The sequence below is a fragment of the Agrobacterium sp. 16-172Ci genome (genome assembly GCF_053522725.1).
The window spans coordinates 57,672-112,870 of the sequence record NZ_JBNWBW010000012.1 but is presented as its reverse complement, the minus strand read 5'-3'; the positions used below and the strand labels follow the sequence as shown (position 1 = coordinate 112,870).

Below are 55,199 nucleotides of genomic sequence, written 5' to 3'. Positions count from 1 at the left end.
ACCACGATATTTTCGGCCCGCGCGGCCGGCACCATACCAAGGAGTTTTTGACGGAGAACGGCAAATGCCTTTCCGTTTCAAGCGATGCGCGGCGGGCCGGTGAGCGCGTCGTCGTGAACGACGGGATGTATTGCGAAGGCTATCCTGCAGGCCTTTGCCCTATGGCGGTTTTCGGTTATTTCCGCCAGCCGGATTATCTGCATTGGGAAACCCCTTTCGGTGTTTCCGATGCGCCGGAGGGCCGGCTGTACGCGGTGCGGTCGCCCGATGGGCGCAATGTTTACCGCCTGATGGATGCCTCCTATCTGGTCGAACCGGAGCCGGGCCTGTGGCTGCTGATGATCGACGCCAATATTTTCGAGCCGCTCGATGGTGAGTTCGAAGCGGGCGAGGAGGCGGCTTTCATCGACAGCACCTCCGGTGGCTGGAATGCGCTTTTGCGCTGCAAGCCCTTCCTCATCGACTGGATCGCTGATGTGCGCCGCAGGGCGGAGCTGCATGGCAAGACATTGCTCGGCTTTTCCCACTATCCGGCGCTCGATCCTTTCGATGGTGCAAGCGGTGCGGAAGGCGCCCTGTTCGGTGAAACCAATGTCGTGCGCCGCACGCCGCGCAAGGCGGTGGAGGATGCGCTGTTACAGGCCGGGCTTGCCGTCCATTTCAGCGGGCACCTGCACGTGGAAGGCGTGACCCGGCGCGGGGAGGGCGAAAATTCGCTCACCAATATCGCCGTGCCGTCGCTCGTCGCCTTTCCGCCCGCCTTCAAGGTCGTCCACCCGTCGCGGCAGGCAATCCTTGTCGAGACGGTGGAGATGGCCGCGCTGCCGGTCAATGGCCGCATTTGCGATGGCTATGCACAGGAAACCGCACTGGCGGGCGAGGCAAACGACGTAGCTTTTGCCGCCGGCAATTACGGTGAATTTCTGCTGGGCCACAAGCGGGCGCTGATCAGGCACCGTTATTTCCCCAAGGAATGGCCGGCCGAGGTCGTCACGGCAATAGCCGATAAAAGCGTTTGGGAGGTTCTCGGCCTGCTTGGAGGGGAAGGCCGATCCTCGCCTGATGCTGCTGTCCTCTCCTTGGACCTGCCGATATTCGAATTGATTGCCGACTGGTATTGCCTGCGCCAGGGCGCTGGCCTGGCGCTGCCGCACATCGCGCCGCAGCGGCTTTCCCTTTATCGAACGTTGGCGGAGCGCTTCGGCCGCGAGCCGGATCGTCACGATGGTTCGGTCGAAAGCTTTCTCGAAATCTTCTTCGGAGCCCTCGGCCTGTTTCTCGAGCGTGCCGAAAGCAGCCCGCGCGATCTGGAGCTTGGGCTCGCACCGCAGCGTGAACGGGTTGCGGTTTGACCTGAAGATTTTTGCCCGGAAGACATTTGGTCTAGCGTGCGGTGATGCGCTCGACCATGGAAACGGGCACGACGTGAAGCCGGGTTTCCGGCTCATCGCTGTCGAGCGCGGTCAAAACCTTCTCGGTCAGCGCGTCGAAAGACTGGGCAACGGTCGTCAGCTGGTAGCTTTTCCAGCCGGCCTGCGGAATATCGTCGAAACCGACAATCGAGATATCTTCCGGCACCCGGCGGCCCATTTCCAGCCGGGCGGCGTCCATGAAACCAAGTGCCAGCAGATCAGTGACACAGAAGGCGCCGTCGATGGTCCTGTCCGCGAGCAATTCTCGGCCGGCCTGATAGCCACTGTCATAGCTGGTGGGGCCGCCGCACCATGGAATTACCTGGATACCCTCCATGGTCATGCGCTCGGTGAAAGCGTTGACGCGGCGCAACTGCGCGGGCGTCTGGCTGCCGCTGGAGACAACCGCAACCTTTCTGCACCTGGCAGCTACAAGCCGCATGGCGGCCAGGTTGGCGCCGTGAGAATCGTCGCTCAGCACCATATTCGTATCGGTGCGGTCCAGATGCTGGTTGATGAGGATGAGGCGCACGCCATTGGCGATGCATTCGTCGATAATAGAGGCCGGAGGTTCACCGGAAAGAACGATGATGGCCTGCGCGCGGAATTCGAAGAGACGCTCGATGAGCGGCGCGATGTCCTTGCGCGCATCTGCCGCATTCAGCAGCAGGCATTGCAGGCCACGGCGCAGGAGACCGATGCTGAGGAAATCGAGCTGTTTCGAAATGAAGGGAGAACTGAGATTGGCCCCGACAACACCAACGAGGTTGGAGCGGTCGTTATTGAGGCCCTGCGCCAGACGGTTGACGCGATAGCCAAGTTCCTGCGCAGCTTTCAACACTCTGCGTCGGACGGCCTTGGATACGCTGCCGCCGGGAGTGAAGGTGCGTGAAACGGCGGAACGTGAGACACCCGCCTTTTTTGCTACTTCTTCGGCCGTTACGAACCCTTTCGCCATTCAGTCCCCCGTTGCGAATCCACCTGTCTGATAGCACAGGTCAGATTGCAGCGACTATTCCAATCGAAATATTTCGGGTGCTGTGGTCGCGGTCAGTTTTGCGGTTCCAGCGCGCCTGCCGCGGCCTCGGTACGCGCGGCGGCCTCCTTTGCTTCCCGCTCGGCGCGGGAGGCCGCTTCCGGGTTGCTCGAACCGTCATAACCTCCCATGGCGCGTTCCCCGATGGCGATGTGGACATCCTTGAGCTGGACTATGACGAGGCCGGCGAGGATGGCTGCGCCGATAAGGAATACTGTTTTCCCGCTTATGGTCATTCGCCTCCACGCTTCGTGTTTGCCGGCGGAGGAAACAGCCGGCAAAACCGCCGCTCAGCGGGTCAGGAGGCCGACGCCTGTTTCCGCATCGAACAAATGCATATCGGACGGGTCGATGTCGAGGCCGATCGTTTCACCGGCTTTGACCGCGCTGCGTCCCTGCACCGCGATGACCAGTTCGGTGGAGGTTCCCGTGGTGAGGAAAGTGGCCGAGCCGGTCGTCTCCACCGCGGAAACCGGCAGCGTCAATGCCGCCCCGGCTGCTGCGGCCGGCCGGATATGTTCCGGCCTGATGCCGACGATCACATCCTTGCCGGGCGGCAGGGAGGCCGGATTCCCGATCGATTGCTGCGGCTCGCCTTCGCCGAACACGAGCTGAAGGGATGCGCCATCCGGGCTGACGGTCGCCGGAATGAAATTCATGGCCGGCGAGCCGATGAAGCCCGCAACGAAACGATTGGCCGGGCGGTCGTATAGTTCCAGCGGCGTGCCCTGCTGTTCGATCACGCCATCGCGCATGACGACGACATGATCGGCCATGGTCATCGCTTCGATCTGGTCATGCGTGACGTAGACCGAAGTGGCATGCAGGCGATCGTGCAGCGCGCGGATTTCCTTGCGCATGTGGACGCGCAGCGCCGCATCGAGATTGGAAAGCGGCTCATCGAACAGAAAGGCCTGCGGGTTGCGGATGATCGCCCGGCTCATGGCCACGCGCTGGCGCTGGCCGCCGGAAAGTTCGCGCGGATAACGCTTCATCAGCTTTGAAAGACCGGTCGTGGCCGCAACTTCTTCCGCCGCCTTGCGGGCCTCGGCCTTGGCGACGCCGCGCATTCGCAGCGAGTAGGTGAGATTTTCCTCCACGGTCATATGCGGGTAGAGTGCATAGGATTGGAACACCATGGCCACATCGCGCTTGCGCGGCGGCACGCCGTTCATGAGCGTGCCGGCAATGCGCATGTCGCCGGCCGATATGGTCTCCAGCCCGGCAAGCGAGCGCAGAAGCGTGGACTTGCCGCAGCCCGACGGGCCGACAAGTGCGACGAAAGTGCCCTTCTCGATGGAAAGGTTGATGTTCTTCAGCGCATGAAAGGCGCCGTAATATTTGTTGACGCCGGAAAGTTCGATCTGAAGGGTCATTTGAGCGCTCCTGAGGTCAGGCCGGATACGATGCGGCGCTGCAAGAGAATGAAGAGGGCAAGAATGGGCGTCACATACATGGTCGCATAGGCCATGATGTTGTTCCATTCGCTGGTATTGGGGCCCATGAAGGAATTGAGGCCGACGCTCGCCGGCTGCAATTCGGCCGCCTGGATCATCGATTTCGAATAGACGAACTCGCCGAAGGCCTGCATGAAGATGAGGATGGCGCTGACGAGAATGCCGTTTCTGGCAAGCGGCAACACGATGTTGAAGAAGGCACCGACCCGGGAATTGCCATCCACCAACGCTGCCTCTTCCAGCTCCTGCGGCACGGCCATGAAGGTGGCGCGCACAAGCACCACGAAGAAGGGCATGCTTTTCGCCGCAATGGCGAGGATGACCGACAGGCGCGGATAATCCAGAAGCCCGAATTGCGAGAAACCGACGAAGATTGGCGTGATCATCAGCGATGCCGGCAGAACCTGCAGCATGAGGATGAGGAACAGGCCGATATCCACCCAGACATTGCGATAGCGCGCCAGCACATAGGCACAGCCGACGCCGAGAATGGTGATCAGCAGCACCGCGCTCGAAGCGATCAGCACCGAATTCCACAGGTATCGGCCCATGTTGCGGCTGTTCCAGACATAGGCATAGGTCTGCCATTGCGGGTCCGTGGGCCAGAAGGCGGGCGGATTGGCGAACATTTCCGAGCCGCTTTTAAGCGAGGTCAGATACATCCAGTAAAGCGGGAAAAGGTAGATGATGGCGAGCGCGATGGCGATGGCCAGCATCAGACGGTTGCGGGTCGTGATGCTCATCCGCGCACCTCATGCCGTGTGGAGCGCACATAAACGATGGAGGCCAGCATGACGAAAACGATCATGATGACGGAGATCGTGGCGCCCTTGCCGAAATCATATTGTCGGAAGGACAGGTCCCAGGCCCAATATTGCGCCACGTTGGAGCTGTTATTCGGTCCGCCATCGGTAATGGCGGCGAAAAGATCGAATTGCTGCAGCGTGAAGATCAGGCCGAGCGAAACGATCGCACCGATGGTGGAGCGCATCATCGGCAGGGTGATGGTGTAGAAGCGCTGCCAGGCATTGGCGCCGTCCAGTTCCGCGGCTTCGTAGAGATCGCCGGGAATTGAGGCGAGACCGACGGAAAGCAGGATCATGTTGAAGGAGGTGCCGAGCCAGATATTGGCGATGACGACGGCCCAGAGCGAAAAATTCGCATCGGAGCGCCAGAAGATATTGCCCGATATCAGGCCGCTTTCCCGCAGGAAGAAATTCAAGACGCCGAAATCGCCCGAGAGAATCCAGTTCCAGATCGCGCCGACGACGAGGCCGGGCATGACCCATGACACGAGAAACAGGCCGCGCAGCCAGGTGGCGCCGGGAAAATTGACCCAGAAGAACAGCGCCAGACCGAAGCCGATGGCGAATTGCCCGGCAATCGAGGCCACGACAAAGGTGACAGTGTTGAAAAGGATCGGCAATGTTTCCGGCTGCCGGAACAGATCGACGTAATTCTTGAAGCCGACGAAGGGGCGCACGAAGGTGCCCAGACTGAACATGTCGACTTCCTGAAAGCTCATGACGATGTTGTAGATGAGCGGCAGCCCCGCCATGACGAACAGGAAGCCCAAAGGAAAGGCGACAAGGACGATATCGAAACCGCGACCGTCACTGAGGCTGGAAAACAGTTTTTTCATGAAACATCCTCGCAAGCTCCAGTCGGGGCCGCCGCCGCTTGTCGCGGCAGGCAGCCCCACCGGGAGGAACCCCTTGGGTGGAGGCCGGAGAAACCCGGCCGCCCGCCCAGATAGATCAGCCTTCAACCAGCTTTATCTTTTCAGCGGCCTGGTCGAGCGCGGCTTTCGGCGTCATCTGACCCGAAAGCGCACCCTGAATAGCATCCTGAATCGCCTTGGAAATCTTCGGCCATTCGGGCGAGGGGCCGCGCGGCTGCGCATATTTCAGCTGTTCCACGAAGGTCTTCAGCGCCTCATCCTTCAGCGCATTGCCGGTGGGCGGAACGGGAATATCCGAGCGCGCCGGCAACTGGCCGAAGTTCTTGAACATGTCCTTGTCCTTTGAGGCGAAGAACTCGATTGCCTTGAAGGCCTCTTCCGGATGTTTCGTCTTGGAGAAGATAGCCCAGTTATAGTCGCCCATGGCCGAAGACCGGGGGGCGTCGGGCGTGGGCACCGGCAGTAAAGCGACACCCCAGTCGAACTTGGCGTCCTTCAGCATGCGGTCGATTTCCCATGGGCCGGAAATGACCATGGCGGCGTTGCCGGCGTTGAAGGTGGCGGTGGAGTCCCACTGGCTGCGCGTCAGCGTATCCGGCGATGCCAGCTTTTCGTCCAGCATCAGCTTCCACGTTTCGAGCGCTTTGACCGCACCCTCGGTATTGATGTTCTTGTAGGTCGCGCCCGCCATTTGCGCCCAGGGCAGGAACTGGAAGGTGCCTTCCTCATTCGCCTTGGCGCTGAAGCTGATGCCATAGATGTTCTTCGAGGGGTCGGTCAGCTTGCGGGCCGCTTCCACCAGCTCGTCCCAGGTCTGCGGCGGTTTTGCCGCGTCCAGCCCAGCGGCCTTGAACAGGTCCTTGTTGTAATAAAGCGCAATCGTGTTCGTGGCCTTCGGCACGCCGAAATATTTGCCGTCCCACATCACCGATTTCAGCGGTCCCGGAAAATAATTCTCCGTCTTGATGATGTCCGACTTGGCGATCATGTCGGTCACATCGAGAAAGGCGCCGCGTGCGGCGAACATGGCGTGGTTGGGGTTGTCTATGGCGATGATGTCGGGCGCATTGCCGGTGGAATAGGCGCGCATGGATTCGCTCACCACATCATCGAACTGCAATTGCCGGTATTCGATCTTGATGCCGTTATTGAGCGCGTTGAACTCCTTGATGAGGTTCGGCGCCGGCTGGATATCGCGATCCAGCGACCAGAGGGTCAACGTCACATCTTCTGCTTGCGCCGCAATAGCGCCGGCGGATACGCCCGCCAGCATAAACGCGCCGGCCATCATGAATTTCGCGATACCCATAATCTCCTCCTCTTGGTTATCGTCTCTGCAATTTTCGAAAACCTTCTCCCAAAAGGCTTCCGTTATGTCGGATCGACGACGAAATCGCCGCCGCGGCATTTTTTCAGATAGTTCAGGCCATGCACCTGGCCCGTCATTTCCAGCGCATCGCGATAGACGGGGTCATGCCAGCCCTCGATATCAATGGAGCCGGACCAGCCGGCGAGGCGCAGTTCGGAAATAATGTCCGTCCAGTTGCTGTCGCCGAAGCCCGGCGTGCGCATGAAGACGAATTTTTCCTTGCCGAAAATGCCGTGCTCGCGAATGACGTCCCAGCGGATGGTCGCGTCCTTGCCGTGCACGTGGAAAATCTTGTCCGCCCATTTGCGGATCTGCGGCAGCGGGTCGATCAGATAGACCATCTGATGGCAGGGTTCCCATTCGATGCCGATATGCTCGTCCGGCGTTTCGTTGAACATCAGTTCCCATGCGTCGGGATTGTGCGCGATATTCCAGTCCCCGGTCTGCCAGTTGCCGTCCATGGCGCAGTTTTCAAAGGCGATCTTCACGCCCTTGTCGGCGGCGCGTTTTGCAAGCTCGCTCCAGATTTGCCTGTATCGGGGAAGGCTTTCCGGCAGCGGCCTGCCACGAAGCCGGCCCGTGAAACCCGCAATGCAGGTCGCGCCGAAATGGTGGGCATTGTCGATGCAGTGTTTCCAGCCCTGCAATGTCTCAAGGTCGATGTCGGTCTCCTCCAGCGGATTGCCGAACATGCCGAGCGTGCTGATGGTGATGTCGCGCTCGCCGATCGCCTCGCGGCAGCGCTTGCCGAGTTCGGCAAGGTCCTGGCCGTTGGTCGTCTGCCAGAAGAACGGCTCGAAGCTTTCAAAGCCGAGATCGGCGATCTGGCCGATGCGTTCGGCCGCCTGTCCCGTGGTGGCGCTGACCATGGTGCCGATGCGGATGGATGTTGCCGGATTACTCACGTCTTTCAGTCCTTATGCTGCAATGGAAACACGCTGGCCGAGGCGGGCGCTTTCAATCGCGCCGATCACCATGGCAAGGCTGTTGATGTTGTCGAAGGAGGCCGTTTCCGGCATCTCACCCGTGCGGATGGATTGAAGGAACGAGAGAATGACGCTGGCATGGCCACGCGTGTCCTTCTCGGAAATGGCTTCGGAAACGTTTACGGTCCTAGAGCCACGCAGAAGCCCCTGTTCGTCGCCGGCCACGGAGGCGGAGAAATGGTTTTCGCCATCCCAGAGGATCATGCCCTTGGAGCCGATCAGTCGCCAGCGCGCTTCCCAGCTGGTCCGCTCGCCTTCGGCGCACCAGGAGCCGCGATAGGTGAAGACGACATCATTCGAGAACTCGAAAATGGCGTTGGCGCTTGCGCCATGGGCATACCATGAGCCGGCCGGGTTCTTCTCCACGCAGAAGACGGAGAGGGGTTTTTCATTGGCGACAAAACGGGCCGCGTCGAAAGTGTGGATCGCCATGTCGAGAAGCAGGACGTTCTTCATCTCCTCGCGGAAGCCACCGAAATGCGGCCCAAGGAAAAAATCGCAATGGATGGCCGTCAAATCGCCGATAACGCCGTCTTCCAGCGCACGGCGCAGCCGCCGGATACCCGCCACAAACCGCCGGTTTTGTACAACGGCATGAACTTTGCCGGCTTTTTTCGCCAGTTCGACCAGCGTGGCGGCTTCCTCCATCGAGGCGGCAAGCGGCTTTTCGCTGAGCACATGGCACCCGGCCTCAAGACCGGCCTCAACCACGGCGAAGCGTGCCTGTGGGATGACGATATCAAAAAGGATGTCGGCTTTCGTTTCAGCGAGAACCTCGCGCAGATCCGTGCCGATGACCGCGTCGGTAAGGGCGAATTCCTCGGCAAGCGCGCGGGCCGTGTTCTCGTTCAGGTCGACCAGCCCGGCGATCCGGATCGCGCCGGCGATTTCCGGCGTGGATTGAATGGCGCGCAGCCAGCCTTTGGCCATGGCTCCGCACCCGCATAAAACGGCATTGAATGTCATCTCATCTCCCCGGACTCTTTCGCAAACTCCTCTTTGCGCAGAGTGTCGTAAACGTTTACGAGACTATGCCGATGATGTTAGATATGTCAAGACCGTTAAGGGGCGCGTCGATTGCGCGCCGGGCCTGGGAGGGGAGTGCATGAAAGGAATTCGTCAGCTTGCCGATTATCTGGAGATATCGATAGGCACTGTTTCCCGTGCCCTGAACGGTAAGCCGGATGTGAACGAAGAAACGCGGCGGCGTGTTCTGGAAGCGGCGGAAAAGCTGGGTTATGTCGCCAACCAGTCCGGTCGTAGCCTCAGGCAGGGAACCACCAATGTCATCGGGCTGATGACCGGCAGCGACGCGCAGACCGTGGAGAACTCCGACAACTTTTTCCTCGGTGTGACGGACGGTCTACAAAGCGTGTTTTCCGGACATAATCTCGATCTCATCGTTCTGCCCTGTCCGGGGGAAGAGGATCCGGATGAATATCTGAAGCGCATGGTGGCGCGCCGCATGGTGGATGCGATGATCATTTCCGCGACGCGGCGGATAGACAAACGTGTGGATTTCCTGAAGCAGACCCGGCTGCCTTTCGTGGCGCTCGGACGGACCGCTTCCAGCGACACTCACGCCTGGATCGACCTCGATTTCGAGGGCGTCGCGAAAAATGCGGTCGACCGCCTTGCCGCCGCCGGGCATCGTTCGATTGCGGTGGCGGTGCCAGACAGCGATATCAATCTCGGATATGTTTTTCTGGAAGGATACAGGCGCGCGCTGGAAGACAATGGCATCGCCTACGATTCCTCGCTGGTCATCCGCGCGAAATCGAGCGAGCAGGGTGGTTATCACGCCGCCAGCGAGTGGCTGCAGATGCGGCCCCGGCCAACGGCGATCGTGCTGATCTACGAATTGATGGCGGTCGGTCTTTATCGCCGGCTTGCGGAAGTGGGGCTGAAACCGGGGCGCGATCTCGCCGTCATCGGCTTCCGCGATGGCCCGCGCGGCCAGTTTCTGGAACCGCGGCTGACCAGTTTCCGCATGTCCCTGCATGATCTCGGCGTGACGGTCGCCCAGACGCTGCTATCGACCATGCCGGCCTACGCGCCCTTTTACCCCGATCAGGCCCGCCATTGCGTGTGGCCCATGCTTCTGGTGGCCGGCGAGAGCGATCCTTCCCCATAAGGCCGCAGGCGGGCGTTAAAGCTTGAGGCCATCAACGCTCACGACGCCGAAAGGATTGAATTTATATTCGTCTTCCTCATACCGTGTGTCGTCTGAGAGGGAGGCGCCACGGCCCTTCAGTGTGGCTTCAACGCCTTCACGCGCCATTTGCTCGGCGATATCGTCTATCAAGGCGGCTATCTTCAGCTGTTCGGCGTTCGTAGATGGCTGGTCTTGGTCTTTTTTGGTGAAGCGTATCTGCACATCGGGCAGGCCGATCAGGTGAAACCCAACGCTCGTCATGCCTTCGGCATCGTCTCCTATGGGGCGGCGTGCGAAAGCCAGACGACAGGTTCTGGCAAGCGCCATCCCGTCATCGGCCGCCGCCTCGCCACGCGACTGCTCGTAAAGCTGCTTCCAGCGCCTTGCGCCATGGGCGACGCCCGCACTTTCACCCTTCACGGCGACAGCGCCGTGATCGAGCATGTGCTGTACGAATCTGAGGGCCTTTGCGGATGTCTTCACAGCTGTGTCGGCATCCATGGATGGGCTGAGCACATAAAGAACCGAGCCGTGCGCGGCGACGGCTGCCTCATCCTCCGGCTGGTAGGCATCGGGGTCGACGCGATCCCAGCAGACATTGAACGAACGTTCCATCCGGTCGTCCGCCTCATCCTGTGAATAATCCTCGTCGAGACTGAAATCGGGCGCAAAATCATCGATGGCGGCGCGGGCGCTCTTCTGCAGCGCCGCCAGCCCATTTTCCGTGCCAAGAAAGCAGAGGATATGCCGGGGTTTGTATTCGGAACGGGATTCGGCAAAGGCTGCAGGCTTGCCCGCTGCTGCGCCGAGAGACGGCCTTGCCAGCACAAGGCCGCCCAGAAATGCGAGAACGCCACGACGCCCGGAATTCATTCAATACCCCCAAGGTTTCCATCGACAGGACGAGGGGGTTTTACACCGGCATATGTCATTCCGGCCATATCGCCGTTGATGTTTTTTAGCGTTTCAGCAGTCGCGGTGCAGTGCAGAGGCATACTCACGGTCCGCAGGATCAGCCTTCGGGCTGCGCTGCCGCGTCAGCCGCCATATTGGTCATCTGTCACCTGTTCCATCCAGTCCACCACCTTGCCATCCTTGACCTCCTGAAGTGCAATATGGGTCATGGCGACATCGGGTGCGGCCCCGTGCCAGTGCCTTTCGCCCGGCGCGAACCAGACGGTATCACCGGGACGGATTTCCTCCACCGGGCCGCCTTCGCGCTGCGCCCGGCCAAAGCCGGAAACCACAATCAGGGTCTGGCCGAGGGGATGGGTGTGCCAGGCGGTGCGGGCGCCGGGTTCGAAGGTGACCTGAGCGCCCTGAACCCGCTCGGCATCAAAGGGGTTGAAGAGGGGATCGATGCGGACCTGACCCGTGAACCATGCCTCGGGGCCTTTCGCCGATGCCCGTGTTCCTGCGCGTAATATTTCCATTGGTCGTTCTCCTGATGGCTGACTCGAGGCGATTTGAAGCGGGAACCCTCCCATTGTCTACAGTGAAATGAAAATCGACATGATCTGCCGGGCAAGGACATTTTCCGAAGCTCCATGCTGCGCCGGGCTCGGCGCATGGCTCGATTTTTCAAGCCTTTTCCGCCGGTCGGAACTGTTCATCCGCCGCCGTTCTACGCCCTTCGATAAAAATCATTCTCGGGATTGACTCATTTATGAAAACGGTTACATTTTCAGATGTAAACGGTTTCATTAGTTAAAAACCGTGCTTGGAGGAGCAAATTTCATGTTTAGACATTTGATGGCTGCTGCCGCGATGGTGCTGGCGGCGGGCACGTCGGCGCATGCCCAGGAGCAGAGCTTCAAGATCGGTCTTTCCAATTCTTTCGTCGGCAGCGAATGGCGCACGCAGATGATCGAAGAGGCTCAGGCTGCCGCCAAAGCCTGGGGCGAAAAGGGCGTCAAGGTTGAGGTTGTCGTTCAGAGCGGCAATGTTGATGTGCAGGGGCAAATCGGCCATATCCGCAATTTCATGAACCAGGGCGTGGATGCTATCCTCATCAATCCGGGCAGCCCGACGGCCTTCGATCCGATCTTCGCGCAGGCCAAGGCGCGCAACATTCTCGTCATCGCAACCGACGCCGAAGTGTCCTCGAAGGATGCGATCTATGTCGGCATCGACCAGAAGGCATGGGCGGCGCAATCCGCGCAATGGCTTGCGGATGCGCTGAAGGGCAAGGGAAGCGTCGTCGCCATCAACGGCATCGCCGGCAACCCCGCCAACGAAGCCCGCGTTGCCGGTTATCGCGAAGTGTTCAAGAAATACCCTGACATCAAGGTACTGAACGAAGCCAATGCGAGCTGGGATCAGGCGCAGGGCCAGCAGGCCATGCAGAACCTTCTCGCCACCTATCCCGATATCAGCGGTGTGTGGGTGCAGGACGGCATGGCGGACGGCGCATGGCGCGCCATCGAAGCCGCCGGCAAGACCAAGGACATTGCCGCGACCGGTGAAATCCGCAAGGACTTCATGACCCGCTGGGAAAAGGAAAAGTTCAATTCCGGCGCTTCGGTCAATCCTCCGGGTGTCATGGCCAGCGCGCTCAACGTCGCTGTCCTGAAGCTGCAGGGCAAGGAATTCAAGGACGGTATTTTCGGCGGCACCTATGGTAACGCCATCTATATTCCGATCCCCTTCGTCAGCAATGACAACCTTGCCGACAACATCAAGGCTGCCGATGGCAAGCCGGGCTACTGGTCCGTCACGGCGACCGTGACGCCGGAGCAGGCTGGCGAGTTCTTCAAGTAAGAGCCGTTTCGGGTCGGCGGCGAACGCCGGCCCGAACCACAATTTCGAGTGCGGACCGGGCCTTGGCCATCCGCCTGTGACAAGCATTATTCGGGGACATGCGATGGCGAACGCTTTGGAAGCGGCCGGCATAACGAAGAATTTTGGCGCGGTACGCGCGCTTTCCGACGGCAGGCTGACGGTTGGTCGCGGTGAAATTCACGCCCTTCTGGGCGCCAATGGCTGCGGCAAGAGCACGCTCTGCAAGATCGTTGCGGGCGCGGTCGCGCCGACCAGCGGCACGATCAGGTTCAACGGTGAAGACGTGCGCTTCAAAAGCCCGCGGGATGCCGAAAATGCCGGTATTGCGCTGTTTTATCAGGAACTCAGCCTCGTTCCGCAGCTTTCTGTCGCCGACAATATCTTTCTCGGCCGCGAGCCGAAACGCGGCATCTTTGTCGAAGGCAAGGCGCTGAAGGCCGAAGCGGCGAGACTGATCGCGCTGTTCGACGGCGTGGCAGGCGAAGGGCTGGAGCCGGATGCGATTGTCGGCAATCTGCCGCCCGATCAGCGCCAGCTTGTCGAAATCCTCAAGGTCTTCGCGCAGAATGCCAGCCTGATGATCATGGACGAGGCGACGGCGGCGCTCGATGGCCGCCAGTCCCAGCGTTTTTTCGAGATACTCCGGGCCAAGAAGGCCGACGGTGTCTCCACCATCATGATTTCCCATCGTCTCGACGAGGTTTTCGCCGTCTGCGACCGCATCACCGTGATGCGCAACGGCGCGACGATTTCCGAACTCGATACGGCAGCCACCACCCGTGAGGCCGTCGTGCATGACATGGTCGGCGATGTTCGGGCCGCTCCTGCCCGTCAGAACGGGCGTTCGGCTGCTGCGCCGAGCCTGAAGCTTACGGATGTGGCGGGTGAGGGCGTTCGCGGTGTCACTCTGGAAGCCTATCCGGGCCAAATCGTCGGTCTGGCCGGCCTGCAGGGTCAGGGCCAGTCGGCCTTGCTGAAGGGTCTTTTCGGTGCCAACCCATTTGCCTCAGGCCAAATCCGGTTTGAGGGTCGTGAAATCACCATCGGCAAGCCTTCGCAGGCGGTTCACAGTGGTTTCGCCTATGTCTCTGGCGACCGCGGGCGTGACGCTTCCCTGCAGGGCCGGTCGATCTTCGAAAATCTCGTCGCGGCGCTGATGGTGCGCGAAAAGATTCGGCTGGTCCGTCCCGCGACGCTGAAGCCGCGCGTGCAGAAGGTCGCGGACGACATGAAGACGAAGTTCGCCGGCCTCGATATGCCGATCGGCACGCTTTCGGGCGGCAACCAGCAGAAAATCTTTATCTCCCGCTGGCTCGCCACCGCACCGAAACTGCTGCTGCTCGACGATCCGACCAAGGGCATCGATCTTGGCGCGAAGGCCGATCTCTTCGCCCTGATGCGGCAACAGGCCGATGCCGGCGCGACCATCCTTCTTTATTCCTCGGAGGATGCGGAAATCCTCGAATATGCCGACCGCATTCTTGTGTTCAACGGTGGACGCATTTCTGCGGAACTGACCGGAGCCGACATGACATCCGTAAACATGACCCGCGCCGCTTATGGAGATGCCGCATGAGCGCCTCCGGTTTTCTGCGCAGGCAGCCATGGGTCATCACCCTCGTCGTACTGGCGCTTCTCATCGCCGTGAACACGTTTCTGCAACCCTCCTTCGTTCAGCCCTCCGTGCTGCAATCGAACCTGACGACTTTTCTGCCGCTGATCCTGGTCGCCATTGGCCAGACCTATGTCATTCTGGCGGGCGATATCGATCTGTCGGTTGGTAGTATCGTGGCGCTTGCCAATGTCGTCACCGTCAGTGTCATCGCAGCACTCGGCGGCACGACGGGCGCTGTCTTCGCCGGCATGGCGGCGGGTGCGGCTGTCGGGTTGCTTTGTGGGCTGGTCAATGGCCTCTTCATATCCGGCCTGCGCTTCCAGCCAATCGTCACCACCTTCGCCACCGGCATCATCTTCGCCGGGCTGGCGATCTGGGTGCTGCCGCAGGCGGGCCTTCCGGTGCCGGAAGCCTATTGGCAGACCTATTCCGGCAGCTTCATCGGCTTGCCCTTCGTGCTGTGGGTGCTGATTGGGGGCATTGCCTTCACCCTCATCGTGTCGCGCATTCCATTTCATACGCACCTGTTGGCCGTTGGCGGCAATCGAACTGGAGCCTTCCAGACGGGTTTGCGCCTTTCGGGTATCCGCATCGGCGCATACATGATCTCCGGCCTGTTCTCGGCGCTGGCAGCGCTGTGCCTGACGGGGGAGACGGCCTCGGGCGATCCGCTGCTCGGTGCAAGTCTGGCGTTGTCTTCCATCTCGGCCGTGGTTCTGGGCGGCACCGCACTTTCGGGCGGTTTCGGCAGCTCGACAGGGTCGATTGCCGGCGCGCTGGTGCTCGGCATGATCGGTAATGTGATTTTCTTTGCGGGCCTGCCCTTCGAGTACCAGACACTGGTGCAGGGTTTGATCGTGCTGACGGCGCTCGCCGGCGGTGTTCTGGTGACGAGGCGTTGATATGACCAATCCCGGCTTGCAACTCAAAACCCTCCTTACCGATCCCCTCACCATCGCCATTGGCGCATCGGTCTTCCTGCTGCTGGTCGGGGAATTGTTGTCGCCCGGCTTCGCACAGGGCTCGCAGATTGTGCGGCTGCTGACGATTGCCGCCATTCTCGGCATCGTCGCGGCGGGCCAGAACCTCGTCATCCTCGGCGGCCGTGAAGGCATCGACCTTTCCGTCGGCGCGATGATTTCGCTCGGCGCCGTTCTTGCCGGCAATATGATGAACGGCCAGAATGCGGGCATTCCGCTTGCCATTCTCGTTGCCGGCGGCATCCCCTTCCTGATCGGCCTCATCAACGGTCTCGGCATCACTTTCGTGCGCATTCCGCCGTTGGTCATGACGCTTGGCATGACGGCGGTTATTCAGGGTGGGCTGGTCGTCTATTCGCAGGGCGTTCCATCAGGTGCGGCCGCACCCCTGCTGGCGGGCTTCATCAACCGGCCGCTCATCTTCGGCATTCCCGGCGTGCTTTTCGTCTGGCTGGGCATCGCCGCGATCATGCTGTTCGTGCTGCGCCGCACTGCCTTCGGTTTCGCCATTTATGCCATCGGCTCGAACGAGCGGGCGGCGACGCTCACCGGATTGCCGGTTTCCCTGATCCGTACGCTGCTTTATGGGCTTTCCGGCCTGTTTGCCGGGCTGACCGGGGTTTGTGTGATCGGTTACACCGGCACGTCCTTCATCTCCGTCGGTGACCAATATGTGCTTACGTCGATCATCGCGGTCGTCATCGGCGGCACTTCGCTTGCCGGCGGTGCGGGCGGATATGTCGGAACCATGGCCGGGGCTGTTGCGCTCACCATTCTGCAAAGCGTACTGATAACGCTCAACCTCGATGTATGGGCACGGCAGATCATATTCGGTGTCACGTTGCTAGCGCTGATGCTGCTTTATGGCCGCCAAAAGCAGTTGCGTGTGTGACAGATGAGCAAAGACCAAGGTTCGAATATCAGGGAAGTGGCAGCTCTCGCGGGCGTTTCCATCGCGACCGTATCGCGGGCGCTGCAGCAACCCGACAAGGTTCGCCCGGAAACCCGCAAGAAGGTTTTCGACGCCGTCCGGCAAGCGAACTTCGTTCCCAATGCGCAGGCGGCGAGCTTCCGGCGTCAGTCCAACAACACCGTCATCCTTCTCGTTCGCGATATCGGTAACCCGTTTTATCTCGAAATCTACAAGGGCGTTGAGGAAGCGGCGGGCGAAGCGGGCTACAAGGTGCTGATGGGCGACGCCCGCAACGATGAGAACCGCGTGGCGACCCATATCGACATGGTGCGCCAGAAACATGCCGACGGCCTGATCCTGATGACCGGCCAGTTTCCCGCCGAGCTTCTCGAACAGGGCGATGCGCTGCCGCCGATCGTGATCGCGTCGGAAACGGTGCCCGGCCTCGCTCTGCCGACCGTCAAGGTGGACAACCGCGCCGCCTCCCAAAACGCCATGTGCCACCTCATCGACGCTGGACATCAAAGGATCGTGCATCTGGCCGGTCCGGTTCCGGAAAGTCTGGCGCAGGAGCGTTTCGATGGTTATCGCGCGGCACTTGCCGAAGCCGGCATCGCTTATGACGACGAACTTGTCGTGACGGGCGATTACAGCATCGAGGCCGGCCGTCAGGCGATTGCGTCTCTTCTCGAAGGTCGCATCGCCTTCACCGCGATTTTCGCATCGAGCGACCAGATGGCGATTGGCGCGATCAGCGAATTGCGTGCGCGCGGCGTTTCGGTTCCGGCCGATGTCTCCGTCATCGGCTTCGATGACATCATTTTCGCCAATGCGTTTGAGCCGCCGCTGACGACGGTGCGCCAGCCTCGCCAGGAGATGGGCCGCAAGGCCATGGCGCTGATGGTGGACCGGCTGAACGGAAAGCGGACGGCCGAGACCATCGTGCTGGATACGGAACTGGTGGTGCGCGGCTCGGTCGCGCCCTGCCGCCCGCCGCATCGGTAGCGGCCAGACTGTGAATGCAAGGAGTGTAAGGACATGAAGACGATCAAAGGCCCGGCGATTTTCCTCGCGCAATTTGCCGGAGACGAGGCCCCTTTCGACACGCTCGACAATCTCGGCCAATGGGCGGCTTCCCTCGGTTACAAGGGCATTCAGGTGCCGACCGATCCCAGACTCTTCGATCTTGAGAAAGCCGCTGCATCCAAGACCTATTGCGACGATATCAAGGGCCGGCTGGCGCAAATGGGTATCGAGATCACCGAGCTTTCGACCCATATTCAGGGCCAGCTCGTGGCCGTTCACCCGGCCTATGACGAAATGTTCGACGGTTTTGCGCCCGCTGAACTGCGCGGCAAACCGCAGGCGCGGCAGGAATGGGCGGTGAACCAGCTGAAATACGCGGCGAAAGCCTCGCAGCATCTCGGCCTCAAAAGCCACGCCAGTTTCTCCGGCGCACTCGCCTGGCCCTTCGTTTACCCCTGGCCGCAGCGCCCGGCGGGCCTCGTTGAACTGGCATTTGCGGAGCTGGGCAAACGCTGGACCCCTATTCTCGATGCCTTCGAGGAGAATGGCATCGATCTCTGCTACGAACTGCATCCGGGCGAAGATCTGCATGACGGCGTCACCTTCGAGCGTTTCCTCGAGGCGACCGGCAATCACCCGCGCGCCAACATCCTCTACGATCCCTCCCACTTCGTCCTTCAGGCGATGGATTATCTCGATTTCATCGACATCTACCACGAGCGCATCCGCGCCTTTCACGTCAAGGACGCCGAGTTCAATCCGACTGGCCGTTCCGGCGTTTATGGCGGTTATCAAGGCTGGGTCGACCGGCCGGGGCGGTTCCGCTCGCTTGGCGACGGGCATGTCGATTTCGGCGCGGTTTTTTCCAAGCTCACCCAATATGACTTCGATGGCTGGGCGGTGCTGGAGTGGGAATGTGCGCTGAAGCATCCGGAAGACGGCGCGCGCGAAGGTGCCGGCTTCATTGAAAACCATATCATCCGCGTGACCGAACGGGCTTTCGACGATTTCGCCAAGAGTGGCATCGATGATGCCGCCAATCGTCGCCTTCTTGGACTTTGAAAGGGATAGCCATGTCCTCCGCTACAAAGAAATTCGATAGCCGCCGTATCCGTCTCGGCATGGTCGGTGGTGGTCAGGGCGCCTTTATCGGTGCTGTGCACCGCATCGCGGCCCGGCTGGATGACCGTTATGAGCTGGTGGCCGGCGCGCTTTCCTCCGACCCGACACGTGCTGCCGCTTCGGCGACCCTGCTCGGCATTGCACCGGAGCGGTCCTATGCTTCATTCGAGGACATGGCGGCGGCCGAGGCTGGTCGGGAGGACGGCATCGAGGCGGTCGCTATCGTCACGCCGAACCATCTGCATTTCGCCCCGTCCAAGGCCTTTCTCGACGCCGGTATCCACGTCATCTGCGACAAGCCGGTTACCGCGACGCTGGAGGAAGCGAAGGCACTGGCCGAGATCGTCAGGGCATCCGACAGCCTGTTCATCCTGACGCATAATTACACCGGCTACGCGATGCTGCGGCAGATGCGGGAAATGGTGGCGCGTGGCGACATCGGCAAGCTGCGCCATGTCCAGGCTGAATATGCGCAGGACTGGCTGACCGAAGCCGTTGAAAAGACCGGCGCAAAGGGAGCGGAATGGCGCACGGACCCCAGCCGTTCCGGCGCTGGCGGGGCAATCGGCGATATCGGAACCCATGCCTTCAACGCTGCTGCCTTTGTGACGGGTGAAATCCCGACAAGCCTTTATGCCGATCTGACGTCGTTCGTTCCGGGCCGACAGCTGGATGACAGCGCCAATATTCTGCTTCGTTATTCAAGCGGCGCAAAAGGCATGCTCTGGGCGAGCCAGATCGCGGTTGGCAACGAAAACGCCCTGTCGCTCCGGGTCTATGGCGACAAGGGCGGGCTTGAATGGCACCACCGGGTGCCGGATGAGTTGTGGTTCACGCCTTATGGCGAGCCGAAGCGGCTGATCACCCGCAATGGCGCGGGTGCAGGCGATGCCGCCAACCGCGTCAGCCGTGTGCCATCGGGGCACCCGGAAGGATATCTCGAGGGTTTTGCGACGATCTACCGCGAAGCCGCAGATGCAATCATTGCAAAGAGGGAGGGAAAAACGGCCGCCGGGGATGTGATTTATCCCGGCATAGAGGACGGCCTTGCGGGTCTCGCATTCATCGATGCGGCCGTCCGGTCCAGTCGGACCTCGTCCTGGGTCGGGATCGACATCTAGCTCGCCCAATATCGGGCACGGACGACGCAGGGCACAGGAGGCGGTGCCCGACATGACCCGGCCAGACGGCCGGGAAAGGCGAGGGCACGCGTGTCGTCACATTGATCAAACGGAAAGGGAGTTACGCGTTTGAAAACGTTCAAGTCAAAATTCGCTGGCATGGCAGTCGTTGTCGCATTGGCGGCCGGTTTCGCAAATCCGGTTTTTGCCGATGACAGCAAGACGCTGCCGATTGCCGCGCAGATGTACACCCTGCGCAATTCCGGAACGCTGGAAGAACAGCTTGCCATTCTCAACCGCGCCGGCGTCTCCGCCGTGGAAACGGTGGATATGCAGAAGGTCAGCGCCGGCGAACTGAACACGCTGCTGGAAAAGCACAAGATCAAGGTCATTTCCTCGCATGTGCCGATCGACAAGCTGCGCGGCAATCTCGATGCGGTCATCACCGAGCAGAAGGCTGTCGGCAATCCGGTCGTTACCGTGCCGTTCCTGAAGCCGGAAGACCGCCCGAAGGACGCCGCCGGCTGGACCGCCTTCGGCAAGGAGCTTGGCGGTTACGCGGACAAGCTTTCCGCAGCAGGCCTCTCCATGGCCTATCACAACCACGACTTCGAGATGGTCAAATTCGATGGCAAGACGGCGCTTGAGCTGCTGCTCGATGCCGCCGGCCCGAAACTGCAGGCCGAAGTCGATGTCGCCTGGGTGGCGCGCAGCGGCAATGATCCGGCCGAATTCCTCGGCACGTTGAAGGGCAAGGTTTTCGCCATCCACGCCAAGGACAATGCACCGGCCGGCACGGCGGAAAACGAGCGCGGCTTCGCCACACTCGGCACCGGCGTTCTCGACTGGAAAACGATCCTGCCGGCGGCCAAACATGCCGGCGCAAAATGGTTCATCCTTGAACACGATCTTCCGCTCGATGCTGAAGCCGTCGTGACCAAGGGCAACGCGTTCCTCAATGAACGCCTTCCGACCATTCAGTAAACACTGCCAGTAAAAACCAGAACCGCTCCCCGGCGGCCGGTTTCGGCGGGGAGCATGAGGTTCGACAGACGCATGACCATTTTCCGCCGCGCCGCGACGGGAAGCGCTTTGTCCTGTCGTTTTTTCCAAGCTCACATCGGAGGAGTTATCATGGCAAACAATCATTATGATGCGATTGTTGTCGGCTCGGGCATCAGTGGAGGCTGGGCCGCAAAGGAACTTACGCAAAAGGGCCTGAAGGTCCTGATGCTGGAGCGCGGCCGTAATATCGAGCACATAACCGACTATCAGAATGCCGAGAAGGAAGCCTGGGATTACCCCCATCGCAACCGCGCAACGCAGGAGATGAAGGCGAAATACCCCGTTCTCAGCCGCGATTACCTGCTGGAAGAAGCAACGCTCGGCATGTGGGCCGATGAGCAGGAAACGCCTTATGTCGAAGAAAAGCGCTTCGACTGGTTCCGCGGTTATCATGTCGGCGGCCGCTCGCTGCTCTGGGGCCGCCAGACCTATCGCTGGTCGCAGACCGATTTCGAGGCCAATGCGAAAGAAGGCATCGCCGTTGATTGGCCAATCCGCTATGAAGACGTTTCTCCCTGGTATGACTATGTCGAGCGCTTCGCAGGCATTTCCGGCAGCCGCGAGGGGCTGGAAATTCTCCCTGATGGCGAATTCCTGCCGCCCATTCCGCTCAATTTCGTCGAGCAGGATGTGGCCAGCCGGCTGAAGAAGGCGTTCAAGGGCACGCGCCACCTCATCAATTCGCGCTGCGCCAACATCACCCAGGAACTTCCCGATCAGGAGCGCACGCGCTGTCAGTTCCGCAACAAGTGTCGGTTGGGCTGTCCCTTCGGCGGCTATTTCAGCACGCAGGCCTCGACCCTGCCTGCGGCGGTCGCCACCGGCAATCTGACGCTCAGGCCTTTCTCCATCGTCAAGGAAATCCTCTACGACAAGGACAAGAAAAAGGCGCGCGGCGTCGAGATCATCGATGCCGAAACCAACCTGACCTACGAATACACCGCCGACATCATCTTCCTCAATGCCTCGACGCTGAACTCGACATGGGTGCTGATGAACTCGGCCACCGATGTCTGGGAAGGCGGTCTCGGCAGCAGCTCCGGCGAGCTCGGCCATAACGTGATGGACCACCATTTCCGCATGGGCGCGACAGGTCAGGTGGAAGGTTTCAAGGACTTCTATTTCAAGGGCCGCCGTCCGGCGGGCTTCTACATTCCACGTTTCCGCAATACCGGTGACGACAAGCGTAAATATCTGCGCGGTTTCGGGTATCAGGGCTCCGCCAGCCGCTCGCGCTGGGAACGGGAGATCGCCGAACTCAATATCGGCGCCGACTACAAGGAGGCACTGACCGATCCGGGCGGCTGGACCATCGGCATGACCGCCTTCGGTGAAATGCTTCCCTATCACGACAACCGCGTGAAGCTCGATCATGACAAGAAGGACAAATGGGGCCTTCCGGTCCTCTCCATGAATGTCGAGATGAAGCAGAACGAACTCGACATGCGCGAAGACATGGTCAATGACGCCGTCGAAATGTTCGAGGCGGTCGGCATCAAGAACGTCAAACCATCGCGGGGCAGCTATGCGCCGGGCATGGGCATTCACGAAATGGGAACGGCCCGCATGGGGCGCGACCCGAAAACCTCCGTCCTCAACGGCAACAACCAGGTCTGGGATGCGCCCAATGTCTTTGTGACGGACGGCGCCTGCATGACCTCGGCCTCCTGCGTCAACCCGTCTCTGACCTATATGGCGCTGACGGCGCGTGCCGCCGATTTTGCCGTTTCCGAACGCAAGAAGGGGAACCTGTGATGAATAGACGCGAACTGCTGAAACTCATAGCCATTGCCACCGGCCTTCCGCTGATCGGCGCGGATGTCCTCACGGCTGCTGAAAACGCCACTAGGCCCGCCGGCGCTACCCACGTCTTCACCCCGGAGGAAATCCGCTTTCTGGACGAGGTGGCGGAAACCATCATTCCCCGCACCTCCACGCCGGGGGCGAAGGATGCTGAAGTGGGTGCATTCATGGCCGTCTATGCGGCCGATTGTTATACCGACGAACAGCGGACACTTTTCCTTTCGGCGATTTCCGACATCGAGAAGCGCAGTCAGGCCGAACACAAGAAGGGCTTTCTGGAGCTGACGCCGGAACAGCGGCAGGCGCTGCTTGCCGCGCTGGACAAGCAGGCCAAGGCGGAACAGACGCCGGCAAAGCCGCACGCCTTCACGCTGGTCAAGCAACTGACGCTGCTCGGCTTCTTCACCTCGAAGATCGGGGCCACGGAAGTTCTCGTCTACGACGAAATTCCCGGCGGTTTCGAAGATCGCGTTCCCTACAAGAAGGGCACGCCCGCCTGGGGCACGACCTGAAGAGAGAACCGTTGGCCCGTCCGCATTTGCAGACGGGCCACACTCAAGCGGCAAGACAAGGATGACACGATGCGCAAGACAGTAATCATCGCGGCGGCTATGCTGACCGCAAGCACCGTTCCCGCTCTTTCGGAGGGCGATGTTGCCAAGGGGGAGGCGGTCTTCAAGCGCTGTTCCGCCTGCCACGCCATAGGCGAGGGTGCGAAAAACAGGGTCGGCCCGCAGCTTAACGGTATCATCGGCCGTGCAGCGGGCGGCGTGCCTGACTATACTTATTCGGCTGCGATGAAAAAAGCGGGCGAGGACGGTCTCGTCTGGACACCGGAAGAATTGCGGGATTTCCTGAGCGCGCCCAAAAAGAAAATACCCGGCAACAAGATGGCGCTGGCCGGCATCAGCAAGCCGGAAGATCTGGACAATCTCATCGCCTATATCGAAAGCGCCGCTTCGAAGCCGGCTGAGTGAGAGCAGCGCGGCTGCTCGGTGGAGGTAAAACTCCTGGCGAAGGTCAGGCGCCTGCGCGCTACACCTGGCTCACTTCGCCCTCCGCCAGCTGCGCGAGGCCCGGCAGATTGCAGACCAGAAGCTTCTGCCGTCCGCCCTGCACCAGCCCCTTACTCTCCCAACTGCTGAGGATGCGGGAAACGGTGTGCAGTGTCGTGCCGGTCATTTCGGCTATATCCTGTCGCGAGATTGGAAAGTCGATGCGGATACCGTCCAGCTCCTTGCGCCCCGCCTGCTGGGAGAGGCGCAGCACCGCGTGGGCCACCCGGCGCTCCACTTCCTGCGTCGACATTTCGCGGATACGTGTATGGGCTTCCTCGAGACGCTGGCCGATGGTCTGCATGGCGGAAACGGCAAGATGCGGGTTCTGTTCGACGAATTGCGGCCAGAGGTCCGTCTGCCAGGAGAGTATGACGCTTTCGGCAGCCGTCGTGGCGGTGCCGGGATAATCCAACCTTTGCAGCGCCCGGGCAAAACCGAAGAGATCGCCGGGATGCACCACCCGCACGATGATCTGCTGGCCATCATGGGTCACCTGCGTCACCTTCAGGCGGCCGTGGATGAGCAGGAAGAAATGCGTGGCCGGCTGCCCCTGCTCGAAAATGGCTTCGCCCGGCGGCACCAGCCGGGATGTGGCGTGGGTCAGCAGCCCGTCCAGCTCATCGTCGGCCATCTTGGCAAACAAGGCCAGCGACCGGATGACGCTTCGGTCAATCTTCACTTGCACCCTCTCCGGTGATTGGCCGCCGCCCTGGTTCCCGCAATGGGCACCCGGGTGTCGGCCTCTTCTGTATCCTCACAATACAGCACTATCACGGGCTGAAGAAGATCAAATGATATGAATCAACCGATTGTTTTTATTGACGATTATCAAGAAAATAGAGCGGTTGCGCCAAGCTTTTCGAGAAGCGGCGCATACCAGCGCGTATCCCTCACCAGCCGGAAACCCAGATTATCCGGCGGCACGCCGACGGCGCAGCCGCCGCTCTTCGGGTTCTTGACGAAGGCGCTCATCGCCGCCCGGTGTTTTCCCGAAGCGACGGGAATGCCGCAGGAGGCGACGGTATCGACTACCTCGCCATCCTTGCCGAGTGTCACGCGGCGGCTGCAACTCGAGGTCCATTCCCAGACATTGCCGCCGAAATCAGCAAGGCCATATTCGTTTTCGCCGAAGCTGCCATAGGATTGCGGAACGGGATTGCCCGAGGCCTTGCGGCTGGTCTGCCGCTCATAATCGGCCAGCCAGCGCAAAGCGGGGTTTTCACTGTCCGCTGCCACACCGAGCGTCTCATCCGGGAAAAGCGACCCGGCGGCGAAGGCCAGTTCAGCGTCGCTCGGCAGGCGCCAGACCTCGCCTGTCCGCTCGCTCACCCACTTTGCATAGGCGCGGGCGTCATCCTGGCTGATGCCGGTTGCCGGTATCGCGCCACCGACCGGAGTGGCAAAGCCGGGCTCCGGCTGCTGACAGCCGCCGTCTGCGACGCAGCGCGCATAATCCGCGCTCGACACCTGATATTTCATGATCGTCAGATTTTGCCGCATCGTTACGTCTACCATCGGGCCATCGACGGCATAACCGTTGCGGAAATATTCGCCCTCCGCCCGGTAGGTGAAATGTCCGGCGGGCACCGTAACGACCTGTGGAGCCATCATGGCCGCGCGGTCATCAATGCCGCTGCGGATGATCCCGGACTGGAAACCGATGGCCGTTGCCAGCAGCGTGGCAATCGAGAGCGGCAAAAGAAGCGAGACGGCATTTGGGAAATGGCTGTTGCCGGGAATGCCCATGGGAACCTGCCTGCGTCGAGAAGACGCCAGAGTTCGGGCCTGCTTTCAGGCCGCATAGCAGAAGGGGGAGCGCGCCGCACCTGCTGGCGGCGCGCTCCGGTTTGCGTCAGATGCTCGATGGGGCAAGCACCGCCTGCATCAAGTTGTTGTTCCACTCACCCGTCACCTTGAAGTGGGCGGCCGCGCCCAGTTCGAAGGCTTCAATGAGGTTGTGGTTGACATAGGCATAGATGCCGGGTTGCTCAAAGGTATAGAAGGCCGCACCCGCCGTGCCGCCGGGGATGAACCAGGTTTCCTGGTCAAGATCCGGCGGGTTGCGGAACTTGCCCGTCGCCCAGACATAATCGCCATGGCCGCCGATGAGGTGCGGACGGGTATCACGGTTTGCCTGCGAATGGACGATCAGCACCTTCTCGCCAACGGCGGCCTGAAGAGCATGTTCCCCCGTCAGGGCGCCGACTGCGCCGTTGAAGACGATGTGGCTCGGCGTCAGCTTGCGCATCACCTCCAGCGTGTCGGCCATGGCGTCGCCGGCGCTTTCATATTTCTTGAAATTGCCGTTCTCGTCGCGCGGGATGTAGAAGTCCTGCTCGCCGACATAATAAACCTTGTCATAAACAAGTTCCTTGCCGTGGCCGTCCGTCAGGCCCTCTCGCGGCAACACCATGATCGCGCCATTCATGCCCGAGGTGACGTGCCAGGGCACCATGCCGGGAGGTGCGCAGTGATAGACAAAGACGCCGGCCTTGGTGGCCTTGAAGCGCAGGATCGCTTTTTCACCGGGGTTGACGATGGTGAGCCCGCCGCCGCCGAGCGCGCCGGTGGCCGAGTGGAAATCGATATTGTGCTGCAGCTCGTTGCTATCAGGGTTGATGAGGGTCAGTTCGACATAGTCGTCCTGATGCACCACCATCAGAGGCCCGGGAACCGAACCGTTGAAGGTCATAGCGTGGACCTCGGTGCCCTTGTCGTCAAGGACCATCTTCTGCTCTTTGATCGTCAGCGTGAACTCGACGATCTTCGGTCCACCTTCGGCTTTCTGCGTGTGGGCGTGCACGAAGGGCGGTTTGACGAGATCAACCTTTACGCGAGGTAGCGCTGCAATCTCCGCGCTCGTCAATGGCTTGGCTGCGGCCTTCTTTTCCTCTGCCGCGCTCGCTGCCGATGGCATGATGACGGGAGCTATAGCCCCTGCAAATGCTGCGCCTGCGAGAATATTACGCCGTGTGATGTGGAAGGTTTCCGTCATCATTCTTCTCCTATCCCTCTTGGGGCAGAGCATGTTTCGCTCTGTCACCGCATTTGTAGCGGAGGGGCGGAAATACAATTTGAGATGGAGCAAACTTCGCTTTCGGCACCCTGCGACATTTTGGCAGGCGGCTGAAGGCCGGTGAGGAAGCGTCGCACCGCCTCTTTGCCTGTTCGCAAAGAAGCCGGACGGGCTTGCGTCTAGACATATGTCAAGACCAAGCAAGGAGCATTATAATGAGTGGCAGCGAAACCGTTCTCACCCAAGGGCGCAGCCGGCCAAAGGGCGGCATTCCAAGAGGGCTGGCGCGCACCGGCCCGGTTATCTTTTCTTACGGCTTCCGGCCGTTTTTCCTCGGCGGCGCCCTCTGGGCCATCGTGGCGATGGTGTTGTGGATCGCAGCCCTTTCGGGCTTCATCGACCTCGGCGGGGATTATGGCGCACCGAACTGGCATGCCCATGAGATGCTGTTCGGTTTCGCTTCGGCAGTGCTGGCGGGCTTTCTTCTGACCGCTGTGCCGAACTGGACGGGGCGGCTGCCGGTATCGGGCAAACCGCTGGTGTGGCTGTTTGCGCTCTGGTGCGCCGGCCGGCTTTTCCTGCTTGTGCCGGGCACGGTGGGCCTGGTCACCGCCGCAGCCGTGGACGGGCTTTTCCTGCCGGCGCTTCTGGCGATCTGCGCGCGTGAGGTCATTGCCGGGCGCAAATGGAAGGACCTGAAGGTGCTGGGCGGGCTGCTGGCGCTTTCCGTCGCCAACATCGTATTCCACGTTGCAGCGATTGGGGGCGATCATAGCCAGATCGCGACCCGCCTTGCGGTCTGTGCCTATACCGTGCTTGTCATCATCGTCGGCGGCCGCATCGTGCCGAGTTTTACCCGCAACTGGCTGAACCGTTTCGGCCGCACGGATTTTCCAGTCCCCTATAACGGCTTCGACACCGCAGCCATCCTGACCGGTATCGCGGCGCTGGCCGTCTGGACAATAGAGCCCGAGAGCATCGTGGCCGTACCAACGGCGCTTCTGGCGGCGTTCATGCACGCCGTGCGTCTTATCCGCTGGCGCGGCTGGACGACCTGGCCGGAGCAGGTGCTGGTGGTGCTGCATGTCGCCTATGCCTTCATTCCCGTCGGTTTCATCACCATAGCGCTGGCGGCTCTTGACGTCATGGACACGCGTTCCGTCCTGCATGTCTTCACCGTGGGCGTCATCGGCTGCATGATGCTTGCGGTGATGACAAGAGCGAGCCTTGGCCATACCGGGCGCAAGCTCGCGGCCAGCAGGGTCACCATCGCCGCTTATGTCGCGCTGATCGCCTGCGCGCTGCTGAGACCGGCAGCCGAGTTCTTCCCCGGCGCGATGATGCATCTCTACGCCTGCTCGGCGCTCTTCTGGATCGTGGGTTTCGGTCTCTTCTGTGTTGAATATGGGCCGATCCTGACGCGCGAGCGCAAACCGCTGAAAGCCTAGATTGCTTGCGACGCCGCCAAAACGAAACGCCCCGGAAGCAATTTCCGGGGCGTTTCGTTATCGAGGGATTTGATATCCGGCTTAATGCGCGCCGGCACCGGCGCGGATGAAGATGCGAAACGCCGTGCGCGCCTCGTCGAAATTGCCGGCCCATTGATGGCCCCGGGCCAGAAGCTCCGGGTAAAGAAAGGTCGGCTCCTGCGGCATCAGCACGAAGATCACGGCGCCGGGCGGAAGGCGGTCGAGTGCTGTAAGCGTGCGGCTCGCCTGGCCTTCGGCCGTTTCGTCGCTTAGATCGAGATAAATGACCGGATCGGGCCATATCTGCGGCTCCTCAGCATTGCCCGCAAGCGCCGGCGACACGGAAATCTGCTCCACTTCAGTGGATTGCGGTGTGAACAGCACTTCCCAGTCGCCGCCGCCGATTTCCCTCACCTGATGGTCGAAACCGCGCTCTGCCATCACCTTGAACAGCGGAACGGGCCGGAAGGTGGCGTATAATCGCAGCGCCTCACCCGGCGCAAGTCCGGCCACGGCTTCCATGATGGCCGGAAAGGGCTCGCCGCCGCTCAGCAAAAGCGGCCGGACATCGAGTTCCCTGATCATTTCCGTCATTGCATCACCTCATCTGTCGGCTGGCGGCGGCAAGGGCCGGCCGCCAGAGGTCTTTTCACCACACGGCCGGGGCAGGGGTCAATGTTCGGATCCGCAGCAGCATTCGCAGCCGGACATATCGTCCTCGGAACCTTCGGCCCGTTCTTCAAGCCGGCCGATATCGAGGCGCCAGACTTCCGGGCCCTGTTCGAGATATTCCCAGCCGAACTGACCGGGAAAATTGGTGGCCAGCTGGTAAAGCAGCGGACGGGGATCGTGATCGCTGGTGATCTGCAGCGATTGACCCTCGGTCAACGCGCCGAGCGCACCGAAAATGCGCGGATGACGTTCGCGATGCGGAATGATGCGCACATCGATATTGGTTGCGGTTTGGGCTTCGGACATAGGCTGGCTCCACGGCCGCGGATGGAATGATGTCCGGCGGTGCGGCCGGCCGGCGGACTGGAAAAACCTATCCGCCAGGCGGTCTGGAGACATTGTCGCCGCGCAAACAAACCTGAGATTCGTCAGGTCCGTCTGCGCGACAATCAGCCGGCAAGGCTGCGATAGATTGCCGGCAGCGCCGATGGCAGCTTGGCGATCCTGTTGACGATGGCATAACCGTTCTGGCCGAACATGGCCGGAATATAAGATTGCGCCTTGCTGTCGACAGTCACGCCGAAGACGCTGACGCCAGAGCGCCGCGCCTCGGAAACCGCGCGACGGCTGTCCTCGATGGCGAAGCGGCCCTCATAATGGTCGACATCGTTCGGCTTGCCATCCGTCAGCAGCAGAAGCAGCTTGCGGCGCTCCGGCCTCTCACGCAGCTTGGCGCTGGCATGGCGGATGGCGGGGCCGATGCGGGTGTAGAAGCCGGGTTTCAGCGCCGCGATGCGCCGCTCGACAGCGTGGCCCATCGGCTCCTCGAAATCCTTCACCGTTTCCACCCGCACCCAGGAACGGCGGCGGGAGGTGAAGGTCAGGATGGAGTGACTGTCACCGCAGGCGGAAAGCCCGTGCGCAAGCACCAGCAGGGCTTCCTTCTCCACATCGAGAACCCGGCGATTGTCGAACCAGGCATCGGTCGAAAGCGATACGTCAACGAGGATCGTTACGGCGAGATCATGCGCCTGCGGGCGACTAGCCATATGGATGCGGTCGCTGCCCTGTCCTCCGGCGGCGATATCGCTTCTGGCGCGCACCACGGCGTCAAGATCGAGATCGTTGCCGTCAAGCTGGGCGCGCAGCATCTCGTGGCGCGGTCTCAGCACCTCGAATTGCCGCCTGACCCGGCGGATGAGGCTTTTGGTGTCCGGGTCGGGTTCCGGTGCCGTTTCGGCACCCTTCGCCGGACCGGCGATGACCCGGCAATGATCGGCGAGATAGCTGCTGCTGCGATAATCCCATTCGGGATAGGTCAGTTCCGCCGTAAGCGCGGTATGGTTCAGTGCTTCGGGCGGCAGGTCCAGATCGAAGCGGAAGCGGGCGGAGGGCCGTCCCTTTCTTTCACCCAGCGTCATGTCGTCCAGCTCGTCCGCCGCACTGCCGTCGGCATCGTCGCTGTCGTCCCCGGGACGGTCGACATTGACCATCTCCGCCATGGCTAGGATTTTTTCGAAACGGTTGAGGATGAAGGGGCTTCGCTCGGTCTGCCGGTTCTCCGTCTTTTCGCGCACGGCGATATGGCGGGCCGCTTCCGCCCCCTGTGGTGCTGCGCTCACCGCCGGCTGGTCTTCGCTTTGCCTGGCCTCGGATGTTTCGCGCAGCAGCGTGTCCGGCCATAGCGGCACCGGCAGCATCGGCAGATAACGCGGCGGCGCTTTGGCTAGAAGACCGACGGGCGGCGGATAGCCTTCGATCCCTGCTGCATCGGCCAGCATGGAAAGCACCCGCTGTTCCACCTGCTGTTCCGCCTGCGGCAGCGGCCGCTTCTGCCGCACCGCGAGCATGGCGGCGCAAAGCCGGCGATAGCGGGTCTTCATGCCGGGAAAAGTACGGGTTACGGTCTCGGCCAGTTCCGCGGCGCGGTTGAGCCGGGCAAGATCGTTGCGCAACGGGTCGGCAGCCATGACTGGTTCAAGCGGCATCATCGCCATGGCGGCAGCGAGCCAGAGATAAAGATCGCGATTGAGGCGGCGGTCGGGAAACAGATCGAGCACCGGGGGCAGCATCAGCGTGGCATGATCGCGGCCGGGCTGGGCAAGCTTTTCTTCGCCGAGACCCATGCGCTGGCGAAGCCTCAGCCGGTGTCTGGAGGTGCGGGCGCGCGCCGGGGCGATCTGCACCGCGTGTTCACCGCCAAAACCGCGGAAACATATGGCCAGCACGGTCTGCATGTCTTCCAGCCTGACGGCGTGATCGGGAAAGCGCAGCCATGTGCCGGTTTCGCCGATCAGCCTGTGCCAGGCGCGGCCGACGGTTTCTTCCAGTTCCAGAAAATCCAGCATGGTTTATCCTCATGGCATCGAGCCGGAATGCGCGGGTAATACCGCGCATTCAGATATGGATATAAATGTGCCTTATCGGATGACCGCATCCGCGACTTCATGCAGCGCGGCCTTCACATCCGGCTCGTCGGTCAGCGGTTCGATCATCGCCGCGCGCACGGCCTGACGGGCGGGAAGGCCGGTATCGATGAGGCTGGCGCAATAAACGAGCAGGCGGGTGGAGACGCCTTCTTCCAGATCGTGGCCTTTCAGGCCGCGCAGCCGGTGGGCGAGATCGACGAGCGGCTCGACTTCGCGCGCATCCAGCCCGCTTTCATGCGACACGACGGCGATTTCCTGTTCCTTCGGCAGAAAGTCGAATTCGATGGCGACGAAACGCTGGCGGGTGCTGGGTTTCAGGCTCTTTAAAAGGTTCTGATAGCCGGGATTGTAGGATACGACGAGCATGAAGCCGGAGGGCGCTTCCAGAACCTCGCCGGTGCGCTCCAGCGGCAGGATACGGCGGTCGTCGGTGAGCGGATGCAGCACAACGGCCACATCCTTGCGCGCTTCCACAATCTCGTCGAGGTAACATATGCCGCCCTGGCGCACAGATCGTGTCAGCGGGCCGTCCATCCACACGGTTTCGCCGCCTTTCAGCAGGTAACGGCCGGTCAGATCAGCGGCGGCAAGATCGTCATGGCATGAAACGGTGGAAAGCGGCAGGCCGAGTTTCGCTGCCATATGGCTGACGAAACGGGTCTTGCCGCAACCTGTCGGACCTTTCAGCAGCAGCGGCAATTGCCGCACCCAGGCGCTTTCGAACAGCGTGCATTCATTGCCAAGCGGGGTGTAAAACGGCGCGTCCGGCAAAGGCTGCGGCGCGGGGCGGAAAATCGTATTCATGGTCATCTCCATGGTTGATGGTAAGGACCGGCTCTCCGGGGGAAAAGGAGAGCCGGTCCGTTTCTCATTCGGCGGGCTGTACGAGGCGGGCGACGTCGCCCTGTTTCTGCTTGCCCGGCACCAGAACTGCCCAGATGAACATGATTGCCGAAATGAGAACTGCGAAACCGGAGCCGAGGCGGATCCAGTAGAAGATCGCCAGCTGGTCCTGCACATCCATGAAGCTTTCGCCCATGACCCGCTGAAGCTGGATCTGCACCACGCCGGCAAAGGTCAGCGCGAAGGTCATGACCGACATGGCCGTGCACATGACCCAAAAGCTCGTCATCGAAAGCCACTGGTTGTAGGGCGCGCGTTTCTTCATTTCCGGCACGGCATAGGCCATCATGGCAAGGTTCAGCATCACATAGGCGCCGAAGAAGGCGAGGTGGCCGTGGGCGGCGGTGAGCTGCGTGCCGTGGCTGTAATAGTTCACCGAAGACAGCGTGTGCAGGAAACCCCAGACGCCGGCGCCGAAGAAGGCCATGACCGAGCAGCCGATCGACCACAGAAGCGCTGCGCGGTTCTCATGCTTGCGGCCGGCCTTCCAGGTCATGACGAAGGTGAAGATGACCATGGTGAAGAAGGGGGCCACTTCCAGCGTCGAGAACAGCGAGCCGATCCACTGCCAGTAACCCGGCGCGCCGATCCAGTAATAATGGTGGCCGGTGCCGAGAATGCCCGAGAAGAGGGCAAGGCCGACGATGACATAGAGCCATTTTTCCACCACTTCGCGGTCGATGCCGTTGAGCTTGATCATCAGGAAGGCGAGGATCGAGGCCATGATCAGTTCCCACACGCCTTCCACCCACAGATGGATGACGTACCACCAGTACATCTTGTCGAGCGCCAGGTTCATGGGGTTGTAGAAGGCGAAGAGGAAGAAGATGGCCAGACCCCAGAGGCCGAAGAGCAGGATGTTGATGACGGTGGTCTTGCGGCCCTTCAGCGCCGTCATTGTGATGTTGAACAGGAACATCAGTACGACAAGCACGATGCCGACCTTGATCGCAAAGGGCTGTTCGAGGAATTCGCGGCCTTCGTGGATGCGGAACATATAACCGACCACGGCAACCGCGGCGGCCACTAGGAAGATCCAGAACTGCGCGATGGCGAGTTTGGGGCTGTAAAGCTCCGTTTCCGTTTCTTCCGGCAGAAGATAGAAGGTCGAGCCCATGAAGCCCATCAACAGCCACACGACCAGTGCATTGGTATGGATCATGCGCACGATGTTGAAGGGCAGAAGCTCGGAAAGCGTATTGGGCAGCACGTAGATCGTGGCGGCGACGACGCCGAACAGGATCTGCGCCACGAACAGCCCGATTGCGCCGTAAAAATACAGCATGGCGACTTTTTGCGTCTGGTATTTCATCTCGTCATCTCCTTGCCGTCAGCCTCAACCCGCATCGTTCGGCGGCCAGTTCTGCGTCTTGATCCGGCTCGTCCATTCGAGGAAGTCGACGAGATCATCGAGTTCCTGTTCGGTGAGATTGAACTGCGGCATCTGGCGGCGGCCTTCGATGCCGGTGGGCTGGGCGGCCATCCACGCCTTGATGGAATCGCGCGCCGCTTCCTTGTCTTCCACGCCGCCATAGCGCTTCCAGACATTGCCCAGTTCGGGCGCGAAATAGGCGCCTTCGCCGAGCAGCGTGTGACAGTTGATGCAGGAGTTTTTCTCCCACACGTGTTTGCCGCGCGCGACGCTTTCGGTCAGCGTGCTTTCATCCGTCGAGGTGGTGCGCATGTAATAATGGCTATGGGCGGTCAGCCCGACGAATATGGCGAAGAAGAAGATGGAGCCGCCGTAAAAGACGTTTCGCGCTCCTGTTTTGGTCAGGCGTTCTGCCATGCCAATGGTCCTTTCCATCCGGAAGACCGCTTATGCGGACTGGCTTGATCGAACCCTCGCGCCGGAATTTGCCGGCAGGCTTAGGGTCTCGCCCCTTTCTAGCCGCTGGCCGCCGGCGTTCTTTGCCTTTTGGCAAACAAGTGGAGAGGTGGTGTGGTCCGCCTTTTCAGAGCGACAAAATGCCCTGCAGGAACGCCCGCAACAGGGCCGCGGCGGCAAAGATGGCCGGCCATGCCAGAAGTGCTGTGCGCAGCAGGCCTCGCTCTTCGCCAAAACCCAGAAAATCGTCGATGACGCGTCTGGATTTCAGGAGCGCGAAAAGCAGCATCAGGCAGGCGGCGGCGACCGGCGGCAGAAGCGCCGCTTTCCAAGATGTCACGACGGCCGTACCGGCAAGAACAAGAATGGCGAGTGCTGCAAAACTTCTTGCAAGCTGGCGGGAGGTGCGGTGGATCATGATTGTCAAACCAGATAGACGATGGGAAAAATGACGATCCAGACCAGATCGATCACATGCCACAGCGTCGTCACCAGCGTGACGTTCTCGTTTTTGGGGAAGACTGCGACGAGAAACAGCAGCGCGGCCACGAAGACGACATGCAGCAGGTGGAAGCCGGTGAGCAGAAAATAGAGCTCGAAGAAAGCGCCATAGGCGGGATCGGAGGCGAAGGCGATTTCGGTGGAATATTCATAGAGTTTTACACCGACGAAAGCGAAGCCCAGCAGGCCGGCAAGCACAAGTGCCCGTCTTTTGCCCGCCAGCGCGGTGCAGCGGCTGGCCGCGACGGCCGCCTGCCAGCCGCTTGCCAGTAAAATCAGCGTGTTGAGACCGGCAAGTTGTGGCTGCAGATGCTGGCGCGCGGCGGCGAAGGCCTCGGGATTGAGGGTGAAGGCAATGATGAATGCGCCGGTCAGCGCGCCGAAAGCGGCAAGTTCGCTCCAGACCAGAATCCACAAAAGCAGGTTTCCGCTTTCCTCTTCCGTATTGATCGCCATGGTCTTGTCCGTAATTATAAAACAGCAAGCCACGCTTAGGCGTCCTCAAACCCCGCTTCTTTGCGGTCGGTCAAAGAAGGGAGCGTGCAAAGCCCTATTGTCATGACAAAGCGCAACTCTGGAAAATGGAGCTTCCCATGAACGACGCGCAGGTCGGGCTGATTGTCGCAACCCCTGTTATCATTGGCTTTGCGGTGCTGTTGTACCGTATGGGTGTGTTGCAGCGCATGGGTGCAGTTTCCGCCGTGCTTGCCTCCGTGGCCATTGCTTCGGTGCTGTTCCTGAACCAGTGAGAAGACAGTCGCATGCTTGAACTTGTCGCCGCTCTTTCGCTTTTCGTGGCGCTGCATTCCATTCCCGCCGTCCCTGCCGTGCGCGGCCGTCTGATCGCGGCCCTCGGCAGGCCCGCCTATTTCGGGGCTTATTCCGTGGTCTCGCTTCTGACGCTGGGCTGGGTATTTTATGCCGCGCTGTCGGTCGATTATATTCCGCTTTGGGATGTCGCGCCCTGGCAGGCGCATGTCACCTTTCTGGCGGCGCCGATTGGGCTGTTTTTCGTGCTGGCCGGTCTTCTCAGTGTCAATCCGCTCTCCATTTCCGTGCGGCAGGGAGATAGACCGGGGGCAATCGTGCGCATCACGCGGCACCCGGTACTCGTCGGCTTTCTATGCTGGTCGTTGGGGCATGTCGTGCCGAATGGCGATCTGCGCTCCGTCATCCTGTTCGGCGGCTTTGCACTGTTTTCGCTCGGCGGAATGGCCATGACCGCGAAACGCGCCCGGAAAAGGTTGGGGAATGCGTGGAACTTGGCGGCTGCCGGAAGCGGTACGATTCCCTTCGCGGCGGCTCTCACAGGCAAAACGCGCCTCGCCGTGGACGGGCCGATGCTGTTAGCCGCAGCGCTGACAGGGTTGACGGTGTGGTGGCTGCTGGCCGGCGGCCATGCCGCGCTCTTTGGTGCTGACCCGATGGCCTATCTTTGATGGCTCACGACGTCTTCACCACTTACGGCTGCCATATCGGCGCCTGCGGCGCGGAAGCGATGCCGAGCTGGTCGATGGCGCGGGCCGCGAGCTGGTCGACAATATCGTCGACGCTTTGCGGCCTGTTATAAAAGGCCGGCACCGGCGGCATGACGATCGCACCTGCCTCCGTCACCGTGCACATGTTGCGCAGATGGATGATATGCAGCGGCGTCTCGCGCGTCATCAGCACAAGTTTCCGACGTTCTTTCAAATGCACATCGGCGGCGCGGGTGAGGAGATTGTCCGAAAGCCCGGTTGCAATGGCCGCAAGTGTGCGCATGGAGCAGGGGGCGACGATCATGCCGGCCGTCGGGAAAGAGCCGCTCGCAATCGCAGCGCCGATATCGTCGACGGCATGATTGACGCTGGCGAGCGAAAACATCCGCCCCATGGCTTGCGCCCCTTCCTCGTGCAACACGGTGCGTCTGGCGGATTGCGACAGGACGAGATGGATTTCGACGCTTTTCATCCCGGCAAGGCGCTCGATAATACGCAACGCAATGCCGGCACCCGAGGCGCCGGTGACGCCGACCACGACGCGGCACGGGGTCATGGCCATTCTCCAAGGCCGAGATCGCGCCACATAAGATCCACCTTTGCGATCACGTCAGGCGTCATGGATACCACGCGGCCCCATTCACGCTCCGTTTCCGGCGGCAGCTTGCGGGTGGCGTCCAGCCCCATCTTGCCGCCGAGACCGGCTTTAGGAGAGGCGAAGTCGAGATAATCGATTGGCGTATCGTTTATGATCATCGTATCGCGCGAGGCGTCGAAGCGGGTGGAGAGCGCCCAGATGACATCCGCCCAGTTGCGCACATCAATGTCGGGATCAACCAGAATGATGAGCTTCACATAGCTGAACTGCGGCAACATCGACCAGAGCCCCATCATCACCCGCTTTGCCTGACCGGGATAACGCTTGTCGATGGAGGCGACCATGATGCGGTAGGAACAGGCCTCCGGCGGCATCCACAGATCGACGATTTCCGTAAACTGCTTTTTCACGAGCGGCAGGAAAATCTCGAGCATCGCTTCGCCGAGAACAGAAGGCTCATCCGGCGGCCGGCCGGTATAGGTGGAAAGATAGATCGGATCGCGACGCATGGTGATGGCCGAGAGCGTCATGACCGGAAAGGATTCGACCGAATTATAGTAGCCGGTATGGTCGCCATAGGGCCCTTCGAGTGCCGTTTCCGTTGCCGAAACGGTACCCTCCAGCACAATTTCGGCATTGGCCGGCACCGGCATCGGCACGGTCAAGGCGCTGGCAATGCGGCTTTTCGAGCCGCGCAGCAGGCCGGAGAAGCCAAGCTCGCTGATATGGTCGGGAAGCGGCATCACGGCGGCAAGAATGGTGGCAGGGTCGGCCCCAATGGCGACGGTAACGGGCATATCCAGCCCGCGCGCCTGCCACAGCCGGTGGTGATGCGCCCCGCCGCGATGCGCCAGCCAGCGCATGATCACCCTGTCCGGCCCCAGCACCTGCATGCGATAGATGCCGACATTGATATCGTCGGGATCGTCAGGCGCACGGGTGATGACCAGCGGCCAGGTGATGAGCGGGGCCGGCTCGCCCGGCCAGCACCATTGCACCGGCAGGCAGGCAAGGTCGATTGAGTCACCCGTCAGTACCCTTTCCTGCACCGGCGCGCGCGAGACGTTTCGTGGCCGCATGGAAAGTGCTGCTCTCAGAAGAGGCAGCTTACCCCACGCTTCGGCCATGGATTTCGGCGGTCGCGGCTCGCGCAATTCGGCGAGCTTTTGTCCAAGTGCGGGCAGGCCGTCGGTCTCAAGCCCCAGCCCCCATTCGATACGTTGACGCGTGCCGAAAAGATTGGCAAGCAGCGGTATCGCCCGCACCTTGCCCTCATGGTCGACGGGTTGCTCGAACAGCAGCGCCGGCCCGCCACCGGCAAGCACGCGGCGGTGGATTTCGGTGATTTCGTGCACCAGCGAGACCGGCTGGCGAATTCGCCGCAGCTGCCCACGTTCTTCCAGCAGCCGGATGAAACCGTGCAGATCGGCGGTGCGGATGGGTCTCGTTTCTGTTTCTTCGTCTCTCATGCCGCCTATTTGCCGGTGGCGGTGCGGCATGTCCTTGCGCTGCCGCAAATGCGGCTCAGTGCGAACGAAGATAGTCGGCGAGAACCAGGGCGTGGTTATGTTCGATATCGTGGGCGGCATAAAGCAGCGTGACCCGGCCCTTCGCCATCAGCTCCTTCATGTGCGCCACGGCATCGGGATTGGCGGCCAGCTCCTCATGATAATGCCGGGTGAATTCCTCAAAGCGAGACGGCATATGGGAGAAGTTCTTGCGTAATTCGTTGCTGGGAGCGATGTCCTTCATCCACAGGGAAAGCTTTGCATTTTCCTTGCTCATGCCGCGCGGCCATAGCCGGTCCACCAGAATGCGCGCGCCGTCATCGTCGCTGGCGGGTTCGTAAATCCGTTTGACCATTAAATCGGACACGGGCGGCCTCCATCGCTTGGCAAGTGAATGAATTATAGCGGCTTTTGTGAAGGCGCACCCGAAAATTTCCCTGTCTTTGCGTTCGCTCAAACCGCCACCCGCGCGCTGCGGTTAGGTTGCCGCCCGCAACTGAGCCGACAGGACCTTTCATGAGACCTTTTCCCGCCGCCATCGCCCGCCCCATGAATTTTCTGCCCCTTGCCGTGGTGCAGCGAGCGACGGCGGCGATGCTGGCGCAGATCATGAAGCGGCATCCGGATGTGTTCGTCCGGCTCGGTGAACATCGTGGCAAGCGCTACGCCTTTCTGCCCGTCGATCTCCCCTTCGCCTTCATGGTCGAGCCGGCAGGTCCCGCCATCACCGTCAGCCGCAAGGCCCACTTGCCGAAGGTGGATGCGGCGGTGGAAGGGCCGCTTTTCATGCTGCTTGCGCTGATGGAGGGGCGGCAGGATGCCGATGCGCTGTTCTTCTCGCGCGATCTCAGCGTCACCGGCGATATGGAGGCGATGCTGGCGCTGCGCAATGCGCTTGATGATAGCGGCATCGATCTGCCGCGCGATCTCGGTGCATTTGCCGGACCTTTCGCGCCAATGGTAACGGGCCTTGCGAACCGCCTGCGCGGCCATGTTCTATCCGAAACACGGGGAGGTGAGTCATGGAACTGATCTGTCCTGCAGGAACGCCTGCCGCCTTTCGCGAGGCCGTGGATGCCGGGGCGGATGCGGTCTATTGCGGGTTTCGGGATGAAACCAATGCCCGCAATTTCCCCGGCCTTAATTTTTCCCGCGAGGAACTTGCCGAGGCCATCGTTTACGCGAAAAAGCGCGGTGTCCAGACCTTCGTGGCGCTCAACACCTTCATGCGCGCCGGGCATGAGGATATCTGGTATCGCGGCGCGGCCGATGCCGTGAAGGCGGGGGCGGACGCGCTTATCCTTGCCGATTTCGGCCTGATGGCGCATGTGGCGGAACATCATCCGCAGCAGCGTATCCACGTCTCCGTGCAGGCCTCCGCCTCCAATGCGGATGCGGTGAATTTCCTCGTCGATGCCTTCGGCGCGAAACGCGTGGTGCTGCCGCGCACCCTGACTATCCCCGACATCGCCCGGCTGGCGCGGCAAATCCGCTGTGAGATCGAAATCTTCGTGTTCGGCGGTCTCTGCGTCATGGCGGAGGGGCGCTGCTCGCTCTCGTCTTACGCCACAGGCAAGTCACCCAACATGAACGGCGTCTGCTCGCCGGCGAGCCACGTCCGCTACCGGCAGGACGGGCAGGCGCTGGTGTCGGAACTTGGCGATTACACCATCAACCGTTTTCCCGCCGGCGAGGCGGCGGGTTACCCCACGCTGTGCAAGGGCCGTTTCGAGATCGCCGATGACAGGTCCTATGCCTTTGAGGATCCGGTGTCGCTTGATGTGATGGACCAGATCGATGCCTTGCGCGAGGCAGGGGTCAGCGCGCTGAAGATCGAGGGCCGCCAGCGCGGCAAGGCCTATGTGGCGGAAGTGGTTTCCACCCTCCACCGGGCGCTTGCCGCCGGTGCTGAGGAGCGCGGCAGAATGCTTTCCCGCCTGCGGCTCCTGAGCGAAGGCCAGCGCACTACCGTCGGCGCTTATGAGAAACGCTGGAGATGACGGCGATGGCAAAACCCGCAAAAGCCACATTGGCGCTCGGCCCGGTCCTCTATCTCTGGCAGGGGGAGAAATGGCGCGATTTCTATTTCCGCATCGCCGATGAAGCGCCCGTCAGCCATGTCTATCTCGGTGAAACCGTCTGCTCCAAACGGTTTCATTTCACCGAGCCGCATCTGGCAGAGGTGATCGAGCGGCTGGAGAGTGCGGGAAAACAGGTGATCCTGTCGACGCTTTCGCTGGTGACGCTGGAGCGGGAAAGCCGCCACCTGCGAGGCCTGATCGCAGATAGTCCCTATCCGGTCGAGGCGAACGATCTTTCCGCGCTCGGCATGCTGCACGGCACCCCGCATGTCGTCGGGCCGATGGTGAATGTCTATAATGCCGCGACCGCGCGGTTGCTCGCCTCGCGTGGGGCAAGCGCCATATGCCTGCCGCCGGAACTGCCGATGACCTCGGTGGAGCGCATCGTGGCGCAGACGCCCGATGTGGATTTCGAAATCTTCGCCTTCGGCCGCCTGCCGCTCGCCATTTCGGCGCGCTGCGCCCACGCCCGCGCCAAGGGCAATATCAAGGATAATTGCCAGTTCGTCTGCGGCGACGATCCGGATGGATTGCCGGTACGCACGCTCGACCGGCAGTCGTTTCTGGCGCTGAACGGCGTGCAGACGGTGTCGCACACCTGCCAGTCGCTGCTTGGCGAATTGCAGGACCTAGCCGCCGCCGGCATCACCCGCTTCCGGCTGTCGCCGCAGGACTGCGACATGGTCGCGGTGGCGCAAATCCATCACGATGTTCTGGCCGGCAGGCGGGAGGCGGAGGACGGTCTTGCACGTTTCGGGCACATCTATCCGGACGTGCCCTTTTCCAATGGTTTTCACCACGGGCAGGAAGGGGCGGCCTGGATCGCCCGCGCCCGCAACACGGCGCATGGGGTGAATGCATGACGACGAACGGGCAAAGCGAGCAAAAGCTGCCCGCAGCCGCACCGGGCGGAGCGGATATCGCGGCGGCAATCCATCTGGTGCGCGATATTGTCTTGCAGAGCGCGCTTGATTGCGCCTGCCGCGACAGGGTGCACGAGGCGCTGCGCGAACTCGAGGATTTCGAGCGCCAGCGCAATATCGTCAAGCTTCTGGCCGCCGCCCGCGAGGAGCGTCGCAAGATCGCGCTCCTGACCGAGATGCTCTGCGATTTTGCCGAAGACGACACGGTGGATGAAGGTGTGGTTGAAACCGCAAGCCTGATGTTTCTCGATATCGCCGCCGCCGCTCAGGAGGGCTCGCGGCTCCTGCGGGACGCGCTCTCACTCAAGAAGGGTGAATAATTCCTGTTTTTGGCCCAGTTTGATCCTGCGCAAAGAGCGGGCGCTTGCAAAATGTCATTTCCGGGGTGGTGACGCGCCGAGACCGGAAAACGGTCTGAGCGGGCGTCACGCGCATCAGGGCGCTTCCGGCGCGAAAGGATCAGGACCATGGCCCATCTCACCCGTCGTCAGGCTCTTTCGGCCTTTTCCGGGCTCGCGGTCGCGACACTTGCCGCACCGCATGTTGCGAAGGCGGAAGCGCCGCTCACCTTTTATGGCCCTCCGGCCGCGCCGTCGGCCGTGCTGGCCCATGCGGTAAAGGGCGGGTTCCTGAAGGATGTCGCACCCGGAGCGGGTTTCAGAGCCTGGAAAACGCCGGACGAAATGCGCGCCGCCGTCGCCTCCGGCTCCATGGGAGCGGTGGTGATGCCGAGCTACGGCGTCGCCAATCTCCATAATCGCGGTCTCGGCCTCGGGCTGTTGAACGTGCTGACCACGGGCCTGCTCTATATCGTTTCGAAAGACGGGACGCTGAACTCCCTGCAGAGCCTTTCCGGCAAGACGCTCGCTTTGCCGTTCAAGAACGACATGCCCGATTTCGTGCTGCGCCGCCTTGTTGCCGAAAACGGCCTGAAGCCCGGCGACATCAAGCTGGAATATGCCGCTTCGCCACCGGAAGCCGTGCAATTGCTGCTGACGGGACGGGTGGATGCCGCCCTGCTGAGCGAGCCGGCCGCGACCGCCGTGCTCATCAAGGCGAAGTCTTTTTTCATGACCGTCCATCGCACCATCGATATCCAGCGGGAATGGGCGAAGGTGGCCGGCAAGGCTGAAATTCCGCAGGCTGGCCTCGCCTTGACATCGCCGGTCCAGCAAAAACTCGGCAGGGCCGGCATCGAGGCTTTGCAGGACGCCTTAGAGACGGCGCTTGCCAGCGCCATGGCCGATCCGGAGGCGGCGGCCGCTGCGGCCGCCGATGCCTTGGGTTTCCCGCCGGAAATCATCGCCGCCTCCTTTCCGACAAGTCATCTGTGCGCCCTGAAGGCGAGCGCTGCGCGCGCCGATCTCGAGGCGTTCTACGATGAGCTTGCCAGGACCGACCCGGCAATCATCGGCGGCCGGCGGCCGGATGACGGATTTTATCTGGTGTAGCAGGCATGAACCGCATTCTCGAAAGTCTTGGCTGGATGGGCCGCTATCTGTGGGCGGGCTGGGCCGGGCTTTCAGGCATTTTCTGTTTTCTCGCCGCCTGGCAGGCCGGGCATGAGATTTATGGCTCCTTCATCCTGCCTTCACCGGGGGAGACCTTCGCGGCAATGGGGCTTTTGGCGGCGCGGCCGGATTTCTTCGCCATCCTGTCGCAGAGCGCCGTCAGGGCCCTGACCGGCTTTGCCATCGCGGCCGGCATCGGCACGGTGGCGGGCGTGCTGGCGGGCTATTCCTTCGCGTCCATGCGGTTGATGAAGCCTGTCGTCACCGTTCTGCTCGGCGTGCCGCCCATCGGCTGGATCGTGCTGGCGCTCATCTGGTTCGGCTCGTCCGGCGGCACGGCTGTCATGACCGTCATCATCGCCTCGGCCCCCGTGTCCTTTGCCGGTGCGCTGGAAGGTGTCGCCAAGCGGGACCGTCAGCTGGAGGTGATGGCGCAGGCTTTCGGCGCTCCGTGGTTTTACCGGCTGCGCACCGTCACCATGCCGCATGTGCTCTCCTACCTCTTCCCGGCCTGGACGACGACGGCGGGAAGCGCGTGGAAAGTAACCGTCATGGCCGAGCTCCTTTCGAATTCCGGCGGGATTGGCGGCGAACTGGCCACCGCACGTGCGCTGTTCGACATCGCGCAGGTCAGCGCTTGGCTCGCCATCACCGTCGCGCTGGCGCTGCTCACCGATTACGGCCTGCTGCATCTGCTGCGCGAGGCGCTGGAACGCTGGCGCGCCGCCGGGCTGCCATGGGGTGTCAAGCGATGAGCGACCGTTCCATCCTGCGTTTCGAACATGTCGGCCACGCCTTTCTCGGCCGCAGCCTGTTCGAGAATTTCGATCTCGGCATAGCGCCGGGGGAAACCGTGGCGCTGCTTGGCCCCTCCGGCAGCGGCAAGACGACGATTTTGCAGATCGCGGCTGGTATCATCGATCCTGTTCGCGGCCGCGTGCACCGCCATTATCGCCGGCAGGGGTTGGTGTTTCAGGAACCGAGGCTGCTGCCATGGATGACGCTTATCGACAATATCGCCTACGGCCTTGCGGCGGCCGGCATGCCGAAACGGGAGCGGCGCGAAAGGGCGGGCCTTTTTGCGCTGGAGGTCGGTCTGGAGGTGGCTGATTTCGGCAAATATCCGGTGGAACTCTCCGGCGGCATGCGCCAGCGCGCCGGCGTGGCGCGGGCGCTCGCCGTGGAGCCGGACATGCTGTTTCTGGATGAGCCCTTCAGCGCCGTCGATGTCGGCCTGCGCCGTCATTTGCAGGAGCTTCTGGTGGGCGCCGCCCGTCGGCGCGGTTTTTCCACCCTTCTCGTCACCCATGATCTTCATGAGGCGTTGCTGGTTGCCGATAGGCTGATCGTGCTTTCCGGCGTCGATGGCCGAGTCATTGCCGCGCATAAGCCCGCGGGTTCGCCGGGCCGGCGCATGGCGCGTGCGGTTTTCGACGAAGCGGAGCGCCTGTCCGAGAGCCCGGCTTTCGCCGAATTATTTTCAGCAAGGGAGCGGGTGCGATGAGGCAGCCCCCCATCCTTTCCGAAGCCCTGCGGCTGTTTTTCCCTCTGGCCGCCCTGCACGGCGCGGGCTGGCCCTTCCTGTGGGTCGTCATTGGTGGTTATGCCCTGCCTTTCGCCGATGCAGTGCCTGCATCGCAATGGCATGCCCATGAAATGATCTTCGGCACCTATGGCATGGCGCTTGCCGGTTTCCTTGGCTCGGCGGTGCCGGAATGGACGGATACGAAGCCCGCGCAGGGACGAACGCTGCTTCATCTCGCCGGTCTCTGGCTGCCGGGCCGCCTTATCGGCCTTCTCGGGATGGAGGCATGGAGCCTGTTTGCAGGTTTTTTCGATCTCGCCTTTCTGCTCGCGCTCTGCGTTCTCATCGGCAGGGCGATGCTGGCGCGGCGCACGATGAAACACCTGGTGTTCCTTATCTGGCTTCTTCTGTTTACGGCGGCTGAAGCGGGTGTGCGTTATGCCTGGTGGAGCGGCGATCTCGAACTTGCAGCCCGCTTGCTGGAAGCGGCGCTGTGCATTTTTACCGTGCTGTTTTCGCTTTCCGCCGCGCGTATCAATGTGGTTGTCATCAATCTGGCGCTCGATCCCGGCGGCGAGACCACGCCTTACCGGCCTCATCCCGGCCGCCAGCATATGGCGGGCGCCATGGTGACGCTTTACATGGCGGCGAAACTTTTCTTTCCGCAGAGCGATGTCTGCGCCTGGCTTTCGCTTGCGGCCGGCGCCGCCTTTTTCGACCGGCTGGCCGAATGGTTCATCGGGCGTGCCGTCTTCAAGACCGAAGTGCTGTTGCTTGGCCTCGGCAACGCCTTTGCGGGCGCGGGTTTTCTGGCGCTCGGCGCGACACGGCTCGGTTTTTCGGTCACGCCCGCCGCAGGGCTGCATCTGCTGTCGGTCGGGGCGCTGGGATGCGCCATCATGGCCGTCTTCATCATTGCCGGGCTGCGGCATACGGGCCGCAATCTGACGCATCTTCCATGGCAGGCGCATGTGGCCGCCCTTCTGATGGCGATGGCCGGGCTGGTGCGCATCCTGCCGGAATTCGATTTTGCCGCAACATTATCGCCCTATCACCATGGCCTCAGCGCCGTTTTGTGGGCGGCGAGTTTCGGGGTCTGGTTGCAGGGCTTCGTGCCTTTCATGCGCGCGCCTGGCATCGATGAGGCGGGCGCATGCGGATGAGACAGACCTTTCCCCGCTGCGCCGACGAGTTTGTTTATTTTTTCGGCAAAAGCACAATGTGAAATCAGTGGCTTAGAGGAGGGATATTGATGAATGTTAGTTTTAATAAATAATCAATAAAATCAAGTGGTTGAACATATTTTCTTTTTGGTCGATTATAACTCCAACCGAATAGGGAACCGCGAATATGCCTAAAATAGTCGCGCCTCAGCACGCAGATGAAAAGCCAAGCCGGACGAGGGAACTTGTGACCTTCGCCGTTCTGGCCTTCGGAATCTGGCCCATTCTGGCGGTCGGATTTGTCGGAGCCTATGGTTTTATTGTCTGGATGTTCCAGATCATTTACGGCCCGCCGGGGCCGCCCGGCCATTGAGGGCGAGATGATGATGGAAGTCTCTCTCAGCCGGCGCGATTTTTTGCGCGGCGGACAAAAAAATAGACCACGCATCTGTCCCCCCGGGGTCGCGTTGAGCGACCTCGCCGCGTGCAGCGGTTGTGCAAAATGCGTCGAGGCCTGTCCCACCGGCATAATCGCCATGGCGGACGGTTTGCCTTGCGTGGATTTCTCCGCCGGGGAATGCACCTTCTGCGGCAAATGCGCGGAGGCCTGTCCCGAACCGGTCTTTGCCGCCCCCGCGGCGCAGCGCTTCGATCATGTCATGGCGATCGGTGAGGGGTGTCTTGCCTTCGGCAATATCGATTGTCAGGCCTGCCGCGATGCCTGCCCGACCGAGGCTATCCGGTTTCGGCCCCGCCGTGGCGGCCCCTTCGTTCCGGAACTGCTGGAAGACGCCTGCACCGGTTGCGGGGCCTGCGTGTCCGTCTGCCCCGCCAGTGTGATCGAGATCAAAGAGAGAGCCACGGAGATGCAATATGCCTGAAAATACAGGCCGGTATCATGTTTCAAGCGCCGTGGTGGCGGTGATGCCGCAGATGCGGGACGCCGTGCTGGCAACGCTTTCAACGCTCGACAATGTCGAGGTTCATGGCGAGGGCAACGGCAAGGTCGTCATTGTCATAGACGGCACGAGCACCGGCATGCTGGGCGATACGCTCACTTATATTTCGACACTCGACGGTGTGATTGCCGCCAACATGGTTTTCGAACACGTCGACACAGAGGAGACAAGCGGCGATGAGCAGCGAACTGACGCGGCGTGATCTATTGAAGGCCCATGCCGCCGGCATTGCGGCGGCAACGGCGGGCATTGCGCTGCCGGCCGCCGCCCAGCCGGTGCCGGGCGGGGTTTCCGCATTGCAGATCAAGTGGTCCAAGGCGCCCTGTCGTTTCTGCGGCACGGGCTGCGGCGTCATGGTCGGCGTCAAGGAAGGCAAGGTCGTCGCCACCCATGGCGACATGCAGGCGGAGGTCAATCGCGGTCTCAACTGCATCAAGGGCTATTTCCTGTCCAAGATCATGTATGGCAAGGACCGCCTGCAAACCCCGCTTCTGCGCAAAAAAGGCGGCGTCTACGCCAAGGACGGCGAGTTCGAGCCGGTGAGCTGGGATGAGGCTTTCGACGTGATGGCGCAGCAGTGCAAGCGCGTGCTGAAAGAGAAGGGGCCGACGGCCGTGGGCATGTTCGGCTCCGGCCAATGGACGATCTTCGAGGGCTATGCGGCCACCAAGCTGATGCGCGCCGGCTTCCGCTCCAACAATCTCGATCCCAATGCACGCCACTGCATGGCGTCGGCCGCTTACGCCTTCATGCGCACCTTCGGCATGGACGAGCCGATGGGCTGTTACGATGATTTCGAACATGCCGATGCCTTCGTGCTCTGGGGCTCGAACATGGCGGAGATGCATCCCATTCTGTGGACGCGCATTGCCGACCGGCGTCTGGGCTTCGACCATGTGAAGGTGGCTGTGCTTTCGACCTTCACCCATCGCAGCATGGACCTTGCCGATATTCCGATGGTCTTCAAGCCGGGCACGGATCTCGTCATCCTCAATTACATTGCCAACCACATCATCAAGACCGGGCGCGTCAACGAAGACTTCGTGAAGAACCACACGAAATTCGTGCGCGGCGTCACCGATATCGGTTATGGCCTGCGGCCCGACAATCCGGCAGAGGTGAATGCCGCCAATTCCGCCGATCCGACCAAGACCGAAGCGATCGATTTCGAGACCTTCAAGGAATTCGTCTCCGAATACACGCTGGAAAAGACCGCCACCATGACCGGCGTGGAAGCCGGTTTCCTGGAGGAGCTGGCCGAGCTTTATGCGGACCCGAACCGCAAGGTCATGTCGCTGTGGACCATGGGTTTCAACCAGCATGTGCGCGGCGTCTGGGCCAACCAGATGGTCTACAACATCCATCTTTTGACCGGCAAGATTTCCGAGCCTGGCAACAGCCCGTTCTCGCTCACCGGCCAGCCCTCGGCCTGCGGCACGGCGCGCGAGGTGGGCACCTTCGCCCATCGCCTGCCGGCCGACATGACGGTGACCAACCCGGAACACCGCAAACATGCCGAGGAAATCTGGCGCATCCCGCACGGCATCATCCCGGAAAAGCCGGGTTACCACGCCGTGCAGCAGGACCGCATGCTGCATGACGGCAAGCTGAATTTCTACTGGGTGCAGGTCAACAACAACGTCCAAGCCGGTCCCAACACCAAGAACGAGACCTATCAGGGCTATCGCAACCCGGAAAACTTCATCGTTGTTTCGGATGCCTATCCGACCGTCACGGCCATGAGCGCCGACCTCATCCTGCCCGCCGCCATGTGGGTGGAGAAGGAGGGGGCCTATGGCAATGCCGAGCGGCGCACCCATGTCTGGCACCAGCTTGTCGAGGCCTCGGGCGAGGCGCGCTCCGACCTCTGGCAGCTGGTGGAATTTTCCAAACGCTTCACCACGGATGAGGTGTGGCCGGCGGAGATACTGGACGCCAATCCCGCCTATCGCGGCAAGACGCTGTACGAGGTGCTCTTCAAGGACAGCGATGTCGGCAAGTTCCCGTTAAGCGAGATCAACGGCGAATACGAAAACCAGGAAGCAAAACACTTCGGCTTCTATCTGCAAAAGGGTCTCTTCGAGGAATATGCCACCTTCGGGCGCGGCCACGGCCACGATCTGGCGCCTTACGATGCCTATCACGAGGTGCGCGGTATGCGCTGGCCTGTGGTGGATGGCAAGGAAACGCTGTGGCGTTACCGCGAAGGTTATGACCCCTATGTCAAACCGGGCGAGGGCGTGAAATTCTACGGCAACAAGGACGGCAAGGCGGTCATCATCGCCGTGCCCTACGAGCCGCCGGCGGAATCCCCGGATGCAGAATTCGATACCTGGCTGGTGACGGGCCGCGTGCTGGAGCACTGGCATTCCGGCTCCATGACCATGCGCGTGCCGGAACTCTACAAGGCCTTCCCCGGCGCCCGCTGTTTCATGAATGCCGACGATGCGCGCAAGCGCGGGCTCAATCAGGGCGCGGAAATCCGCATCGTTTCTCGCCGTGGCGAAATACGCTCCCGCGTGGAAACGCGCGGCCGCAACCGCATGCCGCCCGGTGTCATCTTCGTTCCCTGGTTCGATGCCAGCCAGCTCATCAACAAGGTGACGCTCGACGCAACCGATCCCATCTCCAAGCAGACGGATTTCAAGAAATGCGCAGTCAAGATAGAGCCGGTCGCATGATCAGGAAACACGGATGGATGATCGCCGCTTTCGTCGTTGCGACGGTGGCGACGGGGGCCGTTGCGCAGATGGTGCCGGAATTGTCCGGTCCGCGCGGTGACGCCATGCAGACCGAACCTGCCAAACCCCTGCCGAAATGGGTGATCGACGATTTCAGGCGCATGCGCGCCTATCCGGAGCAGCCGCCGGTCATCCCGCATTCGATCGACGGTTACCAGCTTTCGGTCAATGCCAACCGCTGTCTCTCCTGTCACAAGCGCGAATTCACGCAGGATTCCGGCGCGCCGATGATCAGCGTCACCCATTACATGACGCGCGAAGGCCAGATGCTGGCGGATGTTTCGCCGCGCCGTTATTTCTGCACGGCCTGCCATGTGCCGCAGGCCGACACACGGCCGCTCGTGCCCAACACCTTTCAGGACATGAGCGAAATGGGCGTCAAACCGGCGGGTAGCGAATGATGATCGCCCGTGTGAAAAAACTTCTCGCCTGGCTCTGGGCGGTTCTGACGACACCGGCCGGCACGCTCAGCCTCGCCTTTCTCACCCTTGGCGGTTTCGTCGGCGGGGTCATGTTCTGGGGCGCGTTCAACACCGCGCTCGAAATGACCAACAAGGAAGCCTTCTGCATTTCCTGCCACGAGATGCGCGCCAATGTTTATGAGGAACTGACGCGGACGGTGCATTTTTCCAACCGTTCCGGCGTGCGCGCCTCCTGTCCGGATTGCCATGTGCCGCATGAGTGGACGGACAAGATCGCCCGCAAGATGCAGGCCTCGAAGGAGGTCTGGGGCAAGATTTTCGGCACCATCGATACGCGCAAGAAGTTCCTCGACAAGCGGCTGGAGCTTGCCCAGCACGAATGGTCGCGCCTGAAGGCCAATGACAGCCTGGAATGCCGCAACTGCCATTCCTCCGCCGCCATGGACTTTACCAAACAGACGCAGCGCGCCGCCGATATTCATTCCAAATATCTGCTGACGGGCAAGGCTACCTGCATCGATTGCCATAAAGGCATCGCCCATGAATTGCCCAATATGGAAGGCATAGACCCCGGCTGGAAAATGCCGCCGGCGCTCAACGACCAGCCGGGGCCAACGGCCTCTGCCGTCGACGACCTTAGACGTGCGATGACGGATGTGCACCGGAACGTTTTTTGATCGCCTGAAAAAAACGCCGTGCATCCCCTCGGGCGCACGGCGTTTTCGTCAGTAGAACCGGATCGCGGCTGTCGCGACGATCCGGTTGCCAATATGTCTGTGGCTTACCCGATCGTCACATTGTCATCGCGCTTGATGGCGATGATGGTCGAGCGCGGCAGTTTGCCTTCGCCATCCGGGAAGGGGGCGTCGGGGTGCTGGATGCCGACGAAGTGGGTGCGCTTGTCGCCGGACCATGTCTGGCCGGTGACTTCGGAACCCTTCGGGGCGGTGAGGAAGCGCTCGATACGGCCGGTGGCCGGGTCGCCCGCCAGCATCTGGTTGTTGCCCTGGCCGGCGAAGTTGCCTTCATTGGTGTCCTCGCCATCGGTCTGGATCCAGAGCAGACCGGTGCTATCGAACATCATGCCGTCAGGCGAATTGAACATGTTGCCTTCGTTGATGTTGGAAGAACCCGCATAGGCGTCCTTGTGAACGGAAGGGTTGCCGGCCATGCAGAACAGGTCCCACTTGAACTTGCCGTCCGCATGGTCGTCATTTTCCGGATACCAGCGCACGATCTGGCCGTATTCGTTCTTTTCGCGCGGGTTGGCGGCATTGATCGCCATGGCGTCGCCGCCGGCATTGGCGCGCAGCTTGCCGTCCTTCATTTCGCCACGGCGGCTGTTGTTAGTCAGCGCGCAATAGGCTTCGATGGCGACCGGGTTGATGGCGACCCATTCCGGTCGGTCCATCGTCGTTGCGCCCACCTTGGAAGCGGCCTGACGGGTGAAGACGCAGATTTCGTCGATCTTCATGCCGGTGGTTTCAGGCGTCAGGGCGAGCCATTCACCGGCGCCGTCGTCGGAGAATTTCGCGACGTAAAGCGTGCCTTCGTCGAGCAGCTTCGAGGTGTCGCCGCCCGGCACGTAGATGCCGCTGGAGACGAATTTATAGAGGAATTCGCCACGCTCGTCGTCACCCATGTAAACGACGACACGGCCGTCACGAGCGATCACCACGGCGGCGTTTTCGTGCTTGATGCGGCCAAGCGCGGTGCGCTTGATCGGGGTGGAGGAGGCGTCCGAAGGATCGATCTCGACCACGTAACCGGCGCGGCGCGGTTCGTTGGGGTTCTTGGCGACGTCGAAACGCGCGTCGAACTTCTCATAGGCGTAGCGCGTCTCGGCGACGATGCCGTAACGCTTGTAGTCGTCAGGCAGCTTGAAGGCGGCGTCGGTGGTGCCGAAATAGCCGTTGAAGTTTTCTTCGCAGGTGAGATAGGTGCCCCACGGCGTGCGGCCGGCGCCGCAATTGTTGAAGGTCCCGAGACAGTCGACACCCTTCGGGTCGGCGGCGGTCTTGACGAGATCGGAGCCTGCGGCCGGGCCGGAAAGCTTCATCGGCGTATTGTGGTGGATACGGCGATTGAAGGGGCTGTCGAGAACGATCTTCCAGCCGTCCTTGTCTTCCGCGACTTCCATGACGGTGACGCCCTGCATGTTCTGCAGGATCTTCACATCGTCAGCCGTCTTCGGGTTGCCCTTGTCAGTGTGCGGCAGGTTGATTTCGGGGTTCACATATTCATGGTTGACGGCGATCAGCTGGTGGCTGCCGACCACGAAGAGTTCCATGCCGTCGGTGTTTTCGCCGAAGACCTTGTCGGAGTTTTCAACGCTGACGCCCTTGGCGGGGTCGAGATCGGGAACGTTGGAGAACAGCGGCTGGCCCCATTTCGCCAGCGGCTTCCAGTTATAACCTTCCGGGACATGGATGGTGTTGTCGGTGGCGGCGGCAACCGGCTTGAAGGGGAAACGGCCAACGGCGGCTTCCTGCGCTTCGGCCGAGGTGCTGCTCATCAGGTTGCCGAGCGTGCCCATGGCGGCCGCGGCCGAACCGAAGGCAAGCACGCCGCCGAGAAAGCCGCGGCGGGAAATCGCGGTTTCGACCACGCGGTCGAAATCGGTTTCGGCCGGCGGCGGGTTCTGCAGTTCGTCCCACTCGTCCCAGGACAATTTGCTCGTATCGATGTCGGTCATAGTCTGTCTCCACCGTTGCTTGTTTGGAATCATTCCAGCAAGGTGCCTACCGTCCCAATATTTCATGCGGATGACGGAAAGGGCAGTATCGGCGGTCATTTTCCCTGCGCCGGGGCGGCATTTTTCGTCAGCGCCCGATCAGGATGCAGGTGACAAGGAAGCCGTCGAAGCGGCAGAAGCGGAAGGGAATCTCCGTTCCCCTGCGCCATTCGCCTATGTCGGCGGTCAGCCGCAGCGAGGCCGAACCGTTATCGTCGAAGCCGGATAATTCCGCCGCCTCGAAAAAGAATAACCGTTTCACTGTCGGATAAAGCGCCTTGAACAGGCTTTCCTTGGCCGAAAAAATCAGGCCGGTCATGAAGGGGTCTATGGCGTTGCCGAGGTTGTGGCGTTCATTCGCCGTCAGGGCCTGCGTGGCGATATCGCAGGCTTCCTCTTCAGTCAGGAGCCTTTCGATATCGATGCCGATGCCGCGGAACCGCCCCGAAGAGCCGGCAATGGCAATCGCCCGCTCATGGCTGTGGGAAATCGCGCCGATCACGCCTTCGGGCCAGATCGGCGCGCGGTCCTCACCCATACCGGGAAAGCTGGAGCGGCCGGTGAGACGGCGGATGGCTTCGGCCGCGCATCTGCGCCCGGCGATGAACTCCGCCTTGCGTTTGGGCAGGGCGTGTAAAAGCTGCGGCGGCAAGGGAGGGACCTCGCCGCCGCAACCCTCATCGGCGCTGTAATGAAGGGTGAGGCAATGGCAATCGCAGCTGTCGTCCGGCCAAGGCCAGATGGCCTCCGGTGGATCGCCGGAGACGGCTTTGCGATGAAACGCCGTTGCAATGGCCATGTCCGTCACCTTCATCCAGCGGCCTAGATCATGCGCTCACGCTTTTCGCCATCCCGCGTCTGTTCAGGCCGCAAGCGTTGCGCCGCCATCGACGACGATCTGCTGCATCGTCACGTGGCCTGCCTGATCGGAGGCGAGGAACAGCACCGTATCGGCGATATCGTCCGGCCTCGCGATCTTGCCGAGCGGAATGCCGAGCTTGAACTGATCGGGCAGGCCGGCGACCAGCCGGTCCTTGCCGGAAGGATCGCTCAACATGCCGGCAAGCATCGGCGTATCGGTGGAGCCGGGGGAAACGACATTGCAGCGCACGCCATAAGGCGCAAGCTCAAGGGCGGCGCAATGGCTGAGGCTGACCAGCGCCGCCTTGGAAGCGCAATAGGCCATCATGCCGATGCGCGGCACGACGGCGGCATTGGAGCCGACATTGACGATGGCGCCGCGCCCCTGCCGCTTGAAGGTGCCGCTCCATTGCCGCAGCATATAGAACGGCCCGGCGGCATTGACATCCATGCAGGCCTTCCAGTCCTCTGGCGTCAGGCTTTCGCTGTCGCCGAGCCGTAAAATTCCGGCGGCATTGACCAGAATATCGAGCCCGCCCCATTCGCTCTCTATCGCCTTGCAGGCCGTCTCCACCGCCGCCGCGTCAGTGATGTCGAGCGCGATCTGGCGGAAGGGGGCCTCCGCCGTGTCAGCCAGAAGGTCGAGGCCGATGACCTCGGCCCCTTCCTCGATGAAACGTTCGGCGATGCGGCGGCCGATGCCCTGGGCCGTGCCCGTCACCAGCACGCGCCGTCCGGTAAATCTCTGTTGCGTCATCTTGTCCGTCCGCTCAGGCTGCGAGCCGCTTTTCTTCGATCAGCGTCCACCAGGCGGAAAGTGTCGGCACACGGGCCAGCTCATCGAAGCCGACGGTGACACCGCGCTCCTTCAATTCGCCGGCGAGCTTCATCACCTGCAGCGAATCCAGCCCGTAGAAGATCAGGTTTTCATCGGGGTCGATATCGCTTTCATCCTCCACCATCTGCAGGACGCGGGCTTTCAGCCATTCGCGGGTGCCGGTGGCCTCGCCTGCGCCGACAAGGCTTGCGGTGTCGATCACCACGCCGCAGCGCGTCGCCACATATTGCAGCGCCATGCGGTGTTCGGCCTCGGAAAAATCGGCGACACCGTCACCGATCATGAAGGGCTGAATATCCTTCATGAAGGCTTCAACCGCCGTCATCATGCAGCCGATATGGGCGTAAACGCCGCCGACGATGATCTGGTCGCGGCCCCAGCCTTTCATGCGCTCAGCAAGATCGGAACGCTGGAAGGCGCTGTAGCGCCATTTGGTCAAAACCACGTCGTCGGGCGTCGGCGCGAGCTTGTCGACCACCTTCTGCAATTCGGGATCGACGACAGTAAGACCCGGTCCCCACATGTCGTTCAGCAGCGCGCGGTCGCCGGGCGGCTGGTTATGCGGCTGGGCGGTATAGATGACCGGCACGCCGTTCTGAACGGCCCATGCCTTCACCTTGGCGAGATTGTCGATGAGGGCCGTGATCAACTTGCCGTCCGCCTCGTAGAACCGCAGGAAATAACGCTGCATGTCGTGGATGAGAAGCACGGCGCGTTTCGCATCGGGCTGCCATTTTGTCTTGTTGGCCGGAAAGCTCGCGGCGACCGGCATCGGATAGTCGGAAATGGTGGGGATCGTCATGATGACCTCGGTTTTTTGCTGCGCCGGCTCGGGCGGCGCGTAATCTTTGGAATTGGGGACGCCCTTTTGAGCGTCCCTTTCGGTTGGCGCTGCCTGTCAGGCGCTGATGGCGACGGGGGCCATCAGCAGGTCGCGCAGGCGCTTCTTGTCGATCTTGCCGACGGCGGTGAGCGGCATGGCCTCGATGAAGCGCACGCGGTCCGGCAGCTTGTAATCCGCGACGCCGAGACCGGCGAGATGCTGGCGGATGGCCGGCGCCCTAAGCGCGGGATTGCGCGACACGACGAAGACGCAGCTTTTTTCGCCGAGAAGTTCGTCCTGCATCGCCACCAACGCCGCGTGCGTCACATCCGGATGCCGCAGGATCAGGTTTTCCACCTCTTCCGAGGCGACCTTTTCGCCGCCGCGATTGATCTGGTCCTTCACCCGGCCAACGACCCGCAGATAACCTTCGGGCGTGCGCTGCACGACGTCGCCGGAATAATAGAAGCCGTCCTTATCGAAGACCCGGGCGCTGTGTTCGGGGGCGCGGTAATAGCCCCGGAACGTGTAGGGACCACGGGTCGCCAGCATGCCGGCTTCGCCCTCGGGCACGTCGTTGCCGTCCTCGTCAACGATGCGGATTTCGTCGTCCGGGCTGATCGGCCTGCCTTGCGT

Annotated in this window: 59 protein-coding genes (2 of these 59 cut by a window edge); 30 read left to right on the top strand and 29 right to left on the bottom strand. The window is 61.4% G+C overall.

The genetic code is table 11. The annotated features are described in order from the left end of the window. Positions 1–1,352, top strand: partial view of a metallophosphoesterase family protein gene (locus tag ACQZ40_RS13270; RefSeq protein ID WP_448748128.1) — the 3' portion only. The gene continues 334 nt to the left of window position 1, outside the view; the window shows 1,352 of its 1,686 coding nt (coding positions 335–1,686); its start codon lies off the left edge, out of view; its stop codon occupies positions 1,350–1,352. Positions 1,353–1,383: 31 nt separating this feature from the next. Here the strand turns inward: ACQZ40_RS13270 and ACQZ40_RS13265 are convergent, their stop codons facing one another. The 8 genes from ACQZ40_RS13265 to ACQZ40_RS13230 all read right to left on the bottom strand — a co-directional run bounded on the left by ACQZ40_RS13265 (position 1,384) and on the right by ACQZ40_RS13230 (position 8,907). Further along, positions 1,384–2,370, bottom strand: a complete 987-nt coding sequence (locus tag ACQZ40_RS13265; RefSeq protein ID WP_125146419.1) for a LacI family DNA-binding transcriptional regulator — start codon at positions 2,368–2,370, stop codon at positions 1,384–1,386. Between the two features lie 92 nt (positions 2,371–2,462). Next, positions 2,463–2,684 (bottom strand): hypothetical protein, encoded by a 222-nt coding sequence (locus ACQZ40_RS13260; protein WP_448748127.1) that lies wholly within the window; start codon positions 2,682–2,684, stop codon positions 2,463–2,465. Positions 2,685–2,738: 54 nt separating this feature from the next. Further along, complete coding sequence (locus ACQZ40_RS13255) at positions 2,739–3,824, bottom strand: ABC transporter ATP-binding protein (protein ID WP_125146421.1); 1,086 nt, start codon at positions 3,822–3,824, stop codon at positions 2,739–2,741. Then, entirely contained in the window at positions 3,821–4,648 is an 828-nt protein-coding gene (locus tag ACQZ40_RS13250) for a carbohydrate ABC transporter permease (protein ID WP_448748126.1), read from the bottom strand. Before ACQZ40_RS13250 ends, ACQZ40_RS13255 begins: the two co-directional genes overlap by 4 nt. Further along, entirely contained in the window at positions 4,645–5,547 is a 903-nt protein-coding gene (locus ACQZ40_RS13245) for a carbohydrate ABC transporter permease (protein WP_448748125.1), read from the bottom strand. The genes ACQZ40_RS13250 and ACQZ40_RS13245 overlap by 4 nt, the downstream gene beginning before the upstream one ends. 115 nt (positions 5,548–5,662) lie before the next feature. Next, a complete protein-coding gene (locus tag ACQZ40_RS13240) occupies positions 5,663–6,895 on the bottom strand; it encodes an ABC transporter substrate-binding protein (protein WP_448748124.1) in 1,233 nt (410 codons plus the stop codon). A gap of 62 nt (positions 6,896–6,957) precedes the next feature. Then, positions 6,958–7,860: a sugar phosphate isomerase/epimerase family protein gene (locus tag ACQZ40_RS13235; RefSeq protein ID WP_448748123.1), complete on the bottom strand. Its 903-nt coding sequence runs from the start codon at positions 7,858–7,860 to the stop codon at positions 6,958–6,960. A 12-nt stretch (positions 7,861–7,872) separates the two neighbouring features. Further along, positions 7,873–8,907: a Gfo/Idh/MocA family protein gene (locus ACQZ40_RS13230; RefSeq protein ID WP_448748122.1), complete on the bottom strand. Its 1,035-nt coding sequence runs from the start codon at positions 8,905–8,907 to the stop codon at positions 7,873–7,875. Between the two features lie 139 nt (positions 8,908–9,046). On the opposite strand from ACQZ40_RS13230, the gene ACQZ40_RS13225 reads away from it, so the two are divergent. Next, complete coding sequence (locus ACQZ40_RS13225; RefSeq protein WP_433823989.1) at positions 9,047–10,075, top strand: LacI family DNA-binding transcriptional regulator; 1,029 nt, start codon at positions 9,047–9,049, stop codon at positions 10,073–10,075. Positions 10,076–10,090: 15 nt separating this feature from the next. On the opposite strand, the gene ACQZ40_RS13220 is transcribed toward ACQZ40_RS13225, so the two are convergent. Together ACQZ40_RS13220 and ACQZ40_RS13215 are read right to left on the bottom strand one after the other, a co-directional pair. Beyond that, positions 10,091–10,969: a hypothetical protein gene (locus ACQZ40_RS13220; RefSeq protein WP_448748121.1), complete on the bottom strand. Its 879-nt coding sequence runs from the start codon at positions 10,967–10,969 to the stop codon at positions 10,091–10,093. Between the two features lie 164 nt (positions 10,970–11,133). After that, a complete protein-coding gene (locus tag ACQZ40_RS13215; protein WP_080853655.1) occupies positions 11,134–11,529 on the bottom strand; it encodes a (R)-mandelonitrile lyase in 396 nt (131 codons plus the stop codon). 304 nt (positions 11,530–11,833) lie between these two features. On the opposite strand from ACQZ40_RS13215, the gene ACQZ40_RS13210 reads away from it, so the two are divergent. The 11 genes from ACQZ40_RS13210 to ACQZ40_RS13160 all read left to right on the top strand — a co-directional run bounded on the left by ACQZ40_RS13210 (position 11,834) and on the right by ACQZ40_RS13160 (position 23,499). Then, positions 11,834–12,856: a substrate-binding domain-containing protein gene (locus tag ACQZ40_RS13210; protein WP_078053299.1), complete on the top strand. Its 1,023-nt coding sequence runs from the start codon at positions 11,834–11,836 to the stop codon at positions 12,854–12,856. Positions 12,857–12,959: 103 nt separating this feature from the next. Then, complete coding sequence (locus ACQZ40_RS13205; protein ID WP_448748120.1) at positions 12,960–14,453, top strand: sugar ABC transporter ATP-binding protein; 1,494 nt, start codon at positions 12,960–12,962, stop codon at positions 14,451–14,453. After that, entirely contained in the window at positions 14,450–15,394 is a 945-nt protein-coding gene (locus ACQZ40_RS13200; RefSeq protein ID WP_046800969.1) for an ABC transporter permease, read from the top strand. The genes ACQZ40_RS13205 and ACQZ40_RS13200 overlap by 4 nt, the downstream gene beginning before the upstream one ends. 1 nt (position 15,395) lies before the next feature. After that, entirely contained in the window at positions 15,396–16,364 is a 969-nt protein-coding gene (locus ACQZ40_RS13195) for an ABC transporter permease (protein ID WP_448748119.1), read from the top strand. Positions 16,365–16,367: 3 nt separating this feature from the next. Continuing rightward, positions 16,368–17,390 (top strand): LacI family DNA-binding transcriptional regulator, encoded by a 1,023-nt coding sequence (locus ACQZ40_RS13190; protein ID WP_448748118.1) that lies wholly within the window; start codon positions 16,368–16,370, stop codon positions 17,388–17,390. A gap of 33 nt (positions 17,391–17,423) precedes the next feature. Beyond that, complete coding sequence (locus tag ACQZ40_RS13185) at positions 17,424–18,473, top strand: sugar phosphate isomerase/epimerase family protein (RefSeq protein WP_448748117.1); 1,050 nt, start codon at positions 17,424–17,426, stop codon at positions 18,471–18,473. Positions 18,474–18,484: 11 nt separating this feature from the next. Beyond that, positions 18,485–19,654: a Gfo/Idh/MocA family protein gene (locus ACQZ40_RS13180; RefSeq protein WP_080857830.1), complete on the top strand. Its 1,170-nt coding sequence runs from the start codon at positions 18,485–18,487 to the stop codon at positions 19,652–19,654. A 129-nt stretch (positions 19,655–19,783) separates the two neighbouring features. After that, positions 19,784–20,638 carry a sugar phosphate isomerase/epimerase family protein gene (locus ACQZ40_RS13175; RefSeq protein WP_448748116.1) on the top strand — a complete coding sequence of 285 codons (855 nt, stop codon included), beginning with the start codon at positions 19,784–19,786 and terminating at the stop codon, positions 20,636–20,638. Positions 20,639–20,788: 150 nt separating this feature from the next. Then, the gene (locus ACQZ40_RS13170) at positions 20,789–22,474 is read left to right on the top strand and encodes a GMC oxidoreductase (protein ID WP_448748115.1); all 1,686 of its coding nucleotides are present in this window, start codon (positions 20,789–20,791) and stop codon (positions 22,472–22,474) included. Continuing rightward, a complete protein-coding gene (locus ACQZ40_RS13165) occupies positions 22,474–23,034 on the top strand; it encodes a gluconate 2-dehydrogenase subunit 3 family protein (RefSeq protein WP_448748114.1) in 561 nt (186 codons plus the stop codon). The genes ACQZ40_RS13170 and ACQZ40_RS13165 overlap by 1 nt, the downstream gene beginning before the upstream one ends. Positions 23,035–23,103: 69 nt before the next feature. After that, positions 23,104–23,499, top strand: a complete 396-nt coding sequence (locus tag ACQZ40_RS13160; protein ID WP_080857834.1) for a c-type cytochrome — start codon at positions 23,104–23,106, stop codon at positions 23,497–23,499. Between the two features lie 58 nt (positions 23,500–23,557). On the opposite strand, the gene ACQZ40_RS13155 is transcribed toward ACQZ40_RS13160, so the two are convergent. The 3 genes from ACQZ40_RS13155 to nirK form a co-directional block, all read right to left on the bottom strand. Then, the gene (locus ACQZ40_RS13155) at positions 23,558–24,259 is read right to left on the bottom strand and encodes a Crp/Fnr family transcriptional regulator (protein ID WP_065655244.1); all 702 of its coding nucleotides are present in this window, start codon (positions 24,257–24,259) and stop codon (positions 23,558–23,560) included. A 149-nt stretch (positions 24,260–24,408) separates the two neighbouring features. Next, the gene (locus ACQZ40_RS13150; RefSeq protein WP_448748113.1) at positions 24,409–25,326 is read right to left on the bottom strand and encodes an SUMF1/EgtB/PvdO family nonheme iron enzyme; all 918 of its coding nucleotides are present in this window, start codon (positions 25,324–25,326) and stop codon (positions 24,409–24,411) included. A gap of 106 nt (positions 25,327–25,432) precedes the next feature. After that, entirely contained in the window at positions 25,433–26,575 is a 1,143-nt protein-coding gene (nirK, locus tag ACQZ40_RS13145; RefSeq protein ID WP_078053325.1) for a copper-containing nitrite reductase, read from the bottom strand. 236 nt (positions 26,576–26,811) lie between these two features. Here nirK and ACQZ40_RS13140 point away from each other — a divergent pair, with 236 nt between their 5' ends. Beyond that, the gene (locus tag ACQZ40_RS13140; RefSeq protein ID WP_448748112.1) at positions 26,812–28,044 is read left to right on the top strand and encodes an NnrS family protein; all 1,233 of its coding nucleotides are present in this window, start codon (positions 26,812–26,814) and stop codon (positions 28,042–28,044) included. An 81-nt stretch (positions 28,045–28,125) separates the two neighbouring features. Here ACQZ40_RS13140 and ACQZ40_RS13135 read toward each other — a convergent pair whose 3' ends face one another. The 8 genes from ACQZ40_RS13135 to ACQZ40_RS13100 form a co-directional block, all read right to left on the bottom strand. Then, positions 28,126–28,659: a DUF2249 domain-containing protein gene (locus ACQZ40_RS13135; protein ID WP_142845978.1), complete on the bottom strand. Its 534-nt coding sequence runs from the start codon at positions 28,657–28,659 to the stop codon at positions 28,126–28,128. Positions 28,660–28,737: 78 nt separating this feature from the next. Continuing rightward, the gene (locus ACQZ40_RS13130; protein WP_174040348.1) at positions 28,738–29,043 is read right to left on the bottom strand and encodes a DUF2249 domain-containing protein; all 306 of its coding nucleotides are present in this window, start codon (positions 29,041–29,043) and stop codon (positions 28,738–28,740) included. Between the two features lie 143 nt (positions 29,044–29,186). Then, on the bottom strand, positions 29,187–31,085 hold the full coding sequence (locus ACQZ40_RS13125) for a VWA domain-containing protein (protein ID WP_448748111.1): 1,899 nt from the start codon (positions 31,083–31,085) through the stop codon (positions 29,187–29,189). 72 nt (positions 31,086–31,157) lie between these two features. After that, entirely contained in the window at positions 31,158–31,970 is an 813-nt protein-coding gene (locus ACQZ40_RS13120) for an AAA family ATPase (protein WP_448748110.1), read from the bottom strand. Between the two features lie 64 nt (positions 31,971–32,034). After that, positions 32,035–33,381 carry a nitric-oxide reductase large subunit gene (locus tag ACQZ40_RS13115; protein WP_020811069.1) on the bottom strand — a complete coding sequence of 449 codons (1,347 nt, stop codon included), beginning with the start codon at positions 33,379–33,381 and terminating at the stop codon, positions 32,035–32,037. A gap of 24 nt (positions 33,382–33,405) precedes the next feature. After that, positions 33,406–33,858, bottom strand: coding sequence for a c-type cytochrome (locus tag ACQZ40_RS13110; protein WP_003520968.1), 453 nt, complete (start codon positions 33,856–33,858; stop codon positions 33,406–33,408). Positions 33,859–34,024: 166 nt separating this feature from the next. Next, positions 34,025–34,315 carry a hypothetical protein gene (locus ACQZ40_RS13105; RefSeq protein ID WP_104679871.1) on the bottom strand — a complete coding sequence of 97 codons (291 nt, stop codon included), beginning with the start codon at positions 34,313–34,315 and terminating at the stop codon, positions 34,025–34,027. Positions 34,316–34,320: 5 nt separating this feature from the next. After that, positions 34,321–34,854 carry a cytochrome c oxidase subunit 3 gene (locus ACQZ40_RS13100; RefSeq protein ID WP_448748109.1) on the bottom strand — a complete coding sequence of 178 codons (534 nt, stop codon included), beginning with the start codon at positions 34,852–34,854 and terminating at the stop codon, positions 34,321–34,323. A gap of 137 nt (positions 34,855–34,991) precedes the next feature. Here ACQZ40_RS13100 and ACQZ40_RS13095 point away from each other — a divergent pair, with 137 nt between their 5' ends. Continuing rightward, positions 34,992–35,147 carry a hypothetical protein gene (locus ACQZ40_RS13095; protein ID WP_003504656.1) on the top strand — a complete coding sequence of 52 codons (156 nt, stop codon included), beginning with the start codon at positions 34,992–34,994 and terminating at the stop codon, positions 35,145–35,147. A 12-nt stretch (positions 35,148–35,159) separates the two neighbouring features. Further along, a complete protein-coding gene (locus ACQZ40_RS13090) occupies positions 35,160–35,837 on the top strand; it encodes an NnrU family protein (protein ID WP_078053282.1) in 678 nt (225 codons plus the stop codon). A gap of 22 nt (positions 35,838–35,859) precedes the next feature. Here ACQZ40_RS13090 and ACQZ40_RS13085 read toward each other — a convergent pair whose 3' ends face one another. The 3 genes from ACQZ40_RS13085 to ACQZ40_RS13075 are packed head-to-tail and all read right to left on the bottom strand — an operon-like array spanning position 35,860 to position 38,349. Further along, positions 35,860–36,432 carry a UbiX family flavin prenyltransferase gene (locus ACQZ40_RS13085; protein WP_448748108.1) on the bottom strand — a complete coding sequence of 191 codons (573 nt, stop codon included), beginning with the start codon at positions 36,430–36,432 and terminating at the stop codon, positions 35,860–35,862. Next, positions 36,429–37,943: a UbiD family decarboxylase gene (locus ACQZ40_RS13080; RefSeq protein ID WP_448748107.1), complete on the bottom strand. Its 1,515-nt coding sequence runs from the start codon at positions 37,941–37,943 to the stop codon at positions 36,429–36,431. Before ACQZ40_RS13080 ends, ACQZ40_RS13085 begins: the two co-directional genes overlap by 4 nt. Before the next feature lie 55 nt (positions 37,944–37,998). Next, entirely contained in the window at positions 37,999–38,349 is a 351-nt protein-coding gene (locus tag ACQZ40_RS13075) for a DUF488 domain-containing protein (RefSeq protein WP_448748106.1), read from the bottom strand. Between the two features lie 149 nt (positions 38,350–38,498). Between ACQZ40_RS13075 and ubiT the strand changes: the two genes are divergently transcribed. The 14 genes from ubiT (at position 38,499) to ACQZ40_RS13005 (ending at position 49,984) form a co-directional block, all read left to right on the top strand. Further along, complete coding sequence (gene ubiT, locus ACQZ40_RS13070; RefSeq protein ID WP_448748105.1) at positions 38,499–39,014, top strand: ubiquinone anaerobic biosynthesis accessory factor UbiT; 516 nt, start codon at positions 38,499–38,501, stop codon at positions 39,012–39,014. After that, positions 39,005–39,982, top strand: coding sequence for a ubiquinone anaerobic biosynthesis protein UbiU (gene ubiU, locus ACQZ40_RS13065; RefSeq protein WP_448748104.1), 978 nt, complete (start codon positions 39,005–39,007; stop codon positions 39,980–39,982). Before ubiT ends, ubiU begins: the two co-directional genes overlap by 10 nt. A gap of 5 nt (positions 39,983–39,987) precedes the next feature. Next, the gene (ubiV, locus tag ACQZ40_RS13060; RefSeq protein WP_448748103.1) at positions 39,988–40,926 is read left to right on the top strand and encodes a ubiquinone anaerobic biosynthesis protein UbiV; all 939 of its coding nucleotides are present in this window, start codon (positions 39,988–39,990) and stop codon (positions 40,924–40,926) included. Next, positions 40,923–41,306 (top strand): hypothetical protein, encoded by a 384-nt coding sequence (locus tag ACQZ40_RS13055; RefSeq protein WP_448748102.1) that lies wholly within the window; start codon positions 40,923–40,925, stop codon positions 41,304–41,306. The genes ubiV and ACQZ40_RS13055 overlap by 4 nt, the downstream gene beginning before the upstream one ends. A 147-nt stretch (positions 41,307–41,453) precedes the next feature. Next, complete coding sequence (locus tag ACQZ40_RS13050) at positions 41,454–42,437, top strand: ABC transporter substrate-binding protein (protein WP_448748101.1); 984 nt, start codon at positions 41,454–41,456, stop codon at positions 42,435–42,437. 5 nt (positions 42,438–42,442) lie between these two features. Continuing rightward, positions 42,443–43,252, top strand: a complete 810-nt coding sequence (locus ACQZ40_RS13045) for an ABC transporter permease (protein WP_080857850.1) — start codon at positions 42,443–42,445, stop codon at positions 43,250–43,252. Further along, a complete protein-coding gene (locus ACQZ40_RS13040) occupies positions 43,249–44,001 on the top strand; it encodes an ATP-binding cassette domain-containing protein (RefSeq protein WP_448748100.1) in 753 nt (250 codons plus the stop codon). The genes ACQZ40_RS13045 and ACQZ40_RS13040 overlap by 4 nt, the downstream gene beginning before the upstream one ends. Next, positions 43,998–45,185 carry an NnrS family protein gene (locus tag ACQZ40_RS13035; protein ID WP_448748099.1) on the top strand — a complete coding sequence of 396 codons (1,188 nt, stop codon included), beginning with the start codon at positions 43,998–44,000 and terminating at the stop codon, positions 45,183–45,185. Before ACQZ40_RS13040 ends, ACQZ40_RS13035 begins: the two co-directional genes overlap by 4 nt. A gap of 187 nt (positions 45,186–45,372) precedes the next feature. Continuing rightward, positions 45,373–45,558 (top strand): periplasmic nitrate reductase, NapE protein, encoded by a 186-nt coding sequence (gene napE, locus ACQZ40_RS13030; protein ID WP_003585411.1) that lies wholly within the window; start codon positions 45,373–45,375, stop codon positions 45,556–45,558. 7 nt (positions 45,559–45,565) lie between these two features. After that, complete coding sequence (locus tag ACQZ40_RS13025; RefSeq protein WP_065655262.1) at positions 45,566–46,066, top strand: ferredoxin-type protein NapF; 501 nt, start codon at positions 45,566–45,568, stop codon at positions 46,064–46,066. Further along, positions 46,059–46,346, top strand: a complete 288-nt coding sequence (locus ACQZ40_RS13020) for a chaperone NapD (protein ID WP_433824012.1) — start codon at positions 46,059–46,061, stop codon at positions 46,344–46,346. Before ACQZ40_RS13025 ends, ACQZ40_RS13020 begins: the two co-directional genes overlap by 8 nt. Further along, positions 46,321–48,825 (top strand): periplasmic nitrate reductase subunit alpha, encoded by a 2,505-nt coding sequence (gene napA, locus ACQZ40_RS13015; protein ID WP_448748098.1) that lies wholly within the window; start codon positions 46,321–46,323, stop codon positions 48,823–48,825. The genes ACQZ40_RS13020 and napA overlap by 26 nt, the downstream gene beginning before the upstream one ends. Beyond that, on the top strand, positions 48,795–49,286 hold the full coding sequence (locus ACQZ40_RS13010) for a nitrate reductase cytochrome c-type subunit (RefSeq protein ID WP_065655264.1): 492 nt from the start codon (positions 48,795–48,797) through the stop codon (positions 49,284–49,286). The genes napA and ACQZ40_RS13010 overlap by 31 nt, the downstream gene beginning before the upstream one ends. A 2-nt stretch (positions 49,287–49,288) precedes the next feature. Next, positions 49,289–49,984, top strand: a complete 696-nt coding sequence (locus ACQZ40_RS13005; protein ID WP_269313700.1) for a cytochrome c3 family protein — start codon at positions 49,289–49,291, stop codon at positions 49,982–49,984. Between the two features lie 104 nt (positions 49,985–50,088). Here ACQZ40_RS13005 and ACQZ40_RS13000 read toward each other — a convergent pair whose 3' ends face one another. From ACQZ40_RS13000 to ACQZ40_RS12980, 5 genes are all read right to left on the bottom strand, one after another. Further along, positions 50,089–52,002: a PhoX family protein gene (locus ACQZ40_RS13000; RefSeq protein WP_448748097.1), complete on the bottom strand. Its 1,914-nt coding sequence runs from the start codon at positions 52,000–52,002 to the stop codon at positions 50,089–50,091. Positions 52,003–52,129: 127 nt separating this feature from the next. Further along, entirely contained in the window at positions 52,130–52,840 is a 711-nt protein-coding gene (locus tag ACQZ40_RS12995; RefSeq protein WP_448748096.1) for a 4'-phosphopantetheinyl transferase family protein, read from the bottom strand. 63 nt (positions 52,841–52,903) lie between these two features. Then, positions 52,904–53,659, bottom strand: coding sequence for a 2,3-dihydro-2,3-dihydroxybenzoate dehydrogenase (dhbA, locus tag ACQZ40_RS12990; protein WP_078053267.1), 756 nt, complete (start codon positions 53,657–53,659; stop codon positions 52,904–52,906). Between the two features lie 13 nt (positions 53,660–53,672). After that, a complete protein-coding gene (locus tag ACQZ40_RS12985) occupies positions 53,673–54,542 on the bottom strand; it encodes an isochorismatase (protein ID WP_078053266.1) in 870 nt (289 codons plus the stop codon). Between the two features lie 96 nt (positions 54,543–54,638). Further along, on the bottom strand, positions 54,639–55,199 hold the final stretch of the coding sequence (locus ACQZ40_RS12980; protein ID WP_078053265.1) for a (2,3-dihydroxybenzoyl)adenylate synthase. The gene runs 1,065 nt beyond the window's last position; only the last 561 of its 1,626 coding nucleotides appear in the window; its start codon lies beyond the right edge, outside the window — the gene reads right to left on this strand; it ends in the stop codon at positions 54,639–54,641.

Coding starts and splice junctions, on each gene's coding strand:
- ACQZ40_RS13130 (WP_174040348.1), bottom strand. CDS start 29,043: ATGTCCGAAGCCCAAACCGCAACCAATATCGATGTGCGCATCATTCCG.
- ubiU (WP_448748104.1), top strand. CDS start 39,005: ATGGAACTGATCTGTCCTGCAGGAACGCCTGCCGCCTTTCGCGAGGCC.
- ACQZ40_RS13220 (WP_448748121.1), bottom strand. CDS start 10,969: ATGAATTCCGGGCGTCGTGGCGTTCTCGCATTTCTGGGCGGCCTTGTG.
- ACQZ40_RS13150 (WP_448748113.1), bottom strand. CDS start 25,326: ATGGGCATTCCCGGCAACAGCCATTTCCCAAATGCCGTCTCGCTTCTT.
- ACQZ40_RS13165 (WP_448748114.1), top strand. CDS start 22,474: ATGAATAGACGCGAACTGCTGAAACTCATAGCCATTGCCACCGGCCTT.
- ACQZ40_RS13120 (WP_448748110.1), bottom strand. CDS start 31,970: ATGAATACGATTTTCCGCCCCGCGCCGCAGCCTTTGCCGGACGCGCCG.
- napA (WP_448748098.1), top strand. CDS start 46,321: ATGAGCAGCGAACTGACGCGGCGTGATCTATTGAAGGCCCATGCCGCC.
- ACQZ40_RS13035 (WP_448748099.1), top strand. CDS start 43,998: ATGAGGCAGCCCCCCATCCTTTCCGAAGCCCTGCGGCTGTTTTTCCCT.
- ACQZ40_RS13020 (WP_433824012.1), top strand. CDS start 46,059: ATGCCTGAAAATACAGGCCGGTATCATGTTTCAAGCGCCGTGGTGGCG.
- ACQZ40_RS13085 (WP_448748108.1), bottom strand. CDS start 36,432: ATGACCCCGTGCCGCGTCGTGGTCGGCGTCACCGGCGCCTCGGGTGCC.
- ACQZ40_RS13260 (WP_448748127.1), bottom strand. CDS start 2,684: ATGACCATAAGCGGGAAAACAGTATTCCTTATCGGCGCAGCCATCCTC.
- ACQZ40_RS13245 (WP_448748125.1), bottom strand. CDS start 5,547: ATGAAAAAACTGTTTTCCAGCCTCAGTGACGGTCGCGGTTTCGATATC.
- ACQZ40_RS13025 (WP_065655262.1), top strand. CDS start 45,566: ATGATGATGGAAGTCTCTCTCAGCCGGCGCGATTTTTTGCGCGGCGGA.
- ACQZ40_RS13000 (WP_448748097.1), bottom strand. CDS start 52,002: ATGACCGACATCGATACGAGCAAATTGTCCTGGGACGAGTGGGACGAA.
- ACQZ40_RS13195 (WP_448748119.1), top strand. CDS start 15,396: ATGACCAATCCCGGCTTGCAACTCAAAACCCTCCTTACCGATCCCCTC.
- ACQZ40_RS13090 (WP_078053282.1), top strand. CDS start 35,160: ATGCTTGAACTTGTCGCCGCTCTTTCGCTTTTCGTGGCGCTGCATTCC.
- ACQZ40_RS13180 (WP_080857830.1), top strand. CDS start 18,485: ATGTCCTCCGCTACAAAGAAATTCGATAGCCGCCGTATCCGTCTCGGC.
- ACQZ40_RS13080 (WP_448748107.1), bottom strand. CDS start 37,943: ATGAGAGACGAAGAAACAGAAACGAGACCCATCCGCACCGCCGATCTG.
- ACQZ40_RS13170 (WP_448748115.1), top strand. CDS start 20,789: ATGGCAAACAATCATTATGATGCGATTGTTGTCGGCTCGGGCATCAGT.
- ACQZ40_RS13140 (WP_448748112.1), top strand. CDS start 26,812: ATGAGTGGCAGCGAAACCGTTCTCACCCAAGGGCGCAGCCGGCCAAAG.
- ACQZ40_RS13135 (WP_142845978.1), bottom strand. CDS start 28,659: ATGACGGAAATGATCAGGGAACTCGATGTCCGGCCGCTTTTGCTGAGC.
- ACQZ40_RS13200 (WP_046800969.1), top strand. CDS start 14,450: ATGAGCGCCTCCGGTTTTCTGCGCAGGCAGCCATGGGTCATCACCCTC.
- ACQZ40_RS13210 (WP_078053299.1), top strand. CDS start 11,834: ATGTTTAGACATTTGATGGCTGCTGCCGCGATGGTGCTGGCGGCGGGC.
- ubiT (WP_448748105.1), top strand. CDS start 38,499: ATGAGACCTTTTCCCGCCGCCATCGCCCGCCCCATGAATTTTCTGCCC.
- ACQZ40_RS13115 (WP_020811069.1), bottom strand. CDS start 33,381: ATGAAATACCAGACGCAAAAAGTCGCCATGCTGTATTTTTACGGCGCA.
- ACQZ40_RS13265 (WP_125146419.1), bottom strand. CDS start 2,370: ATGGCGAAAGGGTTCGTAACGGCCGAAGAAGTAGCAAAAAAGGCGGGT.
- ACQZ40_RS13100 (WP_448748109.1), bottom strand. CDS start 34,854: ATGGCGATCAATACGGAAGAGGAAAGCGGAAACCTGCTTTTGTGGATT.
- ubiV (WP_448748103.1), top strand. CDS start 39,988: ATGGCAAAACCCGCAAAAGCCACATTGGCGCTCGGCCCGGTCCTCTAT.
- ACQZ40_RS13230 (WP_448748122.1), bottom strand. CDS start 8,907: ATGACATTCAATGCCGTTTTATGCGGGTGCGGAGCCATGGCCAAAGGC.
- ACQZ40_RS13250 (WP_448748126.1), bottom strand. CDS start 4,648: ATGAGCATCACGACCCGCAACCGTCTGATGCTGGCCATCGCCATCGCG.
- ACQZ40_RS13190 (WP_448748118.1), top strand. CDS start 16,368: ATGAGCAAAGACCAAGGTTCGAATATCAGGGAAGTGGCAGCTCTCGCG.
- ACQZ40_RS13160 (WP_080857834.1), top strand. CDS start 23,104: ATGCGCAAGACAGTAATCATCGCGGCGGCTATGCTGACCGCAAGCACC.
- ACQZ40_RS13110 (WP_003520968.1), bottom strand. CDS start 33,858: ATGGCAGAACGCCTGACCAAAACAGGAGCGCGAAACGTCTTTTACGGC.
- ACQZ40_RS13055 (WP_448748102.1), top strand. CDS start 40,923: ATGACGACGAACGGGCAAAGCGAGCAAAAGCTGCCCGCAGCCGCACCG.
- ACQZ40_RS13045 (WP_080857850.1), top strand. CDS start 42,443: ATGAACCGCATTCTCGAAAGTCTTGGCTGGATGGGCCGCTATCTGTGG.
- ACQZ40_RS12985 (WP_078053266.1), bottom strand. CDS start 54,542: ATGACGATCCCCACCATTTCCGACTATCCGATGCCGGTCGCCGCGAGC.
- ACQZ40_RS13010 (WP_065655264.1), top strand. CDS start 48,795: ATGCGCAGTCAAGATAGAGCCGGTCGCATGATCAGGAAACACGGATGG.
- ACQZ40_RS12995 (WP_448748096.1), bottom strand. CDS start 52,840: ATGGCCATTGCAACGGCGTTTCATCGCAAAGCCGTCTCCGGCGATCCA.
- ACQZ40_RS13215 (WP_080853655.1), bottom strand. CDS start 11,529: ATGGAAATATTACGCGCAGGAACACGGGCATCGGCGAAAGGCCCCGAG.
- ACQZ40_RS13225 (WP_433823989.1), top strand. CDS start 9,047: ATGAAAGGAATTCGTCAGCTTGCCGATTATCTGGAGATATCGATAGGC.
- ACQZ40_RS13125 (WP_448748111.1), bottom strand. CDS start 31,085: ATGCTGGATTTTCTGGAACTGGAAGAAACCGTCGGCCGCGCCTGGCAC.
- ACQZ40_RS13255 (WP_125146421.1), bottom strand. CDS start 3,824: ATGACCCTTCAGATCGAACTTTCCGGCGTCAACAAATATTACGGCGCC.
- ACQZ40_RS13105 (WP_104679871.1), bottom strand. CDS start 34,315: ATGATCCACCGCACCTCCCGCCAGCTTGCAAGAAGTTTTGCAGCACTC.
- ACQZ40_RS13240 (WP_448748124.1), bottom strand. CDS start 6,895: ATGGGTATCGCGAAATTCATGATGGCCGGCGCGTTTATGCTGGCGGGC.
- nirK (WP_078053325.1), bottom strand. CDS start 26,575: ATGACGGAAACCTTCCACATCACACGGCGTAATATTCTCGCAGGCGCA.
- ACQZ40_RS13050 (WP_448748101.1), top strand. CDS start 41,454: ATGGCCCATCTCACCCGTCGTCAGGCTCTTTCGGCCTTTTCCGGGCTC.
- ACQZ40_RS13095 (WP_003504656.1), top strand. CDS start 34,992: ATGAACGACGCGCAGGTCGGGCTGATTGTCGCAACCCCTGTTATCATT.
- napE (WP_003585411.1), top strand. CDS start 45,373: ATGCCTAAAATAGTCGCGCCTCAGCACGCAGATGAAAAGCCAAGCCGG.
- ACQZ40_RS13185 (WP_448748117.1), top strand. CDS start 17,424: ATGAAGACGATCAAAGGCCCGGCGATTTTCCTCGCGCAATTTGCCGGA.
- ACQZ40_RS13040 (WP_448748100.1), top strand. CDS start 43,249: ATGAGCGACCGTTCCATCCTGCGTTTCGAACATGTCGGCCACGCCTTT.
- dhbA (WP_078053267.1), bottom strand. CDS start 53,659: ATGACGCAACAGAGATTTACCGGACGGCGCGTGCTGGTGACGGGCACG.
- ACQZ40_RS13205 (WP_448748120.1), top strand. CDS start 12,960: ATGGCGAACGCTTTGGAAGCGGCCGGCATAACGAAGAATTTTGGCGCG.